Origin of the sequence: Pseudomonas sp. 22072 (genome assembly GCF_052046095.1) — a bacterium.
GTDB lineage: Bacteria > Pseudomonadota > Gammaproteobacteria > Pseudomonadales > Pseudomonadaceae > Aquipseudomonas > Aquipseudomonas paracarnis.
This window is the reverse complement of sequence record NZ_JBQEQE010000010.1, coordinates 25,223-79,934: the sequence shown is the minus strand read 5'-3', so window position 1 is coordinate 79,934 and position 54,712 is coordinate 25,223. Positions and strand designations below refer to the sequence as shown.

Sequence of the window (54,712 nt, the reverse complement as noted above, 5' to 3'; positions counted from 1 at the left end):
GTCATTCAGCAGCGCGGCCAGGGGCGGTTGCGCCCGTTTACGCTGGCTGAGGTACTGCGCCGCGCCACGGGTGTTGAGCAGTTGCTGGCGCAGGGCGTGCACCTGGGCGACCTCGGCTTTTTGCTGTTGGACAGTGGCGTGCATGCTGTCGAGTACCCGCTGGCGGTCGTTGAGCCACAACAGCATCGCCGCGATCAGCAACGCGCCGCACAACCACGGCAGGCTGCGCTGCAATTGCTTGCCGGCAGGCCGCGAACGCGGGCGTAACGGCGCGGGCAGCAGGTCGATACCCAGGCCCGCCACATCCACGCGGTGTGGGTACAGGCCGAGGGCGGCGCAGTCAGTGAGGACCTGGTCAAGGCGCTCGCGCAGGATCGCCACCACCCTCACCTCCAGGTGGCTGGGTGTGCGCCGCTCCTGGCGGGCGACGAAATAGAGCTGCCCGGCGTTGAACGGGGTGTAGCGGTCCAGTTCATAGCCAACCACCTCCACGAGGTTGCGCGCGGCAGCCAGAGGCAGTTGCACGCTTTGCTGCAACACGGCATCAGGAGCAAGCATCAGCACCTGGCGCGCATTGCCTGGCAACACTGGAGCCGTCAGCGGCCAGTGATGAACCTGCTCAGGCGGTTCCTGGAACGCCAGCCACTTCGGCACACAGCCGCGTAACTCCGTGAGCCACAGGCGCCAGCCTTGTTGCAGCAGGCTGCCGCGCCAGTAGCGGGCAATCGGTTCGAGTTGAATCATTCTTGCCACCGCACCACCCGATAGGGCTGTGCGCTGTCCTCCGCAGGGCTCAATAAAAGGGTCAGTCGCAGGCGTGCCTGATAGCCGCCGGGGCGCTCGGCGCGGCTGTCGATTTCCACGACCTGGCCGGGGTCGACGCCCTCGGCGTCCTGGCGTGGCAGGTTCAACGCCTTGCGCATCAGGGGGCTGGCGAATGCCGGAGCGGGCCGGTCGAGGTCGCTCCACAAGGTGATGTGCGGCAGTAGTTGGCTGTAGAGCGCCGGGGTCATGCCGGGAAGTTGACGTACCTCCTCCAGCACCCGAAACGGCGCCAGGCCCTGATGGCGGCGAGTCTCAAGGGCCTTGGCCAACTGCTGGGCCTGAACCGGTGTTGCGCCGCAGGCCAGGGCCAGGCGCGTGAGGTCCTGGGGGGCGGCGTTGACCAGGTACAGCTTGCCGCGCTCACTGCGCACACTGACCTGCAAGCGGGCGTCGTCGAAGGTCAGCGCAATAGAACGCCCGTCCGCCACCCACTGCCCTTGCGCCATGACCTCTGCGATACCGGCCTGGGCGGCCAACAGTGTCTGAGTGTGCTGGCGCAGCCACAGCGCCTGGCGACTTTGCAGTTGCACCCACCCGGCCAGGCCACCCAGCAATACGCTGAGCAAGGCCAGCACCCACAGCACCAGCAACAGGGCCGCACCTCGTTGGCGCTTCATTCTTCGCTGCTCGCGCTGGACAGGTTCAGGCGCAGCGCAACCACTTGGGCGCCCCATGGCACCGGCCCGTCGACGGAGGCGTCGATGCGCACCGCTGTGGGCAGGCGCCGGGGCCAGGGCCACGGGCTCAACCAGTCGGTGGGCTGGCCCAGTGGCGAGACACCGCGATAGCTGAACTGCAGCGCCTCGACGTCATGCAAAAGCACCTGCGGCTCATCGCGCTGCGCGTTGGCGTGGGAGGCCCTCTGCGAAAAAGCCACCTGCAGATCCTGCCCGACCCGTTGCAGGGTAAAGCGCTGGATACCCCCGCCCAATACACCGGGCAAGGTCGCCACAAACTGCAAACGTTCAGGCATGCCGATAAAAAAACCTTCGGCCTGGCTGTCATCGTCAGTGAGCTTTAGCGGCAGCGCCTCGCTGATCGAGGTGCGCAAAAACTGTTGGGCGGCGCGCATTTCATCCAGGCTGACGGTGTAGGCCTGGGCCTTGGCCACCGCCCGATTGGCCCCCAGCAACGCTGCGCTCACCAGCAGCAACAACACCGACAGCAAGCTGAGCACCACGAGCACTTCCAGCAGGGTGAAACCCTGCTCACGGCGCTTCACAGGCGCGCCTTCAAAGTGCTGAAGTGCGCCTGATGCGCGCCTTCACGCACGTTCAGGTCAAGACGAAACAGGTGCGGCTGTTGGCGGGTGCTGGTCAATTGCCAATGGATGCCGTCGAGTTGGCCTTGGCGGGTTCCTTCAATCAGCGGGCCGGCAGCTTCCTGGTCCAGCAGCGTGAGCGCGGCATGGGTAAGGCGGTCACTGCGGGCCACCTGGGACAAGGCGCGCGCGCTCTGGCCGAAGGCAACCAGCAACACGCTGCTGCACACCGCCATCAACGTCAGGGCGGCGAGCATTTCCAGTAAGGTGAAGCCGGCCTGGTGCTTCATGGCAGCGCCTTGGATTGCACACTGCCGGTGAGCCAACCTATGTCGATGCGCCAACGCCGGCTGCCGTTGGCCAGCAGCAGGTTGCCACCGGTAGAACTGCCGTCGGGATAGAACACCACGGCGGCCCCGGCCTGCTCGGCACTGTGCAAGGTCACTTGCACCTGCGCTGGCCACTGCTGTGACGCACGCCCTGGGGCCTGGAACGAGCGGCCCTGGAGGTCGAACTGAGTGCGCGCCGCCTGGCCGCTGACGATGGCGCTCGCCCGCGTGGCGCGCAGCGCCTCGACCATCTGCGCGACCACCCGGCGCTCCTTGGCCACCTGCAGCCCTTGCCGTACACCCAACCCCAACAACCCCGCCGCAATGCCGATCAATAGAATGACGACCAGCATCTCCAGCAGGGTAAAGCCTCGCTGGGCCACGGGCGGGTTATTCCCAGTTGCCCAGGTCGGCACTGTAGCCCTCGCCGCCGGGTTGGCCGTCCTGGCCGTAGAAGATCAGGTCGAAGGCACCGTGCTCACCGGGGAAGCGATAGCCGAACCCATGGCCGAACGGGTCTTTCAACTCCGAAGGCTTGGCGTAGGGGCCGGACCAGTTGGAAGCACTGGCCGGCTTGTCGAGCAGCTGTTGCAGGTTGTTGGGCGGCGCCCCCACGTCCAGGGCGTAGCTGTCGATCTTCATGCTCAAACTGGCCAATTGCGCCTTGCCCGCGCCGTACTTGCCCTTGTCCACATTGCCACCGACCTGGCGCACCACAATGGTTGCGACAATGCCCAGCAGCACGATCACCGCCAGCATTTCCAAAAGGGTGAAGCCGCCTTGGCGGTGTCGGGTTTTCATCGGTTCTGCTCCTTGAAAGTTCATATATGGCTGGTGAGGCTCATCAGCGGCAGCATGATCGCCAGCATGATCACCGCCACCAGCACCGCCATGACCACGGTCAGGGTCGGCACCAGTGCCGCGAGCCAGCGTTCGATGGCGCGCTTGGCCTCGACGTCGAAGATGTCGGCGACCTTGAGCAGCATGCTGTCCAGTTCGCCGGCCTGTTCACCGACTTCAATCATGTGCAGCGCCAGCTCCGGTAGCAGCGGCTGGCGGCCGAACGCATCGGCCAGGGTGCCGCCGCCCTTGACCCGTTGCGCGGCCAGCGCCACTTGCGCCTGGAGTGCACGGTTGCTGCAGACTTGCCGGGCAATCACCAGCGCGGGCAGCAGCGCCACGCCATTGCTGAGCAACGTGCCGAGGGTGCGCGTCAGGCGGGCGGCTTGCACCCGTTGTAACAGCGGGCCGATCACGCGGATGCCCAGCAGATGACGGTCGTAACGCTCACGGCGCAGGGGGTCGCGCAGGCGCGCCGCCAGGATCCATCCACTGATCGACAACCCGGCCAGCACCACCAGGCCATAGGCGCCGAGGAACTCGCCGAGCGCCAGGATCACCTGGGTGATCAGTGGAATCGGTACGCCAAGGTCCTGAAAAATCGGCACGAATTGCGGCACCACATAGGCCAGCAACAGCGCCAGGGAACCCAGTACACCCACCACCAGGAACGCCGGGTAGATCAACGCATTGATCACCTCGCCGCGCAGCAACTGGCTACGCTCCAGGTAGTCGCTGAGCTGGCGCAGGGTACCTTCCAACGCCCCGCCGGCTTCACCGGCGCGCACCATGCTCAGGTACAGCGGGGAAAACGTGCCGCCCTCCTCCTCCAGCGCAGCCGACAGCGGTTTGCCGGCCTTGACCTGGTCGCGGATACGCTCGATCAAGGCCCGCACCTGAGGATGGCGGGCTTGCTTGAGCAACAGGTTTAAAGCGCGTTCGAGGGGCTGGCCGGCGCCCAATAACGTGGCCAACTGCTGGGTGAAACTCACCAGCGCGGCGCCCTTCAACTGCCCGCGTGCCTGGCGCAACAAGGGGCTGCTGGCCGTTTCGATGTGCAGCAGCAACCACCCGCGCTGCTGCAAGACGGCGACAGCAGCCGCCTGGTCAATGGCCTGCAACGTGCCGTTCTGGGCCACGCCCTGGCTGTCCAGGGCACGGAACTTGAACAGGCTCACACGTCATCTCCACGGGTGACACGCAACACTTCTTCCAGGGAGGTGACACCGGCCAGGGCCTGGCGCAAACCGTCTTCATACAAGGTGCGCAAACCCGCGCGGCGGGCGGCGTGCTCGAGGCTGGCGGCGTCGGCGTGGCCCATCAGCAGGCCACGCAACTCGTCGTTCATTACCAACAACTCAGTGAGGGCACTGCGGCCGTGATAGTCACCGCGGTAAAGCAGGATCGGACGCTGCTCGGTCAGGCGATCCAGGCCGTGCTCCTTGATCAGTTCCGGCGGGGCCTGGAAGGCCACGCGCGTGGCCGGGTCCAGGCGCCGCACCAGGCGCTGGGCGAGAATACCGCTGACCGTGGAGGCAATCAGGTAGCTCTCCACGCCCATGTCCAGCAAGCGCGTGATACTCGCAGCGGCGCTGTTGGTGTGCAGGGTTGAGAGCACCAAGTGACCCGTGAGGGAGGACTGTACGGCGATGCGACAGGTTTCCAGATCGCGGATTTCGCCGATCATGATCACGTCCGGGTCCTGGCGCACGATGGCGCGCAGCGCTCCGGCAAAGTCCAGGCCGATGGCGGGCTTGACCTGGATCTGGTTGATCCCTTCAAGCTGGTATTCCACCGGGTCTTCCACCGTGATGATCTTGCGTTCAGCCGTGTTGAGTTGCGACAGCGCGGTATAGAGCGTGGTGGTTTTGCCCGAACCTGTGGGCCCGGTGACCAACAGGATGCCGCGGGGCCGCGCCAATAGATCCTGGAAGGCCGCCAGACGCGGGCCGTCGAAGCCCAGGCTGGGGAAATCGAATTGCACGGTTTGCCGATCCAACAGGCGCATCACCACCGACTCGCCAAAGCTGGTGGGCACCGTGGACACCCGCAGGTCCAACGCTTTGCCCTGGATGCGCAGCATGATGCGCCCGTCCTGGGGCAGGCGTCGTTCGGCGATGTCCAGGCGCGCCATGATCTTCACCCGCGAGATCACCGCCGCCGACGAACTGGCAGGCGGTGCTTCGGCGTCGTGCAGCACGCCGTCGATGCGGTAGCGCACCTTGAGTTGGTTTTCGAAGGGTTCGATATGGATATCCGAGGCGCGCTGTTCCACGGCGCGCTGCAGGATCAGATTGACCAGGCGAATCACTGGCGCTTCGGAGGCCATGTCCTTGAGGTGTTCGATGTCCTCCAGCACGCCGCCCTGCTCATCGAGGTTTTCGATCAGGCTGCCCATGGCGGAACGGCCCTGGCCGTAATAGCGCTCGATCAGCGTCTCGACTTCATTATGCGAACCGACGGCCAGCCAGACCGGCACCTCACAGGCATACGCCAGGGCCTGGAACGGATACCACTGCGCCGGGTTGGCAGCCATTACGCGCAACCCGCCCTGATGCCAACCCATCGGCACTAGCTGGTAATGGCGCATAAAGCGCTCGGTGAGCACGGGAAGCGGGTCAAGCAACGGCGGCGCCGCGTCGGCCACCAGTAGTGGCGCATCCAGCAAATCGGCCCAGGCGCGAGCCAGTTCGACTTCGGACACCAGGCCCAGGCGCGTGAGTAAACCGAGCAGGTCGCCAGGCTCAGTGGATAAACGCTGGGCGCGTTCCAGATCAGCGATTTTGAGCCCGGCGTGCTGCATCAGCCACGCGCACACTTGGTCGGTGTGCGGGATCTGCATCTTGCAAGCATCGATGGGCGCTGAGGACATCATTGAGGAATATCTAACGTTGCGAAAAGTATGGCTATTTAGAACTACCGAACAATGCCATTAGTTCGCCATAGCCCAGGCAGGCGTTAGCCGGGTGTATCGACTGGAAGTTATAGCCCTAGTTCCGGATAAGGGGGTAATTAAATACAAAACATTGCCAAATGCACTGATTTAGAGCGTTAGCAGCCAATAGCCACTAGTTGCAATTAGCCATAACGACGGGTCATTCAGGTGCTCTCTCTTTCAATTAACTGACAGTGCAAAAGATTCAAGCGCTCAACTTCCTCATCGGTGGCTAATACGCCCAGACTTTGCAGGACGCGTGTGGCAGCGAGTACACCAATCTCCAACGCGGGTGGCTGGAGGGTGCTGAGGCTGGGCAGCAACATATGGGCAAACGGGTAGTCGCCAAATCCCAATACGGCGCAGTCCTGGGGAATGCTCAGCCCGGCGCGTTGACCGGCCAGCAAACCACCGGCGGCGAGGTTATCGTTGGCGAAGAAAATCGCGTCGGGCGTGATCGTCTGCCCCATCAGCGCGTCCATGGCCTGCTTGCCAGCTTCGAAGGGCGCACGGTCGGCGTCCGGCACAAAGACCCACGGCTGCACACCCAACTCGGAGAGGGTCGCGGTAAACCCATCGCGCCGCTCCAATGCGCTGAAGTCGCCCACTGCACTGTTTTGTACGAAGGCGATGCGCCGATAGCCTTTGCCATGCAAGTAGCGAGCGGCGGTGACGCCCACTTCATAATGAGAAAAACCCACTTGCAACGGCGCGCGTTCTGGCACGTAGTCCCAGGTTTCGACGATCGGTATATCTGCCTCGGCGATCATCTTCTCGGTGCCAGGGCTGTGAAAGCGGCTGGTCAGCACCAGCGCTGCCGGCGACCAGCCGAGAAAGGCACGCACCGCGCTTTCTTCCTGTTCGATGCTGAAATAGCTGGAGGCCAACAACAGCTGGTAACCGTGACGACTGAGGGTGTCGCTGAAGCCCTGCAGCGTATTGGCAAAAATCGGCCCCGAGATATTCGGAATCACCATCGCGACGATTTTGCCTCGCGCAGAGGCCAAGCCACCGGCCACCAGATTGGGCACATACCCCAATTGCGCCACCACCTCGGCGATACGCTCGCGGCGCTCGGGCGAGACCTGTTCAGGTTGGTTGAAGTAACGCGACACGGTAATGGCCGACACCCCGGCCTGGCGTGCCACGGTGTTCAGGGTGACGCGTCCGGCGCCCCGGCGTTTGCGCGGTGGGTGTTCGCTCACGAAATAGCCCTATAAAAAAGGAATATAAAACTAATTTTTTAGTATTTGACGCTCTAAACGGCCCGCTTCAATAATGCCGATGTTAGCGCTAACAAAGCGCGCTGTCTGCTACTCGCTCGAGCGAATGCCCAAGACATGTTCACAGGCGCTGACGGTCGCAGAACCGCAGCGGACCAGGGTATTTTTTCGAGCGGGCACAGCATGCATAACTTTCCACGGCACACCCATTTGTTGCTTCTGGCCGGCCTCAGCGCCTTGCCCGTCTGCGGCGCTGTTGCGGCTGATGAGCAGGAACCCACGCTCCAATCCGTGACAGTCACCGCTACCCGCCGCGAAGAATCGCTGCAAAAAGTCCCGGTGGCCGTCTCGGTGCTCGATGGCGAGCAACTGGAGCGTGACAATCGCAACGGGGTGGCGAGCATCGCGCAGCAGGTGCCATCGCTGAACTTTCGCACCGGTGCTTCGAACAAGGACACCTCATTGTTCGTGCGCGGCGTGGGCACCATTTCTACCTCGCCTGGGGTGGAGCCCACTGTGGCCACGGTGATCGACGGCGTGGTCTATGCACGCCCCGGCCAGGCCACCCTCGACCTGCTGGACCTTGAGCGCATCGAAGTACTGCGCGGCCCGCAAGGCACGCTGTTCGGCAAGAACGCCTCGGCCGGCGTGCTGAATATCACCAGCAAGGCGCCGACGGCCCAGACCCACGGGTTTATCGATCAGTCGTTCTACAGCGGCAATGAAAGCCGCACGCGCTTCGGCATCGGCGGCAGCCTGGTACCGGAGGTACTCAAAGGCTCGATCAGCACCTTGTTCGGCAGCTACGACGGCAACGTCGACAACCGCCATAACGGTCAGGAGGTCAATGGCTACAACCACAAGGGCGTTCGCGGCAAGCTGGAGTTCACGCCCAACGACGACGTGAAGCTGACCCTGATCGCCGATTACATGCAGTCCCACAATGACGCGCCCAATGGTGTGGTCAGCAAGTCCCTGAACCCGGCGTTCAGCAATGCCTTGAGGCCGGTGCGCGCCTCAAGCGACAACCGCGATATCAACACCGATACCCGCAGCCATGTGCAAGACACCAACAAGGGCCTGTCGGCACAGTTGGACTGGAACCTGGGCGACTACACCCTCACCTCGATCACCGCCTGGCGCGGCTGGGACAACATTCAATATCAGGATGGCGACCGTCTCGGCACGGTCACCGCCGCATTCCCCGGCACCGCTGACAAGGGCGACCTGGCGTTCGACCAATACTCCCAGGAGCTGCGCCTGGCCTCGCCCAAAGACGAGTTCCTGGAGTACGTCGGCGGCCTGTTCTACATGCATGGCAAGGATGAGGAGACCTATCAGCGCACCCTCACCACCACGACGCGGGTCGATAGAGGCATTGCCGACTACAGCACCACCAGCGACAGCTACGCGGTGTTCGGCGAGACCACGCTCAACTTCACCTCGCGCTTTCGCGGCATCGCCGGGTTGCGTTACACCCATGACGACTTGAAGTACGACCATCGCCGCGTGTCCACCTCTGCCACTACCGTCAGCGGCATTCAACCGGCGACATCGAGTTCCGGTTCGGTAGACGAGGACGGTTGGTCCGGGCGGCTGGGCGTGCAGTACGACATCAGCGACACCGTGACCAGCTACCTCACTTACTCGCGCGGCTACAAAGGCCCGGCCTATAACGTGTTCTTCAACATGCAGCCGCGCGACACTGACGCGCTCAAGCCGGAGACTTCCAATACCTGGGAAGCCGGAATCAAGGCCACTGCCTGGAACAACCGCCTGACCACCAACCTGGCGGTGTTCCACAGTGACTACGACAACTACCAGGCCAACTTTTTCGACACCGTCGCCGGCCAAGTCGTGACACGCCTGATCAACGCTGGCAGCGTCAGCACCGAAGGCGTCGAGCTCGATTACGCGTTGCAAGCCACCCAGCAACTCAAGCTCTCCGGCGCCCTGGCCTATACCCGGGCGCGCATCGATCAGTTCGCGTGCCCGCCAGGCGCGGCGGCGACCTGCAACGTCAATGGCAAGCCACTGCCGTTCAGCCCGGACTGGAAAAGCTACGTGCGCGCCGACTACAGCATCCCTCTGGATAACGGCCTGGATATCGAACTGGGCACTGACTACAGCTGGCAGAGCGAAGTGCAATACGACATCAGCCAGAACCTGAACACCAAACAAGGCGCCTACGGCATCTGGAACGCCAGCGTGGCCCTGGCCGACTACACCAATGGCTGGCGCGTGGCGCTGTTGGCGAAGAACCTCGCCGACAAATCCTACTCACCGCTGCTAGCCAGCGGCGGCAACTACATCTACCGCGCCGTGCCTCGTGACGATGAGCGTTACTTCGGCGTGCAACTGCGCAAGGATTTCTAGCATGAGCCGTCAACTCAAACTCGGCGCCTTCCTGATGGCTACCGGGCACCACGTGGCCGCCTGGCGCCACCCCGACGTACCGGCGAATGCTGGCCTGGACTTCGCCCACTACAAGCATTTGGCACGGGTGGCGGAAGCGGCGAAGTTCGACGCACTGTTCGTGGCCGACAGCATCGCCGCCGCCACCGGTGAGGTCGCCAGCCAGATGGCGCGTTCGGATCATTTCGAGCCGCTCACCCTGCTTTCGGCCCTCAGTGCCGTGACCGAGCATATCGGCTTGATCGCCACCGCCACCACCAGCTACAACGAGCCGTACCATGTAGCGCGCAAATTCGCCTCGCTGGATCACCTCTCCGGCGGCCGCGCAGGGTGGAACCTGGTGACGTCGGATAACGCGGCCGAGGCGCTGAATTTTGGTCGTGACGAGCACCTGGGTCACGCCGAACGCTACAGCCGCGCACGGGAATTTCATCAGGTGGTGACGGGGCTGTGGGACAGCTGGGACGAAGACGCCTTCGTGCGCGACAAGGCCAGCGGGCGCTATTACGAGCCAAGTAAACGCCATGTGCTGGACCATGTGGGCGAACACTTCCAGGTCAAAGGCCCCCTGAACGTGGCGCGCTCGCCCCAGGGCCAGCCAGTGATCGTGCAGGCTGGCTCCTCGGAAACCGGCCGTGAACTGGCCGCGCAGACCGCCGAAGTGGTGTTTACCGCGCAGACCTCACTGGCCGACGCGCAGGCCTTCTACAGCGACCTCAAAGCTCGCCTGGGCCAATACGGGCGCGAGGCCGATTCGCTGAAAATCATGCCGGGCGTGTTTGTGGTGGTGGGGCAAACCGAAGCCTTGGCCCAGGCCAAATTCGAAGCGTTCCAGGCGCTGGTCGAACCCAAGGTGGGGGTGGCGTTGCTGGGGCGCATGCTGGGTAATTTCGACCTGTCCGGCTACCCCCTGGATGGGCCGCTGCCGCAGCTACCCTTGACCGACAGCGGTCAACGCAGCCGCCAGCAACTGCTGAGTGAACTGGCCCAGCGTGAACAGCTGACACTGGCGCAACTGGGCCGACGCATTGCCGGTGGCCGCGGTCATTACAGCGTGATCGGCACGCCGCTGCAGATCGCCGATGAACTGCAGCGCTGGTTCGAAGAAGGTGCGGCGGATGGCTTCAATATTCTGGTGCCGCACTTGCCGGGCGGGCTGGAGGATTTTGCCCGCTGGGTGGTTCCCGAGTTACAGCGGCGCGGTTTATTTCGGCGCGAATATACCGGCACCACACTGCGCGAAAACCTTGGTTTGGTGCGCCCGGTCAGCCGTTTCAAGAAGACGCGATCATGAAGCCCCAGGTAAGACGGCAGCCAGAACGGCACTGCCGCAAACACCCCGTACAAGCCAGAATGTGCCGAACTTACAAATCTCCACGATGAACAACATGTACCTTATTGCCATCTGGATCACGCAAGTATGCGCCGTAGTAACCTTCACCATACTGCGGACGTAAGCCGGGCATTCCCTCATCCGATCCGCCCGCATGAAGCCCGGCGGTATAGGCAACGTCTACCGCATCTGGAGAGGGAGCCGAGAAAGCGACCATGCTGCCATTCCCTGCCCTGGCTTCGTTGCGATCATAAGGGCTGTACACATAAAAGCGAGGAAGAGCGCTATCTGGCTTGACCCAGCATGCCGACGTCGGTCCACCATCAGGAGTTACGGTGCGGCGACACAGCCCCAGCGGGATCAGTACAGCGTCGTAAAAAGCGGCAGCCTGATCAAGATCATTTGTTCCAACAGTGATGTGACTGAACATCCGCGACCCTCCTTTGTTTTTGATGCGAGGGATTCTATCTTGCCTTTCAGGCAGAAGGTTACACAGTCACCATTGGCGGCTGAAAGACAGATACCCGGCCTGGCGACACTCCCCAGATAAGGTCCGAGCCCATTGTCATTGCTGAATCCTGAAGGAACTCATATAAAGGTTTCGGCCGAACCATGGCGTTCGATTCTCGGACGTCCGCTAAGATAAGGCAGTCGGATCTCATCTCATTCACAAAGCTGAGCGTGAAAATGCCGAAAGAACATAATGAACAAGTACATCCGAGAAGCGGGTGGGCTAAAGCGGGCACAGTAATCGCGGTATTGGTGCCTGCCCTCACACTGCTCGGTGGTGCGGGCTACCAACTCATGGAATTCGGTAACGTCAAAGCTACTGTTAAGCAGCAAAGCTTAAGAATTGATGAGTATCGAGAGCAAAACCGTAAGCTTTCGGACACCAGAGATGAACTGTCGAAAGAACTCAACTTAGTGAAATCGAAACTCACGGCAGCGGAAAATAAACTGGTAGAGGTCGATAAACAACTCGGCACTGCATACGCAACGATCGAGCATTACACCATAACGTCTGATCGACTCCAGAGGCAGCTCTCTAGGAACGACCCGTGCATCGCCATACAACAGACCATCGCGAAACTTGAGGCGACCCTGGCTCGTAATGATTACTTTCGCTTAGCGGATGATCGGAGGGAAGAGACGAAAGCCCAGATTATCGAACATCAGGGATCACTGAGAGCCTGCTTAGGCCGAGCCTAATGAACGCAATGGCGGAATGACTGAAAGCTCCCAGGGAGACCAACGAAGAATCATCTGGTCCGAGGCAATACTGGACCTGAATATCATTGAGATCACCGGGTAGTTTTTGTGCAAGTTTTTGCGCAGGCACAAAAAAGCCGATCTAGCTGATCGGCTCAAGTGTCTGATTTTACTCAGGAATAATGGTCGGGACGGAGTGATTCGAACACTCGACCCCTAGCACCCCATGCTAGTGCGCTACCGGACTGCGCTACGCCCCGACTAGGCGTGTTACTGGGTTCGCTTCTTAACGAAGCGAACCGGAATATACCGCAAGCTTTTGAAATGTGGAAGTATTTTTAAAGCTTGAATCATTTTTTCAGCACCACCAGTACATCTTCCAATTCGGAGATCATTTGGCGGATCAGTTGCTTGTATTGAGTGGTGTCGTCTTTGGCTTCGTCACCGGACATACGCTGGCGTGCGCCGCTGATGGTGAACCCTTGGTCGTACAGCAACGCGCGGATCTGTCGGATCATCAGCACGTCCTGGCGCTGATAATACCGACGGTTCCCGGTGCGTTTGACGGGGTTGAGTTGAGGAAACTCCTGCTCCCAATAGCGCAGCACGTGCGGTTTTACCGCACACAACTCGCTGACTTCACCGATGGTGAAGTAGCGCTTGCCTGGGATGACGGGTAGCTCGTCGTTATGACTTGGTTCCAGCATAAGCCTCAACTCGGGCCTTCAACTTCTGCCCTGGACGAAAGGTGACCACACGGCGAGCCGTGATCGGGATTTCTTCTCCCGTTTTTGGATTGCGGCCAGGCCGCTGGCGTTTATCTCGCAGGTCAAAATTGCCGAAACCGGACAATTTGACCTGTTCGTTGTCCTCCAGAGCGTGCCTGATCTCTTCAAAAAACAGCTCGACCAATTCCTTGGCCTCGCGCTTGTTCAGACCCAACTCTTCGTACAGACGTTCCGCCATCTCAGCTTTCGTCAAAGCCCCCATACGTCACTTCCTTAACGTGGCGTTCAACCTTTGTTCGAGCGAGGTGAGGATATTTTGCGTCGTGGTATTCACCTCATCGTCATTAAGAGTGCGCGATGGATGCTGCCAGGTCAAGCCAACTGCAAGGCTTTTTCTATGCGGATCAATGCCTTTACCCTGATAGACGTCAAATAGCCTGAGGTCTGTCAGCCATTCCCCTGCATTTTCACGGATTACATCCAGAACCGCAGTGGCAGCGACTTCGCGGTCGGCGATCAAGGCCAGGTCGCGACGCACTTCAGGGAAGCGCGACAACTCGCTGAATTTAGGCATCTTGCCCGACGCAACTTCAGCCAAGACTAGCTCAAACACGAAGACTGGACGGTCCAGACCCAGGGTTTTCGACAGTTCCGGGTGAATGGCGCCGACGAAGCCCACCAGGCGACCTCCACGCTCGATACGTGCAGTCTGGCCTGGGTGCAAGGCAGGGTGGCTGCCCGATACAAACGTAAAGGCGTCCAGCGCACCGGCAAAGCCCAGCACCGCTTCCACGTCTGCCTTGACGTCGAAGAAGTCCACGACCTCACGGCCTTGCGCCCAGCCTTCCGGCAGACGGCTGCCGCAGACAACACCCGCCAGCATCGGCTCTTGCTTCAAGCCATCGAGCTGGCCGACGAAACGCAAGCCGCTTTCGAACAGACGCACGCGGTCTTGCTGGCGGTTCAGGTTGTGGGAAAGTGCCTTTACCAGGCCCGGCCACAGCGACGAACGCATGGCAGCCATATCGTTGGAGATCGGGTTGGCCAGCAGCAACGGTTCAACACCGGGGTTGAACAGTTCGAACTGCTTTGGATCGATGAAGCTATAGGTCACAGCTTCCTGATAACCACGGGCCACCAGCAGGCGGCGCAGTTCAGGCAGGTGCGCACGCGCTTCGGCCTTGGGTTGCGGTGCCAGGCGTGCTTGCGGATAGCGAACCGGCAGGCGGTTGTAACCGTACAGGCGCGCTAGCTCTTCGATCAGGTCGACTTCCAGGCTGATGTCGAAGCGATGGCTAGGTACTGCAACCTGCCACTGCCCTTCCCCACCCGCGGAAATACCCAGGCCGAGCGCAGACAGCAGTTGCTCGATTTCAGCCGGCTCGATGACCAGGCCAAGCATCTGCTCAACGCTTTTGGCACGCAAGGTAATCGGTGCAATCGACGGCAGGTACTGTTCGTTGACAGTTTCGGTAATCGGGCCGGCTTCACCACCGGTGATTTCCAGCAGCAGGCCGGTAGCGCGCTCCATGGCTTCACGGGCGAGTTTCCAGTCCACGCCACGCTCGTAGCGGTGCGACGCATCGGTGTGCAGGCCGTAGGAACGAGCCTTGCCAGCGATCGCGATCTGGTCGAAGAACGCGCTTTCAAGGAATACGTCACGGGTGGTCGCGGATACACCGCTGTGCTCACCACCCATCACGCCGGCAATTGCCAGGGCGCGAGCGTGGTCGGCGATGACCAGAGTGTCGGCACGCAGGCTGACTTCCTGGCCATCGAGCAGCACCAGCTTCTCGCCTTCTTCGGCCATACGCACGCGGATGCCGCCATTGATTTCGGCAAGATCAAACGCATGCAACGGCTGGCCGAGTTCCAGCATCACGTAGTTGGTGATGTCGACGGCGGCGTCGATGCTGCGTACATCGGCACGACGCAGGCGCTCAACCATCCACAGCGGCGTTGGCTTGGACAGGTCCACGTTACGGATCACACGCCCCAGGTAACGCGGGCAGGCGTTTGGTGCCAGTACCTCAATCGAGCGCACTTCGTCGTGTACCGCCGGTACGGCAGCGACCACTGGACGAGTGACAGGTGCGTTGTACAGCGCGCCCACTTCACGGGCCAGGCCAGCCAGGGACAGGCAGTCGCCGCGGTTGGGGGTCAGGTCGACCTCGATGCTGGCGTCTTCGAGTTCCAGGTAAACACGGATGTCCTGACCCACTGGCGCGTCGGCCGGCAGCTCCATCAGGCCATCATTGCCCTCACCCACTTGCAGCTCGGCCTGGGAGCACAGCATGCCGTTGGATTCAACGCCACGCAGCTTGGCCTTCTTGATCTTGAAGTCGCCCGGCAACTGGGCACCGATCATAGCGAACGGGATCTTCAGGCCCGGGCGCACATTAGGCGCTCCGCACACGACCTGAAAGGTTTCCGAACCGTTGCTGACCTGGCACACACGCAATTTGTCGGCATCCGCGTGCTGCTCGGTGCTCAACACCTCGCCCACCACCACACCACTGAAAACACCGGCGGCCGGCGTAACGCTATCGACCTCAAGACCGGCCATCGACAGGCGAGCAACCAGCTCGTCGCGATCTACCTGCGGGCTTACCCAGCCACGCAGCCATTGTTCACTGAATTTCATCCTGCTCTCCTAAAGATTCGTTACGACTAGCGAAATTGCGCGAGGAACCGCAAGTCGTTGTCGAAGAACAGACGCAAGTCGTTCACGCCGTAACGCAGCATGGCCAGACGCTCAACGCCCATGCCGAAGGCAAAGCCCGAGAACTCTTCTGGATCGATCCCGGACATGCGCAGCACGTTGGGGTGAACCATGCCGCAGCCCATCACTTCCAGCCAGCCGGTCTGCTTGCACACACGGCAGCCTTTACCGCTGCACATCACGCATTCCATGTCGACTTCAGCGGATGGCTCGGTGAACGGGAAGAACGAAGGACGGAAACGTACCGCCAACTCTTTTTCGAAGAACACCCGCAGGAACTCTTCGATGGTGCCTTTGAGGTCGGCGAAATTGATATCGCGATCAACCAGCAGGCCTTCGACCTGGTGGAACATCGGCGAATGGGTGATATCCGAGTCGCTACGGTACACACGGCCTGGGCAGACAATGCGGATCGGCGGCTTGTTCGCTTCCATGGTGCGGACCTGTACCGGCGAGGTATGGGTGCGCAGCAGCATGTTGGCGTTGAAATAGAAGGTGTCGTGCATCGACCGGGCCGGGTGATGGCCTGGGATGTTGAGCGCCTCGAAGTTGTGGTAGTCGTCTTCGACCTCAGGGCCTTCGGCAATGCCGTAGCCGATGTGGGTGAAGAACTGTTCGATACGTTCCAGAGTCCGGGTGATCGGATGCAGACCGCCCGACGCCTGGCCACGACCAGGCAAGGTCACGTCAATGGACTCGGCGGCGAGCTTGGCCGCAAGATCGGCCTCCTCGAGCGACGCCTTGCGCGCATTGAGAACCTCTGTGACACGCTCCTTGGCGACGTTGATCAGCGCACCGACTTGCGGACGCTCTTCAGCGGGCAGATTTCCCAGGGTCTTCATCACCTGAGTCAATTCACCTTTCTTGCCAAGGTAGTGAACCCGGATTTGCTCCAGGGCATTTACATCTTCAGCGCTTTGCACAGCCTCAAGGGCTTGGGCGACGAGCGCGTCCAGGTTTTCCATGTACAGACTCCAGATACAAAATAGGGGAAGAGCTTGAAGGCTCTTCCCCTATTTATGACGTTTACCACCTTGGGCCACAGGAGTAGCCCAGGGTGACTGTCGGGGGTACTTAAGCCAAGGAGGCTTTAGCTTTCTCGACAATCGCAGCAAACACCGCTTTTTCGTTCACGGCCAGTTCAGCCAGAACCTTACGGTCGATTTCGATGGACGCTTTTTTCAGGCCAGCGATGAAACGGCTGTAGGACAGACCGTTAACACGTGCACCGGCGTTGATACGAGCGATCCACAGAGCGCGGAACTGACGTTTTTTCTGACGACGGTCACGGTAGGCGTATTGGCCTGCCTTGATTACCGCTTGCTTGGCAACACGGAATACGCGTGAACGCGCGCCGTAGTAGCCTTTAGCAAGTTTCAGAATTTTTTTGTGACGCTTACGGGCCATGACGCCACGCTTTACACGAGCCATGAGTTACTTCCTCTATTCTTGAACCAAAATTAACGAAGGCGCAGCATGCGCTCGACTTTTGCCACGTCAGACGGATGCAGCAAGCTGCTACCGCGCAGTTGACGCTTACGCTTGGTCGACATTTTGGTCAGGATGTGGCTCTTGAAAGCGTGCTTGTGCTTGATGCCGTTAGCAGTTTTCAGAAACCGCTTAGCAGCACCACTTTTAGTTTTCATCTTTGGCATGTTCGGTACTCCGCATTCAGTTGATAAACATAATCAGAAGGCCTGCCGTGCCCTGTTGATTACTTCTTCTTTTTCGGGGCGATGACCATAATAAGCTGGCGTCCTTCCATCTTAGGATGCTGTTCGACCGAACCGTACTCCAGCAGGTCAGCTTCAACCCGCTTGAGGAGTTCCATCCCCAGCTCCTGGTGGGCCATCTCACGGCCGCGGAATCGCAAGGATACCTTGGCCCTGTCCCCATCACTCAGGAAACGTACCAGGTTGCGCAGTTTTACCTGGTAATCCCCTTCCTCCGTCCCTGGACGAAACTTGATTTCTTTTACTTGAATCTGCTTCTGGTTCTTCTTCGCTGCGGCAACCTGCTTCTTCTTTTCGAAGATCGATTTACCGTAGTCCATCACCCGACAAACAGGTGGGATTGCATCGGCGGAGATTTCCACCAGGTCCAGCTTGGACTCTTCTGCAATACGAAGCGCTTCATCAATCGAGACGATGCCAATCTGCTCGCCATCAGCGCCAATTAACCGAACCTCGCGTGCCGAGATATTCTCGTTGATCGGGGCTTTCGGTGCAGCTCGTTTATCTTGTCTCATTTCACGCTTAATAATAATTACTCCGAATCTGGGCGACCACGCCGGGAAACCGCTTGCGCGAGGAACTCAGCGAACTGGGCGACGGGCATCGAGCCCAGGTCAGCACCTTCACGAGTACGCACAGCGACAGTCTGCATCTCGACTTCCCGATCTCCGATAACCAAAAGATAGGGAACCTTGAGCAAAGTATGCTCGCGGATTTTAAAGCCGATCTTTTCATTTCTCAAGTCGGACTTGGCACGAAATCCGCTTTCGTTGAGAGTTTTTTCAACTTCAGCGGCAAAATCTGCCTGTTTATCAGTGATATTCATGATCACTGCCTGGGTCGGAGCCAGCCACGCAGGGAACGCGCCCTCGTAGTGCTCGATCAGGATACCGACGAACCGTTCGAACGAACCGAGGATCGCCCGGTGCAGCATAACCGGGTGCTTACGGCTGTTGTCTTCGGAGACGTATTCGGCTCCCAGACGGATCGGCAGGTTAAAATCGAGCTGCAGGGTACCACACTGCCAGACACGGCCAAGGCAATCTTTGAGCGAGAACTCGATCTTCGGACCGTAGAACGCGCCCTCACCCGGCTGCAGATCGTACGCAAGGCCCGCACTGTCAAGCGCAGCGGCCAATGCCGCTTCGGCGCGATCCCATAGTTCGTCGGAACCGACGCGTTTTTCCGGACGAGTGGACAGCTTCATCTCGACTTCGGTAAAGCCGAAATCGCGATAAACGTCCATGGTCAGCTTGATGAACGCTGCGGACTCGGCCTGCATCTGCTCTTCGGTGCAGAAGATGTGGGCGTCGTCCTGGGTGAAGCCACGCACCCGCATGATGCCGTGCAGCGCACCCGATGGTTCGTTACGGTGGCAGGCACCGAACTCGGCCAGGCGCATCGGCAACTCGCGGTAGCTCTTCAGGCCCTGATTGAATACCTGCACGTGGCATGGGCAGTTCATCGGCTTGATGGCGTAGTCGCGGTTTTCCGACTGGGTGGTGAACATGTTGTCGGCGTAGTTGGCCCAGTGCCCGGATTTCTCCCACAGGCTGCGATCAACCACCTGGGGAGTCTTGATCTCCAGGTAACCGTTTTCGCGCTGCACCTTGCGCATGTACTGCTCAAGCACCTGGTACAGGGTCCAGCCATTCGGGTGCCAGAACACCATGCCCGGCGCTTCTTCCTGAAGGTGGAACAGGTTCAGGCGCTTGCCGATCTTGCGGTGGTCGCGTTTTTCAGCTTCTTCGATGCGCTGGATATAGGCGGCCAGTTGCTTCTTGTCAGCCCAGGCCGTGCCGTAGATCCGTTGCAGCTGTTCGTTCTTGGCGTCACCGCGCCAGTAGGCACCGGAGAGCTTGGTCAGCTTGAACGATTTGAGAAAGCGCGTGTTCGGCACGTGCGGGCCACGGCACATATCCACGTATTCTTCGTGGTAGTACAGCCCCATGGCCTGCTCGTCCGGCATGTCTTCTACCAGACGCAGCTTGTAGTCCTCGCCACGTGCAGTAAACACGTCGATCACTTCGGCACGCGGGGTGACTTTCTTGATGACGTCGTAATCTTTTTCGATCAGCGCGTGCATGCGCTGCTCGATGGCCGCCAGGTCGTCCGGCGTAAAAGGACGCTCATAGGCGATGTCGTAATAGAAGCCTTCTTCAATGACCGGGCCGATCACCATCTTGGCGGTTGGATACAGTTGCTTGACCGCATGGCCAATCAAGTGCGCGCAAGAGTGGCGAATGATCTCCAGCCCCTCTTGATCCTTGGGCGTGATGATTTGCAGGCTGGCGTCGCTGGTGATCAGGTCGCTGGCATCAACCAGCTTGCCGTCGACCTTGCCGGCCACGGTGGCCTTGGCCAGGCCAGCACCAATGGATGCGGCGACCTCGGCTACGGAAACCGGATGATCGAATGAACGCTGACTGCCGTCGGGAAGAGTAATAGTTGGCATGGCGCCTCCTCTCCTAGTGGTGACCCCTACCAAAGGTCACGTGGGTTGGGATGAGCCAGTACAAGATCCAACACCAGGCCGCTCAATAATGAACGCCTGCCTTACAGCGGCAGGAGCCTTTCGGCCAACCGATAATCGAACCAGAGTGACTGGAGTGAACAAAAAGAACCTGGCAAGGCGGCAAATGGCGCGCCCGGAAATAGCCAGGCAAGGATGCTAGCACAGATGAACGGTCATCGCGTTGGTCAAGCGCTGGGTAAAGAGCAATTCATGGCTTTACAGTTGCAAAAGTGAACTTGAGCTGTACGCAGGGCCTCAAAGCCACTGAGAATCGCCGTTCGTCCTCGACCCAAAGGAGCATCCCATGATGCGTTTTACCTCTACCCTCGCTGTCGCCGCTACCCTGAGCCTCCTTTCCCTCGGCGCGCAGGCTGCAGCCCCTTCCAACTGGCCAGCTGGCGCCCGTGACGCCTTCGTCAACGACTGCAGTGCCGCAGCCAGCCAGAACGTGGACGTCAAAACTGCCAAAGCCCACTGTGAATGTGGCGCTGACAAGATCAATGCCGAATTGAGCACTGCCGAGATCAAGGAATTGATGACCAACCAGAACGCCAGCCCGGAGCTTAAAAACAAAGCAGTCGCGGCTATTTCGTCCTGCAAAGTGGTGAAGAAAAAGTAAGATTGGCTGACGATTCGACGGTCATTTCGCTGAAAAAACAGCCTGAAAACTGCCATTTCACACAAATTATGCAGGTTTTACGGCTTTTTTTAACAGCTGATATTTCGTCGCAAAGCCCCGTGAATCGGGGCTTTCAGCCAAAAAATGAATCAAACGCAAAGCGATTGATTAGCAAACAGTGCCTTGGGGGGGCTCCCAAGCCGAACATTTCGACTATGATAGCCCTGTGTGCCCAGTTGGCCTGAGCAGCACAGCACTACTGAAAATATATGTTTCTTGGAGATACACCATGTCTAATCGCCAAACCGGCACCGTTAAATGGTTCAACGATGAAAAAGGCTTCGGCTTCATCACTCCTCAAGGTGGCGGTGACGACCTGTTCGTACACTTCAAAGCTATCGAAAGCGACGGTTTCAAAAGCCTGAAAGAAGGCCAAACCGTTTCCTTCGTGGCTGAGAAAGGCCAAAAGGGTATGCAAGCTGCACAGGTTCGCGGCGAGTAATTCTCCGCTGAGCTAAAAAGACCCCGTCCATGTGACGGGGTTTTTTATGGGCGATGCAAAAGCCGTATCAGCCGCAGTTAACCCGGTTGATCACCAGATTGTCGTCGGTGTTCAGGTTCAGGCGGTCGGAGCGATACTCCAGCGTGACCATGTCGTTGGGCTTGAGGATGCGTGCATTCTGCGCGCCAGCCCGCGTACGTGCTTGCTCCAGCAACTGGGGCGAGGCTTTCTGGCCGATGGCGAACTCTGCGGCCTTCGACTCACAGCGGCTATGACCGGCATCGGTCACAGTGGCAGCTTTGCCTGGCTCAGAGGCACCCGGGGTACTGCAACCCGCCAACGCGAGCGCAGCCAACAAAGTACCGAATGATGCGAGCTTCCAAGGCATGAAGCCTCCTATGATAAAAAGTGGACAGAGATCGTGCGACAGCATTCAAAGCGATTGGTTTCAAGACGTTAACCGCCTGTGGGCAAGTCTGCCTGAGTCGCAGCCTGCAATCGCTTGGTGAATCGTGACTAGATATGAACGTATTCAGTAGATATCGATGTAGTCCGACGAAGGAGTAGGCCAATTCTGCTTCAGCGCGTTGAAAATCTGCATGACCCAGACTTCATCGCTGGCCGCCACGTTGCCGACATAGCCGGAACCTTTGGCCCAGGTCTCCAGGCGAAACACCAGGCCAGCGATATCAGCCCCACCGACTACGCCGGAAGAAATGTAGGCGATGCCTTCTTTGGTTACCCGCAACTGGGTATGTTCGTCGTCACTGGCGCTGCCAAGCAATTGGCGCACGGCGTCCAGCGTCAGGTTGTCGGGCTTGCTCAAATCGATTTGCACGCGGTGTTTCCCGGCCATTTAACAGGCCAACAGTGTCGCACAGCCGCCGCTTCATGCCTAAGTAGCAGTGCCAAATGCCGTACAAAATGCTTAACTGCGCCCCTCTGGAACGGCGTTCCAGTGCATTGCCCCCGCATTTTTAGCCCGTGAGATTTCCATGACCACCGTAACGCTTCAAGCCGACATCAAAGCCAAGTGGCCCCAAGGGCAAAGTTCCTACAGCCCCGGAAGCCCGGAAGAACTGGCGATCATTGGTATCGACCTGTTAGTCAAGGAACTGGGCACCCAGGCGGCGCAAGCATTCATCGGCCAGATATTCGAGAAATACCCGGCCGACTACATGGGCGCCCAAGAGCGCGAATAGAACAGGGCGACGAGCGCCGCCCCGCTAACTTACTTCAGACGCGCCAGGCGCTCGGTCAGCAGATCGAAGAAGCCCTGGGCGTCGCCATTCTCAACCCAGAACACATTCTTCGGCTGCTTGAGGCCGTCATACCAATCGACAATGGTCTGGCCGAAGGTCGGGCCTTCGCGGCTGTCGACCACCATATTGGCCTCACGACCGCTGAACAGCGAAGGCTTGAGCAGGTACGCCACCACGGTAGCGTCATGGACCGGGCCACCCGGAATGCCGTAGTGCTCCATATCGCCTTTGACGTACTCATTCAGAATACTGCTGACGACTTTGCTCGCGTTGTTGTTCAGGTCCGCAATCTTCTTCAGGCGGGCGTCGCTGGTGAGGACTTTATGGGTCACGTCCAACGGCAGGTAGGTCAACTTCACACCGCTTTTGAGCACGATCTCCGCCGCCACCGGATCGGCAAACAGGTTGAACTCGGCCACTGGGGTGATATTGCCGCCGTTGAAGTGGGCGCCGCCCATCACGACCACTTCCTTGATGCCCTGGGTGATTTCGGGCGCTTGAGTCAGCGCCAGTGCCAGGTTGGTCTGCGGGCCGAGCATGGCGATGGTGATGCTGTGCGGCTTGGCGCTGCTCAGGGTCTTGATCAGGTAGTCGACTGCATTGCCTTCGGCCAGGCCTTTTTTCGGTTCATGCACCGTGACGCCCGAGATGCCTTCCTTGCCATGGATATTCTCGGCGTAGATCGGTTTGCGCAACAACGGCGCTGGCGCACCTGCGTACACCGGGATGTCCTCGCGCCCTGCCCACTCGCGCGCCAGGCGCGCGTTGCGGGAGGTCTTGTCCAGGCGCACATTGCCGGCGACGGTGGTCAGCGCACGAATGCTCAACTCCTCCGGCGAGGCCATGGCGAACAGCAAGGCCACCACGTCATCGGCACCCGGGTCGGTATCGATGATCAGGTCGATTTTTTCCGCCGCTTGGGCGCTTGCAGCAGTGAGCGCGGACAAAAGCAGAACACTCCGGAACAGGTTTTTCAGGGTAGGTAGACCACGTTGCATAAAGCACTCCTTGTCATAGGGGGGACGCTAGAACGTTACGCCGGACACCAGCGCGATATTGCAGTACGGCTGGCACTCGCCAGTGCGCACCACAGCGCGGGCATTGCGGCTCAATTGCTTGAATTGGTCATGGCTGAGCAGGCGTCGCTCGCCCAGTGCAGCCTGCTCTGTGAGCGTATTTAGCGCGGTCAGCGCGGGCGGTTGCTTCAGCAGGATCTCTTCTGCCAGAACATGGCTTTCCACCTGCATTTCGCTAAGCACGATGCGCAAGGTGCTGATGAAGTCCGGGATGCCCTGGGTCAGTGCCAGGTCGATCAATTCGACGCCGGGAGGTACCGGCAGGCCGGCATCGCCGATGACCAGAATGTCACCGTGGCCCAGGGACGCGATCACGCGCGACAGGGCGATATTCAGCAAAGGTGTCTTTTTCATGCGGGCACAAAACCTTGTACGTCGTGCAGCGTAGGAATGGAAGGCTGAGCGCCGGCGCGGGTCACTGACAACGCCGCCGCCACTTGGCCAAAACGGATCGCCTCGGCTTCGCTCTGGCCCGCGGCCAGCGCGGCGGCAAAGCCACCGACAAAGGTATCGCCAGCAGCGGTGGTATCCACCGCCTTGACCTTCGGCGCCACCAGGTGCTCAAAGCTCTTGCCGTCGGCAAACAGCGCGCCCTGGGCGCCCAGGGTGATGATGACCTTGCCAGCACCCGCCTGGATCAGCGCGGTCGCGGCGACCTTGGCACTGTCGAGGGAGTCGACCGCTACGCCGCTGAGAGCGCTGGCCTCGCTTTCATTGGGGATCAGATAATCGATCGAGGCATACCAGTCAGCGGGCAATGGTCCGCTTGCCGGGGCCGGGTTGAGGATGACGGTCTTGCCCAGTTCGCGACCCCGCTTGAGCGCATACCCAACGGTCTCCATCGGCACCTCAAGCTGGCAGATGATCACGTCTGCCGCCTGCAGCACAGCGTCGCACGTTCGCAGCGACGCAGGCGTCAGCTCACCGTTGCTGCCGGCCACAATGACAATGGCGTTCTGGCTGCTGTCATCGACCACGATCAACGCCACACCGCTGGAGCCATCCACCGTGCTGACGGCCTGGCAGTCGATCCCTTCCACCAGCAGCGCATCGCGCAATTGGCTGCCATAGGCGTCGGTACCGATGCACCCCACCATGGCGACACTCGCCCCCAGGCGTGCCGAGGCGACGGCCTGGTTGGCGCCCTTGCCACCGGGCACAGTGGAAAATGTCTGGCCGATCAGGGTTTCACCGGCACGCGGCAAGCGACTGGCGCGGGTGACCAGGTCCATGTTCAAGCTGCCTATTACCACTACTTTTGCTGGCATACATCAGTACTCATCAATTCGGTTCAGCGGTATTGGGCGAACACATCAGCCAATGGCGCGGTCGACTCACGCAAAACAATACTGGGCGTCACGATACGTTGATCGATCGGCAGTTGGGGGGTTGCTATTCGTTGCAGTAATAATTCGGCCGCAGTCTCGCCCAATTGCAGGATCGACTGGCCAACCGTCGTCAGCGCCGGGTAGACGTAGCGCCCCATCTGGATGTCATCGAAACCGATGACCGACAGCTCGCCCGGCACCCGCACATTGCGCTCGGCGGCGGCGCGCAGCACGCCAAAACCAATCATATCGTTGCTGGCGAAAATCGCGCTGGGCGGGTGTTGCGATAATAACTGTACGGCTGCGGCATACCCGCCCGTGCTGGTGAAATCGCTTTCCAGGGTACGACTGGACAACACCTCGATGCCCGCCTCGCGCAATGCACGCTGGTACCCGGCCAGGCGCATCTGCGCCACGCGGGTATGCCCAGGGCCGCCGATACAGGCGATGTCCCGGTGCCCCAACTCCAGCAAGTGCCGGGTCGCCAGGTAAGCGCCCTCTTCGTGATCGATGCGCACCAGGTCCACATCAATCCCATCCAGCGCCCGGTCGACAATCACCATCGGCGTGCGCACTGCACTCAAGCCTGCGGCAAGGCCACTGTCATCACCGCCCACGGATGTCACGATCAAGCCGTCGACGCGTTTTTCCAGCAACACGCGCAAATAACTGCGCTGTTTCTCTGCGTCGTCATCCGAGTTGCAGAGGATCACGCAATAGCCATTACGCTCGCAGTAATCCTCGATACCCCGAGCCAGCTCGGCAAAATACGGGTTGAGGCTGTTGGGCACCAGCAGCCCGATGGTGGCCGTGGTCTTGGCCTTGAGCGAGCGTGCCACGGCACTGGGCACGTAGTCCAACTGCTTGATCGCCGCCTCGACCTTGATGCGTACCGGCTCGCTGACTGGGCGCGTCTTGTTCACCACATGGGACACGGTGGTGTAGGAAATACCTGCAAGCGCTGCCACATCCTTGATCGTTGCCATGGTTCAGCCCCGCCGACTGGCGCGCTGGCTGCGATAAGTATCGAGGACCACGGCAATCACGATCACGGCACCGGTAATGATGCGTTTAGTCGGTTCCGTCGCGCCGATCTGCGCCAGCCCGGCGGCCAGGACCGAAATAATCAACACCCCGAAGAACGTACTGATGACCGAGCCACGCCCGCCCATCAGGCTGGTGCCACCGATCACTACGGCGGCGATCACTTGCAGCTCCAGGCCCGAACCGGCATTCGGGTCCGCCGCTTCCAGGCGCGAGATCTGGAACAGCGCCGCCACACCAGCCAACAGGCCCATCAGGCTGAACACCAGGACCTTGTAAGGCTTGGGATTGATACCCGCCAGGCGCACCGCTTCTTCGTTGGTGCCGATGCCGATCAGGTAGCGACCGAAGACCGTACGGGTCAGTACCAACTGGGCCGCGATGATCACCAGCAAGGCGATGATGAACGACGGAGAAATACCGAAGGCAATCGGGTTGGACAGCCAGGCAAACGAGTCACCGATATAAGCGGTGCGCGAGCCCGTCATCTGGTAGGCCACGCCGCGGGCCATCTCCAGCACGCCGAGGGATACGATAAATGACGGAATGCGCCAGGCCACCGTGATGGAACCGGTGATGGTGCCGGCCAACGCCGCGCAACCCATGCCCAACAGAGCGGCAGGCAACACGCTCCAGCCCCAGCCCAGGATCGCCACGCTGACTGCCGAGGCCGCCAATGCCAGTACCGATCCCACAGACAGGTCGATGCCGCCAATGATCAGGATGAAGGTCATGCCCACCGCCAGCACCATCAGGTCTGGAATCTGGTTGGCCAGGGTGCTGAAGGTGTCATAGGACAGAAAGTGATCGCTGAGCATCGAGAACAGCGCAATCATCGCCAGCAGGGCACCCGCCAGCCCGAGGTAGGTACCCAGGCCATAGAAGTTGCCGCCAGTTTTACCGGGGGAAATGTTTGTTTTCATGGGGTATTCCTAGGCGCTGCTTCGTTGAGCAGCGCATCACGTTTCTGATAGCCGGCAAAGGCGGCGGCGAGCAATTCGTCCTGGGTCCAGCTGTCACGCTCGAAGGTCTCGATCAGGCGCCCGGCGGACAGCACACCGATGCGGTCACAGATCAGCATCAGCTCACGCAGGTCACTGGACACCACCACCAGCGCTTTGCCCTGGCGGGTCAATTCACCGAGCAAGGCATAGATATCGAACTTGGCACCGACGTCGATACCGCGGGTGGGCTCATCGAACAGCATTACTGCGCAGTCGCGCTCCAGCCAGCGGCCAATCACCACCTTCTGCTGGTTACCACCCGACAGCTCGGACACCAGTTGCGTCGGGCTGGAACTGCGGATTCGCATGGCGTCGATCTGGCGCTTGGCCAGAGCGGTTTCGTTACGGCTGTTGACGACGCCCCCGCCGGAAATTTCCGGCATGTTGCCCAAGGCGATGTTGGCGCTGATGGACTGGGTCAGCAGCAGGCCTTCGCCCTTGCGGTCTTCGGTGATCAGGGCAATACCATGACCGACCGCGTCGACCGGCGAGCGAATGCTCACCACCTTGGCCGGCGAACCCAAGGCCACGGTGCCGCTATCGGCCGGGTCGGCGCCGAAAATCAGGCGCAGCAATTCGGTGCGACCGGCGCCGATCAGGCCGGAAATGCCAAAGATTTCACCGGCGCGCACTTCAAAGGACACATCGCGGACCTTGTCCGAACGGGTCAGGCCCGTCACGGTCAAGGCCGGACCTCCGATGGTGCGCGGGCCCAAATCGATGTGTTCACCCAGTTCGCGACCGACCATCAAGGTCACCAACTGCTCACTGTTGTAATTGGCCATCGGCTCGACGCAGACCAGCTTGCCGTCGCGCAATACCGCAATGCGCTGGGCGACACGGGCCAACTCTTCGAGCCGGTGCGAAATATAAATGATCGCCACGCCTCGAGCCTGCAGGCGCGTGATTTGTTCAAACAGCATCTCGACTTCACGAGCAGTAAGCATCGCCGTGGGCTCGTCGAGGATCAATACATGGCAGTCGCCGATCAGGTTACGAGCGATCTCGACCATTTGCTGGTGACCAATGCCCAGGCTGCCTACCAGTGTGTCCGGGTCGATCGCGTCCAGGCCGACTTGGGCCATGGCTTCGATCGCGGCTTTGCGCAATTGTTTGCGGCTGATCCAACCACAGCGGCTCGGCAGGTTATCCAGGAACAGGTTTTCAGCCACGGTCAGCGTCGGCAGCAGGTTGAGTTCCTGCATGACCATGCGCACGCCCAAGGCTTCGGCCTGGGTGCGGCTGGCGGGGCGATAATCCTGACCGTTGAATTGCATGTGCCCGGTGGTGGGCGTGACCAGGCCGCCGATGATCTTCGACAAGGTACTTTTGCCTGCGCCGTTCTCACCGGTCAGCGCCAACACTTCCCCGCGATTGAGCGTCAGGGTGATGTCGGACAGAACCGGTTGGGCATAGGTCTTACCGATACCGCTGACCGAGAGGACAGCGTTCGGGGCGGAAGATGACATAGGAAAATCTCCAGGCGCCCGCTCAGGACGAGCGGGCGCTGTTGGGTACTGCCAGGATTACTGCTTGATGACGAGTTCGACCGGGGTTTCGATCACGCCATCTTTGGCATCGACTTTCTCACCCTTGACCAGCTTCAGCGCGTTCTGGATACCGAACACGGCTTGCTGGGCGGCGGCCTGGTCAGCGGTGGCCAACACGCGGCCGTCCTTGAGCATTGGCTTGATCGCGTCAATGTTGTCGTAACCTACCACCAACACCTTGCCGGCCTTGCCTGCCGCACGCACGGCGGAAACAGCGCCCAGGGCCATGTTGTCGTTACCGGCCAACAGCGCCTTGATATCCGGCGTTTCGCTCAGCATCGCTGCCGCGATTTTGTTGCCTTGGTCGATTTCCCAGTTACCGGATTGGGTGGAAACAATCTTCATGCCTGCCGCGTCCATCGCATCCTTGAAGCCTGCGGTGCGCTGCTGGGCATTGGTGGTAGTGGGTACGCCCTCGATGATGCCGACCTTGTCACCGGCGGCCAGTTGCTTGGCCAGGTAGTCGCCCACCAGCTTGGAGCCTTTGCGGTTATCCGGGCCTACAAACGGAATATCGAGGTTTTTGCTTTTGAGTACTTCCGGGTCCAGGCGATTGTCGATGTTGACCACCTTGATACCGGCATCGGAAGCCTTTTTCAGCACACTGGCGAGTGCCTTGGAGTCGGCGGGAGCAATGACAAGCGCATCAACCTTGGCGTTGATCATTTCGTTGACAATGGCGATCTGCGCGCTGGTATCGGTTTCGTTCTTGATGCCGTTGGAGATCAACTTGAATTCTGTTGGGTGCGCTTTCTGGTAATCCTTCGCACCGTCGGTCATGGTGACGAAAAACTCATTGGCAAGGGACTTCATGACCAAACCCACGGTAGGCGTTTTGGCAGCGTCATCGGCAAATGCAGAAGAGAGAGGCAAAGCGGCGGATGCGGCAGCAAGCACAGCAACAGCAAGAAGACGTCCAGCAAATGGCAGCTTCATGGGTTCACTCCGATCTTATGATTATTGTGAGCAACGCTTGCACCGAAGAGCCCTTCGGCAGCCCTCCCACCTGGGCGGCTGATACGAGCTGTCACGATGCGCCAAGGGCGCAGTGAAACATCTCGCAAACGTTTGCGTTGAGCAAACTATGAGAACCTTGTCGAGATTTGTCAACGGTAGCAGCAAGCCTTTCATTGGCGCCCTCCAAGCTCTCCCTTGAGCCACCGACCGCTGATACGTTTAAGCCAGCTCGCCGTTTCTGCCGTTCGCTGAAACGACAGACTGCACTGCGAATGATCGACCACAGCGCTCGGACATATCGTGATCGCTTTCGGACAACCGAACACCACAACCCTTCGCGTTCGGAAAGCCGGACAGCGCCAAGCCCCATGAAACTAAAATCTTAGGTTAAGTTGTTTTAAATCAATAAGTTAATTTATAAAAACCAACATGCTCAGTCTGGTACAAATCCTGCTCTTTCTCAGCACCTCGCGGCGTTCAGAACCGCCCGGGTGTTCTAGATGAACCTGCTACAGCACTCATCAAAAACCAGAGAGAAAAATAATGAAATCTGCATTGAAGAACGTCATTCCGGGCGCCCTGGCCCTTCTGCTGCTGTTCCCCGTTGCCGCCCAGGCAAAGGAAGTCGAAAGCAAGACCAAACTGTCCAACGTAGTCATCCTCGCCACCGGCGGTACCATCGCTGGCGCCGGCGCCAGTGCGGCCAACAGTGCCACCTACCAGGCGGCCAAGGTCGGCATCGAACAACTGATCGCCGGCGTTCCTGAGCTTAGCCAGATCGCCAATGTTCGCGGCGAACAAGTGATGCAAATTGCGTCGGAAAGCATCAATAACGAAAACCTTCTGCAACTGGGTCGCCGTGTCGCCGAATTGGCCGACAGCAAGGACGTCGACGGCATCGTGATCACCCACGGCACCGACACCCTTGAAGAAACCGCCTACTTCCTGAACCTGGTGGAAAAAACCGACAAGCCTATCGTGGTGGTCGGTTCCATGCGCCCAGGCACCGCGATGTCGGCGGACGGCATGCTCAACCTTTACAACGCCGTTGCGGTCGCGGGCAGCAAGGATGCACGGGGCAAAGGCGTGCTGGTGACCATGAACGACGAGATCCAATCTGGCCGCGACGTCAGCAAAATGATCAACATCAAGACCGAAGCGTTCAAGAGCCCATGGGGCCCGCTGGGCATGGTCGTCGAGGGTAAATCCTACTGGTTCCGCCTGCCGGCCAAGCGTCACACCATGGATTCTGAGTTCGACATCAAGACCATCAAAAGCCTGCCTGACGTTGAAATTGCCTACGGCTATGGCAACGTGAGCGACACTGCCTACAAGGCATTGGCCCAAGCGGGCGCCAAAGCGATCATTCACGCCGGTACCGGTAATGGGTCAGTATCGTCCAAGGTCGTTCCAGCGCTGGTGGAATTGCGTAAACAAGGCGTGCAGATCATTCGCTCTTCCCACGTCAACGCCGGTGGCATGGTTCTGCGTAACGCCGAACAGCCAGACGACAAATACGACTGGGTCGCCGCCCTTGACCTGAACCCGCAGAAAGCCCGCATCCTGGCGATGGTCGCCCTGACCAAGACCCAGGACAGCAAGGAACTGCAACGGATCTTCTGGGAATACTGATCCCTGCTGATTCATCTGTAGAAAGATGCTTTTGTGGCGAGGGAGCTTGCTCCCGCTGGGCTGCGAAGCGGCCCAAAATACTTGCGNGCGGGCGCTACGCACCCGAGCGGGAGCAAGCTCCCTCGCCACATTCAGCCCCTCTCCCCCCGAACCTCAACAAACTCCCTGATTCGCTGTCAGACGAACTTCTTGAAATTTAAGCAGTTGCGAAATTGCCTACAGTTAAATACTGTATGTGCGTACAGCCAATTAAGGAATGCTCTGTGGCAAAGCCCTCTTCCGCAGCACCTGCAGCGCCTGACGCCTATCAGCGCCTGGCTATCCGCGTGCAAAAAATCATCAATTCGACCAACGCGCAGAAAGCCAAGGCGGCGTTGATCTTCCGTTTACCCGAGGAACCGGAGAACGATTGGCAACGTTTACTGGAAGAGATTGCAGAGAATGACAACGTCACCCTCGCCTATCGGGACGACGGTGGCGTGCAGATTTTTTGGGTTGTACCGAAGGAAGATTGATTGTGAGTGCCCGTTTTATTGCTGTGTGCTGTCTGTTTTTAACCTTCACTGCCAACGCCCAAGCCCCTCGCACCTTCAGCGAAGCCAAGAAGATCGCCTGGAAGCTCTACGCGCCGCAATCCACCGAATTTTATTGCGGCTGCAAATACACCGGTAACCGGGTGAACCTGAAAGCCTGCGGTTACATCCCCCGCAAAAACGCCAACCGCGCTGCACGCATTGAGTGGGAACACATCGTGCCGGCCTGGCAAATCGGACATCAGCGCCAATGCTGGCAAAATGGCGGGCGAAAAAACTGCACGCGCCATGATGAGGTGTTCAAGCGCGCCGAGGCAGACCTGCACAACCTGGTGCCGAGCATCGGCGAAGTGAATGGTGACCGTAACAACTTCAGTTTTGGCTGGCTGCCGGTGCAAAGCGGGCAGTACGGCTCATGCCTGACCCAGGTGGACTTCAAGGCGAAGAAAGTCATGCCGCGCCCGTCCATTCGCGGGATGATCGCACGCACGTATTTTTATATGAGCAAGCAGTATGGCCTGCGCCTGTCGAAGCAGGACCGGCAATTGTATGAAGCCTGGAACAAGACCTATCCGGTGCAAACCTGGGAGCGCCAGCGCAACCAGACAGTGGCGTGCGTGATGGGACGTGGTAATGAATTCGTCGGCCCGGTCAACCTCAAGGCCTGCGGCTGACTGTGGGCGGGGTGCCCGCCCACTTCACCTGCTACTGCGCAGCCTGGTGTTCGATAATCTCCGACACGGTGTCGTTTTTCTTGGCCCGCGCCATTTTTTCGTTTAGCAGCGCCTGCTTGGCTTCGGCCTCGGCTTTGGTCGCGAACGGCCCCAATAGCACCTCATCCTTGCCGTCGACTTTCACAATGTAGAAATTGAACCCGTGCTCCAGCAACCAGGCGGTCAGGTCGGTGATCGCCTGCAGCTTATGGTCCGGCGGGCCGACCCGTATATCCCATTCCTGAGCGGCAATCGCACCGGTTTGCGGCAGGCTTTCGGTCACGGCAGGCTTGGCCTTGGGGGCGTCGACCGACTTACCTTCACCGCATCCGGCCAACGCCAACACCACAATTGCCATCGCTACTTTACGCACTGCCCTGCTCCTTTGAGGATCAAAGAGGCAACTTTACCATTCACTGTCTATTCTGGCCGTCATAAACGTTGGCTTAAACAATGCGAATCATGTATCGCGACCTGTATGATACCGCCATGGGAATTAATGTCGCCTCTATGCGTCCTAGAAAGAGGCAGTCACAGGGAAGCGCTTCGCAGTAAGCTACACACATCCGACACCTACCCTGTCTGAAACATGTGTCCTTAAAAGTAATTCAAGGAGAAGTCCATGCTTATACTCACCCGCAAAGTCGGTGAAAGCATAAACATCGGTGATGACATTACGATCACCATCCTGGGCGTTAGCGGCCAGCAAGTACGAATCGGCATCAACGCACCTAAGGATGTTGCCGTGCATCGCGAGGAGATTTACCAGCGTATCCAGGCCGGCCTGACTGCACCTGACAAAAACCAGACGCCTTGAAACGCCTCCAGTAGCCAGCCTTTTCGTTCACTGTAACGGCTGGCGAAAACCCAATTGGCCTGTTCGCGCTTCCCGGGTGACCAGCGCACGTTGAGCCCTTCCTTCGCTGCAAGATGAAACTGTCAGGGCATCCGGAACTTGTCGCGCTATTGGCAGCCCAACTTCTGACACTTTATCCTGCCGTCCGAGTGCATTTCGGGAACACGTCGATGAGGCCAGCCGCGTCGCAACCGCTTGTTTCAAGATCCTGGATGATCGCCCTGCTGATAGGGCTGGTCTTCGTGGCACTCGGGTGCTGCTTGAGAATGGAAGTGGAAGGGGCCGATCCCGACACCCATTCCTGGTTGGATCTTGCGCTTCTGCTCTGTGGCTACCTGCTTGCGTTCTGCCTCAAGCCAATCCAGAAGGTGATCTTGCGCAAGCTGCGTCAGCGCGCCGCTCATCGCACCCATGGAAAAACCGCACGCTGAGGGCGTTTACCTGTTATCGGATCGCCGGTATTTACAGCGCCGCCGCACCACCTATCATTGGGCTTGCGCAGTCAGTCAAAGGTGCAGATACAGATGGATACCCTCAGTAAAGCCCAGATCGAGTCAGCACTGGCAGCGCGCCTGCCCAGCTATACCGTTGAGTGCACGCTGCATGCCGACGGTACTCTCTCAGCCGTTCTCAGCGGCCCGGGAACCGATCACTTCGCGATTACCGGCATCGTGCGCGCGCATTATCACGGTACAGAAGCCATCAACCGGCTCGCCACCGAGATACTCAGGGAAATGGTGGTGTCGCGCCAGGGGATGAAAAACAGCCGACTGCAGGCACTGTCCGATCCCATCGACTGCATGGAAGGCCGAGACCGGTAACGGGCTCGGCCTTCCACGTATCATGGCGCCAACGAACTTAAGGACAGCAAGCCATCAGCCCCACGCTCGGCTTTCAACGCACCGTATTGCTCGATGCAAGCATGGGCGGTCACCATCGGCGCCACGTGTGTCGAGGTCACCACCATGATATCCGCCCCCGCCGCTTCCCCAGCCTGAATACCCACTGTGGCGTCCTCGAACACCAGGCAGTCCTGCATCGGCACGCCCAGGCGCCGAGCACCCAGCACATAACAGGCCGGATCGGGCTTGCCCGTCTTCACATCTTCGGCTGTCACCAGTACCGCCGGCACGGGGATGCCCGCTGCTTGCAGCCGGCGCACGGCCAATGCCTTTGGCGCTGAGGTGACCAACGCCCATTGATCGACGGGCAGGCTCGCCAAAAACGCCACCGCGCCGGGAATCGCCACGATGCCTTCGACATCGTCCAGCTCAGCCTCGGTGATCCATTGGGCTTCTACCTGTGGATCGACGCCCGGCAATGCCTGGCGGGTGATCGTATCAATCGCGCGGGCGCCATGAATGGTGTGCAGAAAGGCTTCCACATCCAAGCCATGCCGTGCAGCCCAGATGCCCCAGACGCGCTCCGCAGCGGCAATGGAGTTGAGCAGGGTCCCGTCCATATCGAACAGAAAGGCGCGGTAACGCCGGGTAAATATATTTGGAGTTGGGCTGGACACTGCGCGGCTTCCTCATGGGCTGGGCCCTGCAATCTACGGATCACCTCGACGCTTGTAAACGCCGAGTCCTGGCCCGTCACCTCCAAGTAAAAAATGACGAACTTGTCATGATCCTGTTGGTTGGCTGTTGGGATCGCCTGGTTACCGTGAGCTCACTACCCACCCGGAACGTGAGACACCACCATGAAACTCTTCGCCTTAGGCTTCGCCGCTTTGCTTGCCACTGGCTCGGTATTCGCTGCCGACACCGCCCCCGCCACCCACGTGATCCACGATAAAACCGGCTTCTTCGTGCACCTGGATGTCGCCAGGGTGCTGTCGAGCACCGACACCTACGGCCAATGCGGGGTTGTGCCGACGCAACTGCGCTACCTGGACCACCAAGACCGCGAACATGTGCTGGATTACCAAGTCCAGGGCACCGGTTGCGCCAATGACAATTGATCGGGCTACACTGGCGCAACTTATTGAAGCAGAGCACCTTCCATGAACATCCTCGTAGTCGAAGACGAACCCAAGGCCGGTAATTATCTGCTCAATGGGCTGCAGGAGCTGGGGCATTGCGTAAGCCTGGCCCGCGATGGGGTGGACGGCTTGCACCAGGCCCTTGAAACGCCCTTCGACGTGATCGTACTGGACGTGATGATGCCGAAAATGGATGGCTGGGAAGTGCTGCGCCGACTGCGCAAAGAAGCCGATACGCCAGTGCTGTTCCTCACCGCCCGCGATGACATCGCCGACCGCATCAAAGGCCTTGAGCTGGGTGCCGATGACTACCTGATCAAGCCCTTTTCGTTCGCCGAACTGGTGGCGCGCCTGCGTACCCTCAATCGTCGTGGCCCGAGCCGGGATGAAGAACAACTGCACATCGCCGACCTGCACATTGACGTACTCAAACGTCGGGTGACCCGCGCCGGCACGCGCATTACCCTGACCAACAAAGAGTTCGCCCTGCTGCATCTGTTCGCGACGCACCAGGACCAGGTGCTGTCCCGCTCGCTGATTGCTTCGCGGGTGTGGGACATGAACTTCGACAGCGACACCAATGTGGTGGATGTCGCCGTGCGCCGCCTGCGCCTGAAAATCGACGACCCGTTCCAGCTCAAGCTGATCCACAGCGTGCGGGGCATTGGCTACCGCTTCGATACCCAGCCATGAACCGTCAACACCCTTACTCCCTGACCCTGCGCCTGGCGTTGATCTTCGCCCTGCTCGCCTTCGCCTTGCTGGCCACCCTGGGCGTGGCGCTGTACCGGGAACTGGAGCGCGAACTGATCCGCCGCGATGACGCCGCGCTGATATCCCGGGTGGACCAGTTACGCAACCTGCTCAACGACAGCAATACCCTGGACCTGATCAAGACCAAGCCAGAGCTGTTCCAGAACATGTTGGGCAACCGCGAATCCGTGCTGAGCATTGCCGCCCCCGACAAACAGCCACTGCTGCTGGTAAACCCGGGGAATATTGAGTTGCCGTCGATCCAGCCGCTGCCCAAGGATCACAAACTCATGTTGAGCGACGTGCAACATTTGCCAGGCCTGAACGGTATTCCCTTCTCGCTGGTGGCCGTGGCTATCGACTCCGGCGACCTGGGCAGCCTGCAAATCACCAGCGGCCGCCTGATGACCGAGCGCACCGCGGTGCTCACCAGTTATCGACTCAGCGTATACATCCTGGCGAGTATCGCCGCGATCATCCTGGCGCTGGTGGGTTACCTGCTGGTTCATCGCGGCTTGCTGCCATTGCGCCGCCTGGCCCGGCATGCCCAAGGGATCGGCGTCAGCAACCTGGCCGAACGGCTCGACAGCCACGGCACACCGAAAGAATTGCTGCCCATGATCGACTCGTTCAACACCATGCTTGAACGCCTGGCCAAAGGCTTTGTACAACTGGGCCAAGTGTCCACCGACATGGCCCATGAACTGCGCACCCCGATCAACAACCTGCTCGGCGAAACCCAGGTTGCCCTGCAGCAGCAGCGCAGCATCGAGAGCTACCAGCAACTGCTGGCCTCCAATGTCGAAGAGCTGGAACGCCTGGCGCGAATGCTCGACAACATGCTGTTCCTGGCCCGCACCGATCCCGCCAGCGCACTGCGCCAACGCCAGGCGCTGGACGCAGCGGATGAAGTGGAACGCATCGCGGATTACTTCGATGGGCTGGCCGGTGATGTGGACATGCACATCACCGCCTTGGGCGAAGGGGTGATCTGGGCTGAGCCGATGTTGCTGCGCCGTGCCTTGGCCAACCTGTGCGCCAACGCCATCAAATATGGCGCGCCGGGCTCGGAACTGAGTATCCAGGCAGTGCCGGATGGCGCGGGCATCAACCTGAGGGTCAGTAACCACGGCCAGACGATCCCGGCCGAGCACCTGCCGCGGCTGTTCGAACGGTTCTACCGGGTGGATGAATCCCGCGAGCGGTCAGCCCAGTCCAACGGCCTGGGACTCTCGATCGTGGCGACCATCATGCAGCTGCATAACGGGCGGTACCGTGTAAGCAGTGAAGATGGCGTGACCTGTTTTGAGTTGTTTTTCCCCGGCCGTGAAGCCTGAGGGCGCTGCGACTCAATCAAACGCGCCGTTCAGAACTTCGTAGATGATACCGGTCGCGATGGCCACCAATATCAAGTCGGTCCCCGCTTGCTGCCACTCGTAACCGTCGTAGCGAGGCAACTGCCCCAGCAAGCGGCCGTCCAGCTTCTTGGCAATACCGGGCGGCAGGGGCTTGCCGCGTGCCAGGTTTTTCTGAATGCCAGGCGGCAAGGCTGGCCCAGGGCTCCAATAATCGCGGTGACCGCCCAGCACGTTCAGTACAAGACCGCGATCAACGCTGAAGTCATTCCTGGAAGGCCCGCCATTGTCCTTGCCCCTACCTTGCCCACCCTGGGCATTACCTTTGTTATTACCCTGGCCTTTACCCTTGTCCTGCCCACCATAGGCATCACCCTTGCTATTGCCTTGGCCTTTGCCCTGCCCACCGTAGACATCACCTTTATTGTTACCCTGGCCTTTGCCATTGCCTGGATCTGCAAAGGCAAGGCCACTGGTCACGGACAGTGCAAGGGACAACGCAACCGACACGAACTTCGTACGCTTTAACATGGTGACTTCCCAAGGCAAATATGTGCTTGAACTGTAGTTGAAATCGCAACACAGCGTACACAAACAACAGCGCCTGCCGTCAGCTCACCTGACCACCACTCAAGGCGATATCTACCTGGGTTTGCCAGGCTGCCAATGCCGCCACACGCAACCCCTCGACTATTGTCGATAGCGACATCGAATGCTCGCCCGCGTCAGGCAAACCAGGTACGTGAATAAACCCACTGCGCACCCCAGTCCCCACCAAGGCGTGCTGCAAGCGATAAAACACCTGATTGCACACAAACGTCCCCGCCGTCTGCGATACCGAGGCCGCAATGCCCGCCTCACGCACCGCCTTGACCATGCCCTTGATCGGCAACGTCGAGAAGTACGCCGCCGGGCCGCCATCCACTACCGCAATATCAATCGGCTGCGCCCCCAGATTGTCGGGAATACGCGCATCGTTAACGTTGATCGCAACGCGCTCGACGGAAATATCACTGCGCCCAGGCCCCAGGCCCGTGGCGATGACCATTGCCGGCCGCAGTTCGTTGATCAACTGCAGCAAGGTTTCGGCAGCGGTGGCAAATGCGCAGGGCAAGCAACGCGCAACCATTTGCACCCCCTCGCACAGCTGCACACCGTCCAACTGGCGCACGGCCTCCCAAGAGGGGTTTACCGCCGCCTTATCAAAGGGCTCGAAGCCCGTCAGCAATACGTTTTGCACAGTGGCCTCACATCAACAGATAGAGCAGCACGATATTGACCACCAGCATCATCAGCGCCGTGGGTAGTTGGGCTTTGATCACCGCATTTTTATCCGGCAGCTCCAGTAACGCCGCCGGTACGATATTGAAGTTGGCCGCCATCGGCGTCATCAACGTACCGCAATAGCCAGAGAACATGCCAATCGCCGCCATCACCGCCGGATTGCCGCCGTAAATCCCCACCAGCACCGGCACGCCGACGCCACCGGTCATCACCGGAAAGGCCGCAAAACCATTGCCCATGATCACGGTAAACAAGGCCATGCCCAACACATAGACCATAACCGCCACCAACTTGTAGTCCAGGTTGATGTAGGTGGTGGTGACATGAGCGACCGCCGTGCCCACCCCGGCCTCACTGAACAACAGCCCGAGCATCGCCAGCATTTGCGGAAGCACCATGGCCCAGCCCAGGGCTTCGGTCAGGCGACGGGATTCGCGTAACGCTTGTACCGGCGTATCCCGGGTCAGCCAGCAGGCCAGGCCAAGGGCGATCAGGCAACCGATGCCGAGGGAGACAAAGGTGGTGTTCTTCGGGTCCAGCAGCGGTACACCGCCGATTTCGGTGTGTTTGAGCAACACTGAACCAATCACCGTGGTTAGCGGAATCGCCAACGCCGGGATGAACAGTTTGTGGCCCAGGCGCCCGGCACTGGCGCGGGACGCCTTGTCGTGCAATTCGGCATGGCGGCCACGACCAACGCCGCCCAAGCCCGCAATCAATGCCATCACCACCACACCCACTCCGATGACCACCGAAGGCAGGCGCTCGCCTATAAGGAACGGTACGGCGAACAACAACCAGAACAGCGCACTGGACCAGCGCTTGGGGTGGGAACGGTCGAGCAGGGTCATGCCGGCGGTGATCAGCAACAGCACGCCCGCCAGCCAGTACAGGTATTGAATGGAAATAATCATTGAGCAGCCTCCACCGGAGCGGTGGCCGAGCTCATTTCGCGGGTCAAGCGCCGGTCAAAACGATGCAACCGGATAGCGTGAATGATGAAGGCGCAGATCGCCGTCGGGATGCCCCACACCGCAATGTGCAGCGGCTCCACATCAATCCCCGAGCCAAGCAGGAAGGTGTGCATCAACGCAATCGCACCAAAGGCCACGAAGATGTCCTCACCAAAGAACAACCCGACGTTGTCGGTGGCAGCGCACATGGCCAGTACCTTGTGGCGCAGCTTATCCGGCAACTTGCCATAGCGTTTTTCCGCTGCGCCCTCGGCCATCGGCGCCAGCAGCGGCCGCACCATCTGCGGATGCCCACCCAGGCTGGTCAACCCCATGGCCGCCGTGGACTCACGCACAAACAGATAAATGATCAGCAAGCGCCCGACCGTGGCGCGTTCGAAGCGTGCAATCCAGTTCTGCGCATGCAGGCGCAGGCCATGGCGTTCCAGCAGGCCAATCACCGCCAGCGGCAATAACAGAATCAGTTGCAAGGCACGGGTCTGAAGGAAGCCATCACCCATGGTGGCAAGAATTTTTTCCAGGGGGAACTGGGCGGCAAGCCCGGTGGCGATGGCGGCCGCGGTGACCACCAACAGCGGATTGAAGCGCAATACAAAGCCGACCACGATGACAAGTACGCCGATCAACGGCCATAAGTTCACAACAGTTTGCATGGCGGGGAGGTCCTTTAGTGCGCGCTGCGGCGCCATTACAGCAGGATGTGGGCAAAGGGCTCACAGCTTGAAAGTGGCGTGCAGTCGGCTCGGTTTTTTATTGTTGACCTGGAAGGTCGAGCGTCAGTGGCGGCAACTTTGCTGCCTGGGGCCGGGGGTGTCCAACAAGAAAAATTGTTGCTGCAAACCAATAATTTTTGTGGGGGGATGGCTTCGGGCGGTACGGTGCCATGCAGAGATTCAGCGCAGTTTTTTTGGAAAAATCGCGAGGATGAACTCGCTAGGGCGTCGGCAGGGAAAATTCCTGATCAGCGCCTATACTCCACGATGCAGCTGTGTGTACTTGGAGTTCATTCACGGCGTCGTGCCGACAATGAGGGTTCCCGCTATGTATGCCGGACAAATGAGTAATATGGCGACCACGCTTGGCGAAATACGCTGCCAGCTGTTCGCCCAGGTAATTTGCCTGCTGGCGGTGGCGACGCTTTTCGCCTGATTGGACATACAAGCCCTGAAAGACGCCGCCCGGCGTCTTGACTTTCCTTTGCCCAAATTCCAGTGTCTACAAACCCGAACACGCAGTCCTGCTGACCCTACTGAAGAAACACAGGAAGGCGGCTGGCCTGAACCAAGTACAGTGTTCAGAGGCTCTGGACGTCCACAGTCGTTCATGAGTAACGTTGAAAGCGGGACACGCCGCATGGATATCGTGCAGCTCCGCGAGCTGATCGCTGAGTTTGAACGATCTTTGGACGAGAATTGATCGAGCAGCGGTTGCCGGGTTGAAGTGCTGGACTTACACAGCATGTGCTGTTGGAAATCCTAGCCTTCGCAATCAGGAAAAACCACTCTGCTCCAATCTTCTAAGCAGCAGAGAGGCAAATGCAAGATGATCTAAACAGGTGTCGGGATCGTCACTGAGGTTTATCTCATGCCCTCTGGGGTTTCGAATGGCCATCACTGCTCCGCTGAAAAGAAAGCTGTAACCCTTCTGCTCATCTCGGCCACTCGTGGTCGATAAGTCGGCAAGGGTGAGAATTGGCTTACTCTCATTAAAGGCATTCATCATGAGCTTAAAGCCCGACTCATCCACTTGGCATAACCGCTGTACAAGCTTATCTATAAGCTTAAATGCCTCGAATGTAGACTCTGCACAGTGACCATTGTCGAAAAGCTTTTTGACCTTCCCATAAAGACCTTGATGAATATTTCTTAGCTCAAATGGATGCAGGACAATGTTTTTGACCTCACTTTCGCCATCAAATGCCCCTGTCGTCCTGCGGACTATTTCTTCGAAGAGATTAAGAGACGTTGCCATTCAGCAGATTCTCTCTGATGCTTTTGAAGATGCGGTCGTAGGTCTCTTGGTCACCGCCAGCGGGTAGGTTAATTTCGACCCTGACAGTAAGCGCCATGGCGGAAGACTGAGCTACCGGGGGAGCTGATTGAATGGGCAAGGGGATTTCGACTTCAGGTAGCTGCGGAGTAGCTTTGGCAGTCTTAGAGCGCACTGCACGAGTAGGAGCGGATGTGTCGCTTGTCTTCGGTTTAGGTGTGGGCGTTCGTACGCTCCCGTCTAATTTACCGGACAGTATCCCCAGTGCTTGGAATGTCGCGGCCTGTTTCTTTCCTACAATGTCGCTCGTGTTGTCTGTATGCCTGAAGTAAGCGATTAATTTGGGCAACGGGAGCGTCCAAGCGCCCTCTCCGTGCAACTCAAAAAGCTCGCTATAAGCTGAAGAGACGATTTCCGAGAAACCTCGCTGAAACTCAACATCTTCATGCTGGCTAAAAACCGAACCAACTTTTTGCCCCTTTTTCCCATCCTCATCGAGCACACCAAGAAATCGCAGCGTGTTCAATACATAGCTTTCGTTGTTAGGTGCTATCCCTAGTTTTTTCATCGTATCTGAGCCAAATTGGACAGGGAACGACTTTCTGAGCTGGGCAACGGTCTGTGTCAGCCCTGCAATACCGGAGTACGGGTGCCTATCTGCCATGATTGTATCCCTGTCATGTCGACTAAGTAACTGACGCTACCTGCAACCACATCAAGTGTCCAGTGCGATGAAAAAAAGGCAGGAGGTTCGGTAGACGCCCGCTAAAGCGTCGCCTCAGCCTTGGAATCTCTGGGTTTAAACTCCGACGTCATCTAGGCCGGAATTCAAAAGCTGAGTCGATAAACGCTATCAAATAGGTAGACGTAACTGGTAGTTCGATAGCCACACGCCAATCACTATCAGATATCTATTGCGGATAGCTATGCGATTCAAACATCGATTTATCTATCGAATACAAGGGTAAAAGATAGTACGCCATGAACGCCCACCTCCACCTCCGAGCATCAACGAAAGACCAAGACGCCAACCGTGCAAAAGTGACTCTGGAGTTGTTCGCTGTCGACAAGGGTTTGAGTATCGTTGGTGTGTAAGCCGAGAACATCAGTGGGACCAAGCTCAACCGCCCTGAGCTGCTTGCCTTGCTCGATACTGCCGAGAGTGGCGACGGTAGACCGTTTGAGTCGTCTCTCACAGGCTGACTGGGACACTCTCAAGGGCACGATAAAGGCTAAGGGATTGCGTCTGGTTGTGGCTGATCTTCCTACTAGTCACATGTTGGTTGAAGCGAAGGGGATTACCGGACAAATCATGGATGTGATCAACAAGATGCTCATCGACCTTATGGCTACCATGGCACGACTGGATCAAGAGAAACGTGTGGAACGCATCAAGCAAGGACTGGAGAACAAGCGTACCGCTGATCCTGAGTGGAAGCCAACAGGTAAAGGCAGGAACACTTCCAAGTGGACTGAGGTACAGGCGCTGATGCGGAAGCATCCAACAATGTCTGCTGATGAAATTGCCAAGCTGGCTGACTGCGGTGTCGCCACGGTGTACAGGATCAAGAAAGAAATGAAGGCAGCGTGACGATGGTCGCTACGCAGATACCTCAAATCAAGCTATTCGGGGCCACTTACCCCATCTTATTTTAGAAAAGCTGCGACCTTCATTTACACCCCTTGCGATTGGCTTAGCACCTAGGGCAAAACCACCAGAATTATTTCTGCCGATCAGAAATAGAACAGTTATCTAAACGTGCACCCAAATTTTGGCGGGGGCATGGAAAATACATCCGTATATGCATGCTACGCTCCAGCTACTTTACCTATGTGCAGGGACAACTGATGGAACAATCTACTGACTGGGTCAGCATTGTCATTGCTATCGGCGGCGTTCTCGGGACGCTGGTCACCGCTGTTGCGACGATATTTCTATGGCGAGTCACCAAAGTATTGGCGAATGAAACGACTCGAATGGTACAGGCTGCGTCTCAGCCTCACGTGGTAGTCACCATAGAACCGAACAGGTGGTCGATGCTCCACTTTGATTTGAAAGTTGATAATACGGGCAACGCTACAGCCTATGACATATCCATCGCTTTTGAACCACCGTTAGAGAATGGGGAGGCTCGCGGTAGCCAATTAGAAATACCATTGAACACGATCAGCGTACTCAAGCCTGGGCAAGGCTTGTCGAGTTACTTATCAGAGTACGCCCCACTGAAAGACAAGGCATACACCATCAGCATAACGTGGAGGCGAGCCCCTTCGAGTCAGGTTAAAGAGCTCAACGTCTACAGATTTGATATGGCTGACTATGACGGCATTACTCAGCTCGGTAGCAATGACCCAGCAGTGCAAATAGCTGAGCAAATCAAGAAAATCCAGGAAAACCTGAAGCCTGTCATGAGCGGCTTCAAACGCATGAGAGTAGATACTTTCAGTTCCGGGGACCGCCTCCATGAGCGCCGCGTCTCCGAACGGCAGCGCCGTCGTCAGGTGGCTCTGCGGAAGGAGCCCTGAAGGGACGTGACCCGCACGAATAGAAGTGCTGAAAGCCTTGTATTACATGGTATTGAGGTGGTTTCCAGCATGATTGAATCACGACCCCGAGCAGGTCCCAGAGCCTTACAAATTCCAATATATACAAAATCTGCATTAGGGTCGCATTATATCAGCGAAGCAACCGCCCCTCAGATGAGGTACTGTCCAGCCACCTTCGTCACCAGAAAGCACACGAATCCCAGAACCAACGTGTAGTTCCGCCATCTGTAAAAAACGCCAGTTTTCACCGATGCCTCGTTCATCAGTTGAAAGCAAGCACGCGCCCCTTCCTTGTCTTTCAATTCAAGACACTGGATGTAGTCACCGTTATGCTTTACCACGTGCAAACCTGATTCAATCCGCCTGAATCCAAAGAATGCACTCAGGCCAAAAATCAGCAATGTTCCAATCAAGAAGGTTTGTTGATTCAGACCAAGCTTGGCATACGTATTCGTTTGGGCGAAGTAAGCACAGATTGCCAAGATCGCCCCGAGCATGAAGTAATTCATTTTATCTGACGCTTCATGGTGCGCCTTTAGCCACCGCTCAAACAGTTCGCTCATCGGTTATCCTATGCTAACTCATTAATTCGATTTGAGAGGGAGAGAGCATCGTGTGCCCCGTCCCTCCACCTCGGATCTGCTCGCATCTAGCACAAAGGGAAGAATGCAATGCAAACCGGTGAAATCATCAGCACCGCAGGCCTGCTCCTTACCGCTCTAATAGCAGTCGGTGGGTGGTTCTGACAAAGCTGGCAGGAACGTACAAGCGTGCGCGTGGCTATCGTTGCTGAGGTATTGGTATTAAGGAAAATTGCCGTAGAACGAGGCTACCATGCCGGTCTAACCGAAATGGGAAACCAGTTACTCGGAATGGCGGAAGAGGAACGCTAGCTTCATTGCAGGGAAGAATCCCACAGCACTATTGCAGGGTCTACGTCGCCAATCTTGGGAAACTTGGCTACCTCTCTCCAGATGATGCTCAGCTGGTTGTGAGTTTCTATCAGTACGTCGATAGCGTCGTACAGGACGTCATAGAAGGCGGGGTCATCTATGAAGGTACGGATGACCCAGAAGCATTTATAGAGGCTGCAAACGTCCTTCAATTCGCGTTAGACGCTGCACAGCTACTGGCTGACAGACATGAGCAGAAATAAGCGTCTCCAGACCGTGAGCCCACTTATTTTTGGCGGAGGGGTAAAGGCTCTACCCGAAAATAGATAGAAAATCAGTCTCGTGCTACAAACAAAACGTACAAGGAACTGAGAGAGAGGGCGTCATGGGTGACTTTGCAAAATCACTATCTGAACGAAGCAAACACACCAAAATCACAAGCGGCCATTGCCTGATCTGTGGCACATACGGAACTCTTTCCCAAGATCATGTCCCCCCACAAGGAAGCATCACGGTAACTGCGGTGGAACAAGTCCACCTCACCGAAGCTTTCGACCTTCAACTCCCAAAATTGAAGGGCGTGCGATCTCCGAATGGCAGCAAATTCCGCACAATCTGTCGAAACTGCAATATGACGGCACTGGGTCAGAATGACGGAGAAATCGCCGATGTCTGTAAGTCTCTAACGCTCAAAATCAACCATTTCTTCAAGTATGCGAACAGCCCCGTTTCGAGTGTCCACACCCCAGTAAACGCCCTGAAGTACGCACGCGCTATGGTTGGTCACGTCCTATCTGCCACGTCGGTAGAAGAATGTTTTAAACCCGGCCAATCCACACCCTACTTCGATCCACTGAAGGAGTTTGTGCTAGGCGATGATCACGCCATGAGCGATACACACGACATCTTCTACTGGTTCTTTCCACACAAGCATCATCAAAACATCAAGCTCTTCAGCGTGAAAAACGGGCAGAACATGTGCTGCATGAGCCTCCTTTCCTTCTTTCCACTGGCGTTCCTTATCACAGAGAAAGACAAGGGAATATATCCCGCAGGGGCGGTTAAACTGGAGCTCACTGATAAGTCGCTGTTTTTGGATCTTTCGGGTCGGAATGTTCGATTTTCCAGCTTCCCTGCGGTCGAGTTGCAAGGGGATCAGATGGTCGCACTGGCTGCCCAGATGTCTATCGTAAGCTATCCCATAAAATAAACAGTCAAAGGAGCAACCATGTGGAGAAGGTGGAATTTACATGCACTCAAGGAACATATTCGCACCAGCGAACCCGAAAAAAAATGGCTGCTGAGCACCGTCGACTCGGTTTATCAATCCCTATGCATATATCAGTACCACAAGAATGCGGCTCGCAAAGCGTTTGCCGCCTATAACGCTGATCACGACCCGGACGGGATTAAGATGTTTGCTGCCGCAATGATGGCAGGGTCCGACGAGGAGCTAGAGGAGTTCGCGGCTGCCAAAATCGCGAGCGAAGCAAACCTGATTGCCGCAATCAATATCACCCGCAATACATTCGATATCTTTGCTCAGATAGTTAACGCCATGGCACTCCCCAATCCAATCCCGATTGAGGATTGCACCATCAGTAAGGTGCGTGACACCCTTCCTGAAGGCCCACTGAGAAAGGAAATAACACGAGCCACTAAGCTCCATTGGTTTAGATATCTCGCTGGATTCAGCAACACAATCAAACACCGTCAACTCATATCGCACAAGACATCACAGAAGTACGAAGAGGGTACTGGTGAATATCTTGGAGGTGGGGCGGAGGTAGCGGCCTTCAAGCATCACCGAAAAGAATTTAAGAGCTATTGGGTACAAGAGGTGCTGCAAGGCACAGTCGAAATGCACAATGAAATTGTCACCCTCGGCATCACCCTCAACGAACATTGCCTGACTCCAGCCACACCCTAACCGCAACAAGATCAGCGTTCACATTGCCCAGTGTGAACGAACCCTATATTTAGTGAACGTTCTGCATGAAATCCAGACAACAAAAAAGGGCCCACCTTTCGGTGGGCCCTTCTAGACCGCCCAGCAGAGCGGATTTTGTTTGGTAGGCGCGATTGGACTCGAACCAACGACCCCCACCATGTCAAGGTGGTGCTCTAACCAACTGAGCTACGTGCCTGCTGTGAGGCGGCATTCTACGGAATTCCGAAGGGGTGTCAACATCTTTTTTGCAGCTAACCCTATGAATATGCGAATTTTTTATTTGCGCCGGGTACACCCGTGATTTTCGGGTGGCTGGCAGGCGATTTTTAACTCAGGTAGGATCGGCGCACTCGTAAAAAATATAAAACAGAGGTTCCAGGATGGCGAACACCCCCTACCCCCAGTCGTATTACGCCGCTTCCGCGAATGCAGTTCCGCCCCGTCCTGTGTTGCAAGGTGAAGTCGAGACCGATGTGTGCGTGATCGGGGCCGGCTATACTGGGCTTTCCAGTGCGCTGTTTTTGCTGGAGAGCGGCTTTCGCGTTACGGTGCTGGAAGCCGCCAAGGTCGGTTTTGGTGCCTCGGGCCGCAACGGTGGGCAGATCGTCAATAGTTACAGCCGCGATATCGACGTGATCGAGCGCAGCGTCGGGCCTCACCAGGCGCAGTTGTTGGGGCAGATGGCGTTTGAAGGCGGCAGGATCATCCGTGAGCGCGTGGCCAAGTATCAGATCCAGTGCGACTTGAAGGACGGTGGCGTGTTCGCCGCCCTCAACAGCAAGCACATGGGCCACCTGGAGTCGCAAAAGCGTCTGTGGGAGCGCTACGGCCATACGCAACTGGAGTTGCTGGACGAGCGCCGCATCCGCGAGGTGGTGGCCTGTGACAACTATGTGGGGGGTTTGCTGGACATGAGCGGTGGCCATATCCACCCGCTCAACCTGGCGCTCGGTGAAGCCGCGGCTGTGGAATCCCTGGGCGGCACGATCTATGAGCAATCGGCAGCGGTGCGCATTGAGCGCGGCGCCAATCCGGTGGTGCACACTGCTGAAGGCAGGATCAGAGCCAAGTTCATTATCGTCGCGGGGAACGCTTACCTGGGCAACCTGGTGCCGGAGCTGGCGGCCAAGTCGATGCCGTGCGGTACCCAAGTGATCACCACGGCACCACTGGGCGATGAAGTAGCCAAGACGCTGTTGCCCCAGGATTACTGTGTCGAGGACTGCAACTACCTGCTCGACTACTACCGCCTCACCAGCGACAAGCGCCTGATCTTCGGCGGCGGCGTGGTCTATGGCGCGCGGGACCCGGCGAATATCGAAGCGATCATCCGACCGAAAATGCTCAAGGCATTTCCGCAACTGAAGAACGTGAAGATCGACTACGCCTGGACCGGCAATTTCCTCCTCACCCTGTCGCGCTTGCCGCAGGTTGGTCGCCTGGGTGACAACATCTATTACTCCCAGGGCTGTAGCGGCCATGGCGTGACGTATACGCACTTGGCAGGCAAAGTACTGGCGGAGGCCTTGCGAGGTCAGGCTGAGCGTTTTGATGCGTTTGCGGGCCTGCCGCATTACCCGTTCCCGGGTGGGCAAATGTTGCGCACGCCGTTTGCGGCGCTGGGGGCTTGGTACTACGGGTTGCGGGATAAATTCGGGATGTAAACACAGGCAGACTGTGGCGAGGGAGCTTGCTCCCGCTGGGCTGCGAAGCGGCCCCNAGCCTGGGAGCGCTACGCACTCCAGCGGGAGCAAGCTCCCTCGCCACATTTACATCAAGCCTTCAAGCAAAGATGCGCTCAGAGCTGGTCGCGAGCAATCCCGCTACGAATCCGTACGATATCCGCCAATACCGCCAACGCGATTTCCGACGGCGTCCTGCTCCCCAGGTTAAGCCCGATGGGCGCGTGTATCCGCGCCAGTTCAGGCTCCCCCAACCCACCGATGCGGCGCAGTCGCTCAAAGCGCTTCTGCGAGGTCTGCAACGACCCCATCACGCCAATGTAGAACGCGTCGGTACGCACCGCTTCCATCATCGCCAGATCGTCGATACGCGGGTCATGCGTCAGCGCAACCACCGCCGTATCACGGTGACAGCCGCCGTCGGCAATAAACACCGACGGCAACTGGCGACGAATCTCCACGCCATTGAGCACCACGCCTTCCAGCACCTCCTCGCGTGGGTCGCAGAGAATCACTTCAAACCCAAGGCCGACCGCAAACTCGGCACACGCCTGCGCCACGCTGGAGTACCCGGCCAGCAATAGACGCTGAGCCGCACCGACGCGGATGCGCACCCGCGCACTGTCACGCTCGATGCGCGCGCCCTGCTCACAATCAGCGACCAGGCTGCGCGCCCCGCTGGCCAGGTCGACCTGGCGAATCAAGCGGCGCTGCCCGAGCAGCGCCGACTCCACTTCACGCAGGTGCGCCTGCACCTCGCAGTCAGGCTCGAACTTCTCAACCAATACATCGAGAATGCCGCCGCAGGGCAGGCTGACCCGCGAGCGCGGATCGTCCCCTGCGCCGTAGCGCACCACGTTGACCGCAGCGAAAAACGCACCTTCGGCGACGCGTTCGAGAAAGTCTTCCTCGACGCAACCACCCGACAACGACCCAATCCACTGCCCAGCGGCGTTCACCGCCAGCAGCGAACCCGGCGCCCGCGGCGCCGAGCCGTAGGTGGCCAGCACCGTACAGAGCCAAATGCGCTGCCCCGCCACCGACCACGCCAGCGCCCGTCGTATCACCTGCAGATCCAGATGCTGCATGTCAGTGCGCCTTGTGCTCGATGGACGGCGCCTCAGCCTGCAGCTTCTGCACATCGCTCACCGCCAGCTCCGCCGATTGCCCGCCCCAGCCTTGGCGCAGGTAATTGATCAGATCGGTGAGTTGTTCCGGGCTGAGTTTTCCCGCGAAGCCCGGCATCGGTTGCATGTGCTCGAACCCGGAGAACTTCTGCTCGCCAATCCCGTCCTCGATCACCCGCACCAGGTTGCGCGGGTCTTCCAGACGCAGCGTGGTGTTGCCGCGCATCGCCACCGCGATGTGCGGCTTGCCTTCACCATCGGCGGCATGGCAACCGGCACAGACGTTCAGGTATTCCTGGCGGCCGCGCTGAGCGCTCGGGCCAAGGTGTTCCACCGGCACTTCGACCAGCGCCTTGGCTGCGGGCGGTTTATCACCGAGCAGGAAGGTCGCCATCGCGGCCAGGTCCGTATCGCTCAGGCCCTGGGTGCTGTTGTGGAACACCGGGAACATCTCGTTGAACATCGTCCCTTGTGCGCTCATGCCATGCTTGAGGAACGTGGCCAGGTCCTGCTCATTCCAGCCGCGCGCGGCCAGGTCGGTGGCGAGCAGGCTGGGCGCCAGATAGCCATTGAGGATGCCGCCGGTCAGGCGCTTGTCCAGCTCCATCGCACCGGGCAGGCCACGTGGGGTGTGGCATTCGCCGCAGTGGCCGAGCACTTCGACCATGTACTGGCCGCGCTTCCAGGCTTCGCTCTTGCCTTCGGCCGGTTCCAGTTTCAGCGCTTTGCCGTACAGCACGTTCCAGCCCATCAGGCCCAGGCGCACGTTGAAGGGAAAGCTCAGGCTCGTGACCGGCGCTGCGCGCTCGATCGGCTCGATGGTTTTGAGGTACGCATGAATAGCGTCCGAGTCTTCACGCGGCATCAGGTGGTACGAGGTGTAGGGCATCGCCGGATACAAGTACGCACCGTCGCGACGCTTGCCTTCGGTCAACGCAGCGAAGAACTCGTCATCGCTGTACAAGCCGATGCCGTGTTCTTTGCTTGGCGTGATATTGGTGCCATAGATGGTGCCAAACGGCGAGACAATCGGCAGGCCGCCGGCAAACGGCGCGCCGCCCGGTGCAGTGTGGCAGGCCATGCAGTCAGCGGCGCGGGCGAGGTATTCGCCGCGCTTGGCTTGATCATCAGCGTGGGCAAACAATACCGGCGCGGCCAGGCCGACCGCCAAGGCCAGGCGGGTCAGAAAAAGCTTCATGCTTAACCCTCCTTGACCAGGCCGAGATCGGTCAGCACGTTGCGGGTGGCGTTGTAATAACGCACGTACCCGGTACAACGGCAGACGTGATGACCGAGGCTGTCCTCGATGATTTGTTCCAGCTTGCTGTACACGGTCGGCTGGCGTTGCAGTTTCTCCACCAACACGGTCGCCGCATTGACGAAGCCCGGCGCGCAATAGCTGCACTGAAAGGCGAACTCATCCACGAAGCGCTGCTGGATCGGGTTGAGCTCAGTGACCTGGCCCGACTCATCGCGCTTGGCGTGACCTTCGATAGTGCGCACTTGCTTGCCTTCAAAGTAATGCGCGCCAGTGATGCAGGTGCGCACTTCTTCGCTGGTGCCGTCCGGGTTGTCGACGATCACCACACAGGCGTGGCAAATGCCTTGGCCGCAGCCCAGCCGCGAGCCCGTGAGGTTTTTGTATTCGTGCAGGTAGTCGATCATCGGCAGGTCATCAGGGATGTCCACCGGGCCGACGGGTTGACCATTGAGGGTCAGTTGAAGCGGACGGTTAGCCATTGAGGGCCTCCTTGATGCGTGCAGCCGTGATTGGCAGGTCGCGAACACGTTTACCGATGGCGTGTGCCACCGCATTACCAATGGCCCCGACAATCGGGATCATCACCACTTCAGCGATACCTTTGGACGGGTCGCTTGGCGACAGCGCCGGCAGAATCTCCGAGGTCTGTTTCCACACGGCAACGTGACGCGCCATCGGCAGACGGTAGCGGTTGAAGTTCCAGTCACCCTCCCCCGGCCCGCCTTCGTACAACGGCATTTCTTCCATCAAGGCGTGACCGATACCCATGGCCACTCCACCCTCGAGCTGGCCTTTGACCAACTCTTCAACCAGCACACGCCCGCACTCGACCCATGAATGGTGATTGAGCACTTCGACCTGCGCCGAACCCTTGTTGACCTTCAACTCGACCAACGTGGCGACGGGGCTGTAGTACGTCACCGCAGCGTTATTCAACTGGGTGGCGGGATAGCTGACGTTCTGGCGATCGAGCAGGTGGAAACCGGCAGTGCTCATCAGCGCCTGCTTGGCTTTCGGTGCGCCATCACCGTATTTCACCGCCAGACCGTCGAGCGGCAGGCGCTCGCGCACGCCGTCGATGCTGTACTCAGCCTCGGCCCAGCTCCAGCGGTTGAACCCGTGGACCGTGGCAGCGGTGACCAGGCCTCGCTCATGAGCGCGCCTGGCCAGTTCTTCAAAGCTCAATGGCTGCATGCCGTTGGCGGTGAGCTTGCCGTCCACCCAATGTGCGTCTTCGCGGCGTACCACATAGGGGTTGGCCTGGCCGCCGAACGGGCCCTGGCGCCAGATCTCTAGCGCCGCTGGCCACAGGCCGTGGTTGAACAGCACACGCGCCGCTTCGCGGGTGGCGTGGCTGAAGTAGTACGCCGAGTTGGTCGCCGAAGACGCCGAAGCGAGCTTGCCCACCCAACGCGGGTTACGCAGCAGGTTGTCCTGCTCGGCCTGGCTCATGGTGTAAGGGTTGCCGCCGGTGACCAGTTGCATTTCCTGCCATTGTGTTTCGCCGGTCTTCACTTCGTGGGCCGGGCTGCCGAGGAAGTCGGCAACCACCAGCGACTGCGAAGTGGACATGCCGGTGCCGATTTCGATTCCGATGTGGCGCAGGCTGATGCGACCGTCAGCGCTGAATTCAACACTGGCCATCGGCGCTTCGGAACCGGTGCCGAAGTCTTTCTGGCAGATGGCAAAACCGACGCCATACCAGTTATCCGGGTCTGCGGCTTCGCGTTGTTGCTTGATCGCGTCACGGTTTTTCCACACGTCGTGCACAGCGGCCTTGTCGAGAATTTCGTGCAGCCGCAACGCACCGGCAGGGATCGCGCCCTGGGTGTTCTTCATGCCCGAACGCAATGCGTTCTTGCGCCGCAGCTCGATGGCATCCACACCAAGGCGGCCGGCGATTTCGTCGACCATCATTTCGGTCGCCGCCATGCTTTGCAGGGTGCCGTAGCCCCGCATCGAACCGGCTTCAACGCCACGGGAATGGTACGCGGTGACTTGCAGGTCGTTCTGCGGCATGTAGTAGATCGACTGCGCCGCCGTGGCGCCGACCGCAGCCACCGATGGGCTGTAGTTGATCCGGCCACCGCCGTCGACGCTCATGTCGGCGAGGAAGATTTTGAAGCTGTGGTCGTTCTTGTCGACCGCCAACTGATAGCGGATATCGAATGGGTGACGCTTGATGCCGCTCTGGAATTGCTCGTAACGGTCGTTGGCCAGGCGCACCGGCACACCAGCGCCATACAACGCAGCGAGGGCGGCGTAGTAGACGAAAATGTTGTGGTCTTTGGAACCGTAACCCACGGTGTAACCCGGGTGCATGTTCAGATGAGCCAGGCCGAAGCGCGACGGCGAGATCATCTTGGCGGTCTCGGTCGCAACTTCCAATGGGCACTGGGTGGCCACCACAAAGTGCAGGGTTTTGGTCGCTGGATCGTACCAACCGTTGCCGTTGTCCGGCTCCATGGCGGCCGGTTCGATCGATGGGGTTTTGTAGCGCTCGTCAAACACTAGCCAGTTGTCCGGTGGCGTGTTGATCTGGCTCTTCATGCGCTCGGCGTAGAACAGCCCGCGCTCGGTCAGGTTGCCGTGCAGGTTCGGCTGGGAATTCCACACTGGGCGACGGTTTTTCAGCATCGGGAACAGGATCGAATCCTTGAGGCTGGCGAATTCGTCTTCATCGGCCGAGGTCGGGCCACCCACGCGCACGTAGCGGAAGCTACCGTAGGGGTCACCTTCGTAATACGGCACTTTGGCGCCGTAACGAATCGCCTTGTCATTGAACTTGAGTTTGTTCTTGGCCTGACGGAAACGCTCGAAGTCGTTCCAGATCAGGATCGCCACCGGGTGACCGATGAACATCGGCACTTTGCCCTCGGGTAGCAACGGGTCCGGCGCATGTTCTTCCGGGAAGACGATACCGTCCTTGTCCAGGTCGGCAGCGGTGACAATGCGGTCCGGCTGCAACTCGGCGCCAAGCCACGACAGGTCGTAGCCCGCGTAGATGTGGTCGGCCTTGATGGTTTTGAGCAACATGGCGTGACCTTGCTGCTGGGGCCAGCCAGGCATGTCCTTGGAACGGATGTCGCGGGCAAACACCTTGCTGCCGCAGACTTTCGACAAGGCATCGTTACGCTGGCGCGCCTTGCCGTTATGGCCAAGCCACTTTTCAGACGGCACGGTCACGCTGTTTTCCATCAAGGCAGCCAGCGCCTGGGTGCTGAGCGGCGTGAGCGTGACACTCACACCCGCCACCAGCCCGCCCTGGAGGAACGAGCGCCGGGTTATTTCACGGTTGGACATGGATCATCCTCTGAGCGGTTATAAATCCGCCCTTATGGTTAAGTACACCAAATCTGGAGACTTGCAGAAACCTTTCTCGACGAATCAAAAGGCCATGATGACAGTGCAAAGTTGACCGAAGGGTTAACTTTAAAGGTTTCTGCGCCTGCGGCAAATAACCACATTGAAATTTTTTGACACAAGAACGCAAAACGGCCGACAGAATCGAAATGTTCTGCCGGCCGTTTGCCGATAATGAGCGCTGTTGGTAGCGAAGAAGATGAGGCTTTTTTTCAAACCCCAGACACAAAAAACCCCGGTCTTTCGACCAGGGTCTTTGCTATCGGATCAAGGTGAGCCAGTGGCTTTCCTTGTGCTTCAAGGCGTTCAGTGGGCCTTGATGCAGATATGGCGCAGCGGACGGGACTCGAACCCGCGACCCCCGGCGTGACAGGCCGGTATTCTAACCGACTGAACTACCGCTGC

The 54,712-nt window shown here is 58.7% G+C and carries 59 protein-coding genes, 3 tRNA genes and 1 pseudogene (1 of these 63 only partly in view); 20 read left to right on the top strand and 43 right to left on the bottom strand.

All coding sequences use genetic code 11. The features are described 5' to 3' along the window. The 9 genes from ACTJLA_RS12910 to ACTJLA_RS12870 form a co-directional block, all read right to left on the bottom strand. Positions 1 to 744: the 5' portion of a PilN domain-containing protein gene (locus ACTJLA_RS12910; protein ID WP_054898352.1), read on the bottom strand. Its footprint begins 249 nt before the window's first position; 744 of the gene's 993 nt are visible here — the first part of the coding sequence; it begins with the start codon at positions 742 to 744; its stop codon lies beyond the left edge, outside the window. After that, a complete protein-coding gene (locus tag ACTJLA_RS12905; RefSeq protein WP_054917543.1) occupies positions 741 to 1,442 on the bottom strand; it encodes a hypothetical protein in 702 nt (233 codons plus the stop codon). Before ACTJLA_RS12905 ends, ACTJLA_RS12910 begins: the two co-directional genes overlap by 4 nt. Next, the gene (locus ACTJLA_RS12900; RefSeq protein WP_314550454.1) at positions 1,439 to 2,047 is read right to left on the bottom strand and encodes a prepilin-type N-terminal cleavage/methylation domain-containing protein; all 609 of its coding nucleotides are present in this window, start codon (positions 2,045 to 2,047) and stop codon (positions 1,439 to 1,441) included. Before ACTJLA_RS12900 ends, ACTJLA_RS12905 begins: the two co-directional genes overlap by 4 nt. After that, on the bottom strand, positions 2,044 to 2,376 hold the full coding sequence (locus ACTJLA_RS12895; protein ID WP_014719114.1) for a type II secretion system protein: 333 nt from the start codon (positions 2,374 to 2,376) through the stop codon (positions 2,044 to 2,046). Before ACTJLA_RS12895 ends, ACTJLA_RS12900 begins: the two co-directional genes overlap by 4 nt. Then, a complete protein-coding gene (locus ACTJLA_RS12890) occupies positions 2,373 to 2,798 on the bottom strand; it encodes a GspH/FimT family pseudopilin (RefSeq protein ID WP_057975015.1) in 426 nt (141 codons plus the stop codon). Before ACTJLA_RS12890 ends, ACTJLA_RS12895 begins: the two co-directional genes overlap by 4 nt. A gap of 7 nt (positions 2,799 to 2,805) precedes the next feature. After that, complete coding sequence (gene gspG, locus ACTJLA_RS12885) at positions 2,806 to 3,216, bottom strand: type II secretion system major pseudopilin GspG (protein WP_087715863.1); 411 nt, start codon at positions 3,214 to 3,216, stop codon at positions 2,806 to 2,808. Between the two features lie 20 nt (positions 3,217 to 3,236). Next, positions 3,237 to 4,433 carry a type II secretion system inner membrane protein GspF gene (gene gspF, locus ACTJLA_RS12880; protein WP_314550461.1) on the bottom strand — a complete coding sequence of 399 codons (1,197 nt, stop codon included), beginning with the start codon at positions 4,431 to 4,433 and terminating at the stop codon, positions 3,237 to 3,239. Continuing rightward, entirely contained in the window at positions 4,430 to 6,097 is a 1,668-nt protein-coding gene (locus ACTJLA_RS12875) for a GspE/PulE family protein (protein WP_314550463.1), read from the bottom strand. The genes gspF and ACTJLA_RS12875 overlap by 4 nt, the downstream gene beginning before the upstream one ends. A 257-nt stretch (positions 6,098 to 6,354) precedes the next feature. Then, positions 6,355 to 7,395, bottom strand: a complete 1,041-nt coding sequence (locus ACTJLA_RS12870) for a LacI family DNA-binding transcriptional regulator (RefSeq protein WP_236454865.1) — start codon at positions 7,393 to 7,395, stop codon at positions 6,355 to 6,357. A gap of 201 nt (positions 7,396 to 7,596) precedes the next feature. On the opposite strand from ACTJLA_RS12870, the gene ACTJLA_RS12865 reads away from it, so the two are divergent. Together ACTJLA_RS12865 and ACTJLA_RS12860 are read left to right on the top strand one after the other, a co-directional pair. Further along, positions 7,597 to 9,789 carry a TonB-dependent receptor gene (locus tag ACTJLA_RS12865; protein ID WP_054917556.1) on the top strand — a complete coding sequence of 731 codons (2,193 nt, stop codon included), beginning with the start codon at positions 7,597 to 7,599 and terminating at the stop codon, positions 9,787 to 9,789. A 1-nt stretch (position 9,790) separates the two neighbouring features. Further along, positions 9,791 to 11,122: an LLM class flavin-dependent oxidoreductase gene (locus tag ACTJLA_RS12860; RefSeq protein ID WP_314550467.1), complete on the top strand. Its 1,332-nt coding sequence runs from the start codon at positions 9,791 to 9,793 to the stop codon at positions 11,120 to 11,122. 70 nt (positions 11,123 to 11,192) lie between these two features. Here the strand turns inward: ACTJLA_RS12860 and ACTJLA_RS12855 are convergent, their stop codons facing one another. Continuing rightward, positions 11,193 to 11,591 carry a VOC family protein gene (locus ACTJLA_RS12855; RefSeq protein WP_072446255.1) on the bottom strand — a complete coding sequence of 133 codons (399 nt, stop codon included), beginning with the start codon at positions 11,589 to 11,591 and terminating at the stop codon, positions 11,193 to 11,195. A gap of 257 nt (positions 11,592 to 11,848) precedes the next feature. Between ACTJLA_RS12855 and ACTJLA_RS12850 the strand changes: the two genes are divergently transcribed. Continuing rightward, positions 11,849 to 12,370: a hypothetical protein gene (locus ACTJLA_RS12850; protein ID WP_125919826.1), complete on the top strand. Its 522-nt coding sequence runs from the start codon at positions 11,849 to 11,851 to the stop codon at positions 12,368 to 12,370. A gap of 183 nt (positions 12,371 to 12,553) precedes the next feature. On the opposite strand, the gene ACTJLA_RS12845 is transcribed toward ACTJLA_RS12850, so the two are convergent. The 9 genes from ACTJLA_RS12845 to thrS all read right to left on the bottom strand — a co-directional run bounded on the left by ACTJLA_RS12845 (position 12,554) and on the right by thrS (position 20,008). Continuing rightward, positions 12,554 to 12,630 (bottom strand) — tRNA-Pro (locus ACTJLA_RS12845). 90 nt (positions 12,631 to 12,720) lie between these two features. Further along, positions 12,721 to 13,077, bottom strand: a complete 357-nt coding sequence (locus ACTJLA_RS12840) for a MerR family transcriptional regulator (protein WP_003174972.1) — start codon at positions 13,075 to 13,077, stop codon at positions 12,721 to 12,723. Beyond that, positions 13,058 to 13,360: an integration host factor subunit alpha gene (ihfA, locus tag ACTJLA_RS12835; RefSeq protein WP_002553164.1), complete on the bottom strand. Its 303-nt coding sequence runs from the start codon at positions 13,358 to 13,360 to the stop codon at positions 13,058 to 13,060. Before ihfA ends, ACTJLA_RS12840 begins: the two co-directional genes overlap by 20 nt. Before the next feature lie 3 nt (positions 13,361 to 13,363). Beyond that, entirely contained in the window at positions 13,364 to 15,742 is a 2,379-nt protein-coding gene (pheT, locus tag ACTJLA_RS12830; protein WP_314550470.1) for a phenylalanine--tRNA ligase subunit beta, read from the bottom strand. Between the two features lie 26 nt (positions 15,743 to 15,768). After that, a complete protein-coding gene (gene pheS, locus ACTJLA_RS12825; RefSeq protein ID WP_003192486.1) occupies positions 15,769 to 16,785 on the bottom strand; it encodes a phenylalanine--tRNA ligase subunit alpha in 1,017 nt (338 codons plus the stop codon). 109 nt (positions 16,786 to 16,894) lie between these two features. Next, positions 16,895 to 17,251, bottom strand: coding sequence for a 50S ribosomal protein L20 (gene rplT / locus ACTJLA_RS12820; protein ID WP_003192488.1), 357 nt, complete (start codon positions 17,249 to 17,251; stop codon positions 16,895 to 16,897). A gap of 29 nt (positions 17,252 to 17,280) precedes the next feature. Beyond that, positions 17,281 to 17,475 (bottom strand): 50S ribosomal protein L35, encoded by a 195-nt coding sequence (gene rpmI, locus ACTJLA_RS12815; protein ID WP_002553160.1) that lies wholly within the window; start codon positions 17,473 to 17,475, stop codon positions 17,281 to 17,283. A gap of 59 nt (positions 17,476 to 17,534) precedes the next feature. After that, positions 17,535 to 18,086, bottom strand: coding sequence for a translation initiation factor IF-3 (infC, locus tag ACTJLA_RS12810; RefSeq protein WP_015884933.1), 552 nt, complete (start codon positions 18,084 to 18,086; stop codon positions 17,535 to 17,537). After that, positions 18,086 to 20,008, bottom strand: coding sequence for a threonine--tRNA ligase (gene thrS, locus ACTJLA_RS12805; RefSeq protein ID WP_003192490.1), 1,923 nt, complete (start codon positions 20,006 to 20,008; stop codon positions 18,086 to 18,088). The genes infC and thrS overlap by 1 nt, the downstream gene beginning before the upstream one ends. 364 nt (positions 20,009 to 20,372) lie before the next feature. On the opposite strand from thrS, the gene ACTJLA_RS12800 reads away from it, so the two are divergent. Continuing rightward, complete coding sequence (locus ACTJLA_RS12800) at positions 20,373 to 20,687, top strand: hypothetical protein (protein WP_019820908.1); 315 nt, start codon at positions 20,373 to 20,375, stop codon at positions 20,685 to 20,687. Between the two features lie 289 nt (positions 20,688 to 20,976). Then, entirely contained in the window at positions 20,977 to 21,189 is a 213-nt protein-coding gene (locus ACTJLA_RS12795) for a cold-shock protein (protein WP_003234260.1), read from the top strand. A 67-nt stretch (positions 21,190 to 21,256) separates the two neighbouring features. Here ACTJLA_RS12795 and ACTJLA_RS12790 read toward each other — a convergent pair whose 3' ends face one another. Together ACTJLA_RS12790 and ACTJLA_RS12785 are read right to left on the bottom strand one after the other, a co-directional pair. Continuing rightward, positions 21,257 to 21,577 carry an I78 family peptidase inhibitor gene (locus tag ACTJLA_RS12790; protein WP_054898318.1) on the bottom strand — a complete coding sequence of 107 codons (321 nt, stop codon included), beginning with the start codon at positions 21,575 to 21,577 and terminating at the stop codon, positions 21,257 to 21,259. 144 nt (positions 21,578 to 21,721) lie between these two features. After that, on the bottom strand, positions 21,722 to 22,027 hold the full coding sequence (locus tag ACTJLA_RS12785) for a hypothetical protein (protein WP_034128280.1): 306 nt from the start codon (positions 22,025 to 22,027) through the stop codon (positions 21,722 to 21,724). A gap of 157 nt (positions 22,028 to 22,184) precedes the next feature. Here ACTJLA_RS12785 and ACTJLA_RS12780 point away from each other — a divergent pair, with 157 nt between their 5' ends. Further along, on the top strand, positions 22,185 to 22,391 hold the full coding sequence (locus tag ACTJLA_RS12780) for a hypothetical protein (RefSeq protein WP_003192496.1): 207 nt from the start codon (positions 22,185 to 22,187) through the stop codon (positions 22,389 to 22,391). Positions 22,392 to 22,420: 29 nt separating this feature from the next. Here the strand turns inward: ACTJLA_RS12780 and ACTJLA_RS12775 are convergent, their stop codons facing one another. From ACTJLA_RS12775 to ACTJLA_RS12745, 7 genes are read right to left on the bottom strand one after another with little or no spacing between them, the layout of a single operon-like run. Next, positions 22,421 to 23,449 (bottom strand): nucleoside hydrolase, encoded by a 1,029-nt coding sequence (locus ACTJLA_RS12775; RefSeq protein WP_034128235.1) that lies wholly within the window; start codon positions 23,447 to 23,449, stop codon positions 22,421 to 22,423. Positions 23,450 to 23,476: 27 nt separating this feature from the next. Next, on the bottom strand, positions 23,477 to 23,881 hold the full coding sequence (gene rbsD, locus ACTJLA_RS12770) for a D-ribose pyranase (protein WP_034128236.1): 405 nt from the start codon (positions 23,879 to 23,881) through the stop codon (positions 23,477 to 23,479). Further along, a complete protein-coding gene (rbsK, locus tag ACTJLA_RS12765; RefSeq protein ID WP_054922656.1) occupies positions 23,878 to 24,795 on the bottom strand; it encodes a ribokinase in 918 nt (305 codons plus the stop codon). The genes rbsD and rbsK overlap by 4 nt, the downstream gene beginning before the upstream one ends. 23 nt (positions 24,796 to 24,818) lie before the next feature. Continuing rightward, entirely contained in the window at positions 24,819 to 25,841 is a 1,023-nt protein-coding gene (locus ACTJLA_RS12760) for a LacI family DNA-binding transcriptional regulator (protein WP_054922657.1), read from the bottom strand. A gap of 3 nt (positions 25,842 to 25,844) precedes the next feature. Continuing rightward, positions 25,845 to 26,822 (bottom strand): ABC transporter permease, encoded by a 978-nt coding sequence (locus ACTJLA_RS12755; RefSeq protein ID WP_054898321.1) that lies wholly within the window; start codon positions 26,820 to 26,822, stop codon positions 25,845 to 25,847. Beyond that, positions 26,819 to 28,372 carry a sugar ABC transporter ATP-binding protein gene (locus tag ACTJLA_RS12750; protein ID WP_054898322.1) on the bottom strand — a complete coding sequence of 518 codons (1,554 nt, stop codon included), beginning with the start codon at positions 28,370 to 28,372 and terminating at the stop codon, positions 26,819 to 26,821. The genes ACTJLA_RS12755 and ACTJLA_RS12750 overlap by 4 nt, the downstream gene beginning before the upstream one ends. Before the next feature lie 57 nt (positions 28,373 to 28,429). After that, positions 28,430 to 29,389 carry a sugar ABC transporter substrate-binding protein gene (locus ACTJLA_RS12745; protein ID WP_003192504.1) on the bottom strand — a complete coding sequence of 320 codons (960 nt, stop codon included), beginning with the start codon at positions 29,387 to 29,389 and terminating at the stop codon, positions 28,430 to 28,432. 564 nt (positions 29,390 to 29,953) lie between these two features. Between ACTJLA_RS12745 and ACTJLA_RS12740 the strand changes: the two genes are divergently transcribed. The 3 genes from ACTJLA_RS12740 (at position 29,954) to ACTJLA_RS12730 (ending at position 32,249) form a co-directional block, all read left to right on the top strand. Next, positions 29,954 to 31,042 carry an asparaginase gene (locus ACTJLA_RS12740; protein ID WP_034128241.1) on the top strand — a complete coding sequence of 363 codons (1,089 nt, stop codon included), beginning with the start codon at positions 29,954 to 29,956 and terminating at the stop codon, positions 31,040 to 31,042. 263 nt (positions 31,043 to 31,305) lie between these two features. After that, positions 31,306 to 31,557, top strand: a complete 252-nt coding sequence (locus ACTJLA_RS12735; protein ID WP_034128242.1) for a DUF1654 domain-containing protein — start codon at positions 31,306 to 31,308, stop codon at positions 31,555 to 31,557. A gap of 2 nt (positions 31,558 to 31,559) precedes the next feature. Next, positions 31,560 to 32,249 carry an endonuclease gene (locus tag ACTJLA_RS12730; RefSeq protein ID WP_052199994.1) on the top strand — a complete coding sequence of 230 codons (690 nt, stop codon included), beginning with the start codon at positions 31,560 to 31,562 and terminating at the stop codon, positions 32,247 to 32,249. Positions 32,250 to 32,280: 31 nt separating this feature from the next. On the opposite strand, the gene ACTJLA_RS12725 is transcribed toward ACTJLA_RS12730, so the two are convergent. Next, complete coding sequence (locus ACTJLA_RS12725; RefSeq protein WP_034128243.1) at positions 32,281 to 32,646, bottom strand: SPOR domain-containing protein; 366 nt, start codon at positions 32,644 to 32,646, stop codon at positions 32,281 to 32,283. Between the two features lie 264 nt (positions 32,647 to 32,910). Between ACTJLA_RS12725 and csrA the strand changes: the two genes are divergently transcribed. The 3 genes from csrA to ACTJLA_RS12710 all read left to right on the top strand — a co-directional run bounded on the left by csrA (position 32,911) and on the right by ACTJLA_RS12710 (position 33,965). Beyond that, a complete protein-coding gene (csrA, locus tag ACTJLA_RS12720; protein ID WP_003192511.1) occupies positions 32,911 to 33,105 on the top strand; it encodes a carbon storage regulator CsrA in 195 nt (64 codons plus the stop codon). A gap of 209 nt (positions 33,106 to 33,314) precedes the next feature. After that, entirely contained in the window at positions 33,315 to 33,575 is a 261-nt protein-coding gene (locus ACTJLA_RS12715; protein WP_057978631.1) for a hypothetical protein, read from the top strand. Positions 33,576 to 33,668: 93 nt separating this feature from the next. Next, positions 33,669 to 33,965, top strand: coding sequence for a hypothetical protein (locus tag ACTJLA_RS12710; RefSeq protein WP_054898326.1), 297 nt, complete (start codon positions 33,669 to 33,671; stop codon positions 33,963 to 33,965). Between the two features lie 20 nt (positions 33,966 to 33,985). Here the strand turns inward: ACTJLA_RS12710 and ACTJLA_RS12705 are convergent, their stop codons facing one another. Beyond that, a complete protein-coding gene (locus ACTJLA_RS12705; protein WP_314550485.1) occupies positions 33,986 to 34,663 on the bottom strand; it encodes an HAD family hydrolase in 678 nt (225 codons plus the stop codon). 183 nt (positions 34,664 to 34,846) lie between these two features. Between ACTJLA_RS12705 and ACTJLA_RS12700 the strand changes: the two genes are divergently transcribed. From ACTJLA_RS12700 to ACTJLA_RS12690, 3 genes are read left to right on the top strand one after another with little or no spacing between them, the layout of a single operon-like run. After that, positions 34,847 to 35,107: a DUF2790 domain-containing protein gene (locus ACTJLA_RS12700; protein ID WP_440841363.1), complete on the top strand. Its 261-nt coding sequence runs from the start codon at positions 34,847 to 34,849 to the stop codon at positions 35,105 to 35,107. A gap of 42 nt (positions 35,108 to 35,149) precedes the next feature. After that, the gene (locus ACTJLA_RS12695) at positions 35,150 to 35,821 is read left to right on the top strand and encodes a heavy metal response regulator transcription factor (RefSeq protein ID WP_003192516.1); all 672 of its coding nucleotides are present in this window, start codon (positions 35,150 to 35,152) and stop codon (positions 35,819 to 35,821) included. Next, positions 35,818 to 37,218 (top strand): heavy metal sensor histidine kinase, encoded by a 1,401-nt coding sequence (locus ACTJLA_RS12690; protein ID WP_096143883.1) that lies wholly within the window; start codon positions 35,818 to 35,820, stop codon positions 37,216 to 37,218. The genes ACTJLA_RS12695 and ACTJLA_RS12690 overlap by 4 nt, the downstream gene beginning before the upstream one ends. A 12-nt stretch (positions 37,219 to 37,230) precedes the next feature. Here ACTJLA_RS12690 and ACTJLA_RS12685 read toward each other — a convergent pair whose 3' ends face one another. The 6 genes from ACTJLA_RS12685 to ACTJLA_RS12660 all read right to left on the bottom strand — a co-directional run bounded on the left by ACTJLA_RS12685 (position 37,231) and on the right by ACTJLA_RS12660 (position 42,147). After that, positions 37,231 to 37,767 carry an anti-virulence regulator CigR family protein gene (locus ACTJLA_RS12685; RefSeq protein ID WP_054898330.1) on the bottom strand — a complete coding sequence of 179 codons (537 nt, stop codon included), beginning with the start codon at positions 37,765 to 37,767 and terminating at the stop codon, positions 37,231 to 37,233. A 79-nt stretch (positions 37,768 to 37,846) separates the two neighbouring features. Then, entirely contained in the window at positions 37,847 to 38,476 is a 630-nt protein-coding gene (pcp, locus tag ACTJLA_RS12680; RefSeq protein ID WP_096143885.1) for a pyroglutamyl-peptidase I, read from the bottom strand. Positions 38,477 to 38,483: 7 nt separating this feature from the next. After that, complete coding sequence (locus ACTJLA_RS12675) at positions 38,484 to 39,434, bottom strand: DUF979 domain-containing protein (protein WP_314550493.1); 951 nt, start codon at positions 39,432 to 39,434, stop codon at positions 38,484 to 38,486. Beyond that, positions 39,431 to 40,147 (bottom strand): DUF969 domain-containing protein, encoded by a 717-nt coding sequence (locus ACTJLA_RS12670; RefSeq protein ID WP_014719143.1) that lies wholly within the window; start codon positions 40,145 to 40,147, stop codon positions 39,431 to 39,433. Before ACTJLA_RS12670 ends, ACTJLA_RS12675 begins: the two co-directional genes overlap by 4 nt. 835 nt (positions 40,148 to 40,982) lie before the next feature. Next, the gene (locus ACTJLA_RS12665) at positions 40,983 to 41,465 is read right to left on the bottom strand and encodes a TIGR02391 family protein (protein WP_314550495.1); all 483 of its coding nucleotides are present in this window, start codon (positions 41,463 to 41,465) and stop codon (positions 40,983 to 40,985) included. Next, positions 41,449 to 42,147 carry a DUF5343 domain-containing protein gene (locus ACTJLA_RS12660; protein ID WP_314550497.1) on the bottom strand — a complete coding sequence of 233 codons (699 nt, stop codon included), beginning with the start codon at positions 42,145 to 42,147 and terminating at the stop codon, positions 41,449 to 41,451. The genes ACTJLA_RS12665 and ACTJLA_RS12660 overlap by 17 nt, the downstream gene beginning before the upstream one ends. A 317-nt stretch (positions 42,148 to 42,464) precedes the next feature. Between ACTJLA_RS12660 and ACTJLA_RS12655 the strand changes: the two are divergent. Together ACTJLA_RS12655 and ACTJLA_RS12650 are read left to right on the top strand one after the other, a co-directional pair. Then, positions 42,465 to 43,074: pseudogene (locus ACTJLA_RS12655) on the top strand (recombinase family protein). A 257-nt stretch (positions 43,075 to 43,331) separates the two neighbouring features. Continuing rightward, positions 43,332 to 44,009, top strand: a complete 678-nt coding sequence (locus tag ACTJLA_RS12650) for a hypothetical protein (RefSeq protein ID WP_314550499.1) — start codon at positions 43,332 to 43,334, stop codon at positions 44,007 to 44,009. Positions 44,010 to 44,179: 170 nt separating this feature from the next. Here ACTJLA_RS12650 and ACTJLA_RS12645 read toward each other — a convergent pair whose 3' ends face one another. Next, positions 44,180 to 44,593 (bottom strand): hypothetical protein, encoded by a 414-nt coding sequence (locus ACTJLA_RS12645; RefSeq protein WP_314550500.1) that lies wholly within the window; start codon positions 44,591 to 44,593, stop codon positions 44,180 to 44,182. Between the two features lie 715 nt (positions 44,594 to 45,308). On the opposite strand from ACTJLA_RS12645, the gene ACTJLA_RS12640 reads away from it, so the two are divergent. Both ACTJLA_RS12640 and ACTJLA_RS12635 read left to right on the top strand, forming a co-directional pair. Beyond that, a complete protein-coding gene (locus tag ACTJLA_RS12640) occupies positions 45,309 to 46,133 on the top strand; it encodes a metal-binding protein (protein ID WP_314550503.1) in 825 nt (274 codons plus the stop codon). Between the two features lie 18 nt (positions 46,134 to 46,151). Further along, positions 46,152 to 46,853, top strand: a complete 702-nt coding sequence (locus ACTJLA_RS12635) for a hypothetical protein (RefSeq protein ID WP_314550505.1) — start codon at positions 46,152 to 46,154, stop codon at positions 46,851 to 46,853. Positions 46,854 to 46,993: 140 nt separating this feature from the next. Here ACTJLA_RS12635 and ACTJLA_RS12630 read toward each other — a convergent pair. Further along, a tRNA-Val gene (locus tag ACTJLA_RS12630) sits at positions 46,994 to 47,070 on the bottom strand. 184 nt (positions 47,071 to 47,254) lie between these two features. Between ACTJLA_RS12630 and ACTJLA_RS12625 the strand changes: the two genes are divergently transcribed. Continuing rightward, positions 47,255 to 48,538 (top strand): FAD-binding oxidoreductase, encoded by a 1,284-nt coding sequence (locus ACTJLA_RS12625; RefSeq protein ID WP_314550508.1) that lies wholly within the window; start codon positions 47,255 to 47,257, stop codon positions 48,536 to 48,538. Between the two features lie 134 nt (positions 48,539 to 48,672). Here ACTJLA_RS12625 and ACTJLA_RS12620 read toward each other — a convergent pair whose 3' ends face one another. The 5 genes from ACTJLA_RS12620 to ACTJLA_RS12600 all read right to left on the bottom strand — a co-directional run bounded on the left by ACTJLA_RS12620 (position 48,673) and on the right by ACTJLA_RS12600 (position 54,712). Then, positions 48,673 to 49,644 carry an XdhC family protein gene (locus ACTJLA_RS12620; RefSeq protein ID WP_054922410.1) on the bottom strand — a complete coding sequence of 324 codons (972 nt, stop codon included), beginning with the start codon at positions 49,642 to 49,644 and terminating at the stop codon, positions 48,673 to 48,675. Between the two features lies 1 nt (position 49,645). Next, on the bottom strand, positions 49,646 to 50,881 hold the full coding sequence (locus ACTJLA_RS12615; protein ID WP_034128254.1) for a c-type cytochrome: 1,236 nt from the start codon (positions 50,879 to 50,881) through the stop codon (positions 49,646 to 49,648). 2 nt (positions 50,882 to 50,883) lie between these two features. After that, positions 50,884 to 51,423, bottom strand: coding sequence for a (2Fe-2S)-binding protein (locus ACTJLA_RS12610; protein ID WP_014719147.1), 540 nt, complete (start codon positions 51,421 to 51,423; stop codon positions 50,884 to 50,886). Continuing rightward, positions 51,416 to 54,247, bottom strand: coding sequence for a xanthine dehydrogenase family protein molybdopterin-binding subunit (locus tag ACTJLA_RS12605; RefSeq protein ID WP_089042165.1), 2,832 nt, complete (start codon positions 54,245 to 54,247; stop codon positions 51,416 to 51,418). The genes ACTJLA_RS12610 and ACTJLA_RS12605 overlap by 8 nt, the downstream gene beginning before the upstream one ends. Before the next feature lie 388 nt (positions 54,248 to 54,635). Continuing rightward, positions 54,636 to 54,712, bottom strand: a tRNA-Asp gene (locus ACTJLA_RS12600).

Excerpts from the sequence above, each read along its gene's own strand:
- ACTJLA_RS12665 (WP_314550495.1), bottom strand. The coding sequence starts at position 41,465 with ATGGCAACGTCTCTTAATCTCTTCGAAGAAATAGTCCGCAGGACGACA.
- ACTJLA_RS12775 (WP_034128235.1), bottom strand. The coding sequence starts at position 23,449 with ATGCAACGTGGTCTACCTACCCTGAAAAACCTGTTCCGGAGTGTTCTG.
- ACTJLA_RS12670 (WP_014719143.1), bottom strand. The coding sequence starts at position 40,147 with ATGCAAACTGTTGTGAACTTATGGCCGTTGATCGGCGTACTTGTCATC.
- ACTJLA_RS12710 (WP_054898326.1), top strand. The coding sequence starts at position 33,669 with ATGGATACCCTCAGTAAAGCCCAGATCGAGTCAGCACTGGCAGCGCGC.
- ACTJLA_RS12790 (WP_054898318.1), bottom strand. The coding sequence starts at position 21,577 with ATGCCTTGGAAGCTCGCATCATTCGGTACTTTGTTGGCTGCGCTCGCG.
- ACTJLA_RS12650 (WP_314550499.1), top strand. The coding sequence starts at position 43,332 with ATGGAACAATCTACTGACTGGGTCAGCATTGTCATTGCTATCGGCGGC.
- ACTJLA_RS12605 (WP_089042165.1), bottom strand. The coding sequence starts at position 54,247 with ATGTCCAACCGTGAAATAACCCGGCGCTCGTTCCTCCAGGGCGGGCTG.
- ACTJLA_RS12645 (WP_314550500.1), bottom strand. The coding sequence starts at position 44,593 with ATGAGCGAACTGTTTGAGCGGTGGCTAAAGGCGCACCATGAAGCGTCA.
- ACTJLA_RS12690 (WP_096143883.1), top strand. The coding sequence starts at position 35,818 with ATGAACCGTCAACACCCTTACTCCCTGACCCTGCGCCTGGCGTTGATC.
- pheS (WP_003192486.1), bottom strand. The coding sequence starts at position 16,785 with ATGGAAAACCTGGACGCGCTCGTCGCCCAAGCCCTTGAGGCTGTGCAA.
- thrS (WP_003192490.1), bottom strand. The coding sequence starts at position 20,008 with ATGCCAACTATTACTCTTCCCGACGGCAGTCAGCGTTCATTCGATCAT.
- ACTJLA_RS12895 (WP_014719114.1), bottom strand. The coding sequence starts at position 2,376 with ATGAAGCACCAGGCCGGCTTCACCTTACTGGAAATGCTCGCCGCCCTG.
- ACTJLA_RS12860 (WP_314550467.1), top strand. The coding sequence starts at position 9,791 with ATGAGCCGTCAACTCAAACTCGGCGCCTTCCTGATGGCTACCGGGCAC.
- ACTJLA_RS12660 (WP_314550497.1), bottom strand. The coding sequence starts at position 42,147 with ATGGCAGATAGGCACCCGTACTCCGGTATTGCAGGGCTGACACAGACC.
- rpmI (WP_002553160.1), bottom strand. The coding sequence starts at position 17,475 with ATGCCAAAGATGAAAACTAAAAGTGGTGCTGCTAAGCGGTTTCTGAAA.
- ACTJLA_RS12620 (WP_054922410.1), bottom strand. The coding sequence starts at position 49,644 with ATGCAGCATCTGGATCTGCAGGTGATACGACGGGCGCTGGCGTGGTCG.
- ACTJLA_RS12795 (WP_003234260.1), top strand. The coding sequence starts at position 20,977 with ATGTCTAATCGCCAAACCGGCACCGTTAAATGGTTCAACGATGAAAAA.
- ACTJLA_RS12640 (WP_314550503.1), top strand. The coding sequence starts at position 45,309 with ATGGGTGACTTTGCAAAATCACTATCTGAACGAAGCAAACACACCAAA.
- ACTJLA_RS12850 (WP_125919826.1), top strand. The coding sequence starts at position 11,849 with ATGCCGAAAGAACATAATGAACAAGTACATCCGAGAAGCGGGTGGGCT.
- rbsD (WP_034128236.1), bottom strand. The coding sequence starts at position 23,881 with ATGAAAAAGACACCTTTGCTGAATATCGCCCTGTCGCGCGTGATCGCG.
- ACTJLA_RS12755 (WP_054898321.1), bottom strand. The coding sequence starts at position 26,822 with ATGAAAACAAACATTTCCCCCGGTAAAACTGGCGGCAACTTCTATGGC.
- ACTJLA_RS12760 (WP_054922657.1), bottom strand. The coding sequence starts at position 25,841 with ATGGCAACGATCAAGGATGTGGCAGCGCTTGCAGGTATTTCCTACACC.
- rplT (WP_003192488.1), bottom strand. The coding sequence starts at position 17,251 with ATGGCTCGTGTAAAGCGTGGCGTCATGGCCCGTAAGCGTCACAAAAAA.
- ACTJLA_RS12675 (WP_314550493.1), bottom strand. The coding sequence starts at position 39,434 with ATGATTATTTCCATTCAATACCTGTACTGGCTGGCGGGCGTGCTGTTG.
- ACTJLA_RS12855 (WP_072446255.1), bottom strand. The coding sequence starts at position 11,591 with ATGTTCAGTCACATCACTGTTGGAACAAATGATCTTGATCAGGCTGCC.
- ACTJLA_RS12715 (WP_057978631.1), top strand. The coding sequence starts at position 33,315 with ATGAGGCCAGCCGCGTCGCAACCGCTTGTTTCAAGATCCTGGATGATC.
- ACTJLA_RS12685 (WP_054898330.1), bottom strand. The coding sequence starts at position 37,767 with ATGTTAAAGCGTACGAAGTTCGTGTCGGTTGCGTTGTCCCTTGCACTG.
- ACTJLA_RS12780 (WP_003192496.1), top strand. The coding sequence starts at position 22,185 with ATGACCACCGTAACGCTTCAAGCCGACATCAAAGCCAAGTGGCCCCAA.
- ACTJLA_RS12905 (WP_054917543.1), bottom strand. The coding sequence starts at position 1,442 with ATGAAGCGCCAACGAGGTGCGGCCCTGTTGCTGGTGCTGTGGGTGCTG.
- ACTJLA_RS12745 (WP_003192504.1), bottom strand. The coding sequence starts at position 29,389 with ATGAAGCTGCCATTTGCTGGACGTCTTCTTGCTGTTGCTGTGCTTGCT.
- ACTJLA_RS12615 (WP_034128254.1), bottom strand. The coding sequence starts at position 50,881 with ATGAAGCTTTTTCTGACCCGCCTGGCCTTGGCGGTCGGCCTGGCCGCG.
- csrA (WP_003192511.1), top strand. The coding sequence starts at position 32,911 with ATGCTTATACTCACCCGCAAAGTCGGTGAAAGCATAAACATCGGTGAT.
- ACTJLA_RS12875 (WP_314550463.1), bottom strand. The coding sequence starts at position 6,097 with ATGCAGATCCCGCACACCGACCAAGTGTGCGCGTGGCTGATGCAGCAC.
- ACTJLA_RS12865 (WP_054917556.1), top strand. The coding sequence starts at position 7,597 with ATGCATAACTTTCCACGGCACACCCATTTGTTGCTTCTGGCCGGCCTC.
- gspG (WP_087715863.1), bottom strand. The coding sequence starts at position 3,216 with ATGAAAACCCGACACCGCCAAGGCGGCTTCACCCTTTTGGAAATGCTG.
- pheT (WP_314550470.1), bottom strand. The coding sequence starts at position 15,742 with ATGAAATTCAGTGAACAATGGCTGCGTGGCTGGGTAAGCCCGCAGGTA.
- ACTJLA_RS12800 (WP_019820908.1), top strand. The coding sequence starts at position 20,373 with ATGATGCGTTTTACCTCTACCCTCGCTGTCGCCGCTACCCTGAGCCTC.
- ACTJLA_RS12740 (WP_034128241.1), top strand. The coding sequence starts at position 29,954 with ATGAAATCTGCATTGAAGAACGTCATTCCGGGCGCCCTGGCCCTTCTG.
- ihfA (WP_002553164.1), bottom strand. The coding sequence starts at position 13,360 with ATGGGGGCTTTGACGAAAGCTGAGATGGCGGAACGTCTGTACGAAGAG.
- ACTJLA_RS12635 (WP_314550505.1), top strand. The coding sequence starts at position 46,152 with ATGTGGAGAAGGTGGAATTTACATGCACTCAAGGAACATATTCGCACC.
- ACTJLA_RS12695 (WP_003192516.1), top strand. The coding sequence starts at position 35,150 with ATGAACATCCTCGTAGTCGAAGACGAACCCAAGGCCGGTAATTATCTG.
- ACTJLA_RS12840 (WP_003174972.1), bottom strand. The coding sequence starts at position 13,077 with ATGCTGGAACCAAGTCATAACGACGAGCTACCCGTCATCCCAGGCAAG.
- rbsK (WP_054922656.1), bottom strand. The coding sequence starts at position 24,795 with ATGCCAGCAAAAGTAGTGGTAATAGGCAGCTTGAACATGGACCTGGTC.
- ACTJLA_RS12610 (WP_014719147.1), bottom strand. The coding sequence starts at position 51,423 with ATGGCTAACCGTCCGCTTCAACTGACCCTCAATGGTCAACCCGTCGGC.
- ACTJLA_RS12750 (WP_054898322.1), bottom strand. The coding sequence starts at position 28,372 with ATGTCATCTTCCGCCCCGAACGCTGTCCTCTCGGTCAGCGGTATCGGT.
- ACTJLA_RS12725 (WP_034128243.1), bottom strand. The coding sequence starts at position 32,646 with ATGGCAATTGTGGTGTTGGCGTTGGCCGGATGCGGTGAAGGTAAGTCG.
- ACTJLA_RS12625 (WP_314550508.1), top strand. The coding sequence starts at position 47,255 with ATGGCGAACACCCCCTACCCCCAGTCGTATTACGCCGCTTCCGCGAAT.
- ACTJLA_RS12700 (WP_440841363.1), top strand. The coding sequence starts at position 34,847 with ATGAAACTCTTCGCCTTAGGCTTCGCCGCTTTGCTTGCCACTGGCTCG.